Source organism: Williamsia sp. R60 (assembly GCF_054063855.1).
This window is the reverse complement of record NZ_JBSSGR010000001.1, coordinates 806,763-864,124: the sequence shown is the minus strand read 5'-3', so window position 1 is coordinate 864,124 and position 57,362 is coordinate 806,763. Positions and strand designations below refer to the sequence as shown.

The following is a 57,362-nucleotide window of genomic DNA, read 5'->3' as shown; positions in this document are numbered from 1 at the left end:
GAACTTGCTCTTGGTGACCGAGTCGTTGACGTTGATGGCGGGGAAGGTCAGCTCGCCGGCAGCTGCGAACTGGTACAGCCGCAACACACCGGTGGTGGTCTCTTCGGTGACGCCCTGAACCGACTCCGCGATCGCCGACCACTTGCCCTTGTCGGTTTCGAACCGCTCGCGCAGCAGCGACAGGAACACCTTGTATTCAGCCGAATCGGTGTCGTCGTCGGTGGGTGGCACGGTCCCGGCCTTCTCGAACTGAGCGCCACGCAGCACCAGCATGGTGGCGTCGCCGCCATCGTCGAGGATCATGTTGGCCGGTTCGCCGGGCCAGGTGAGCATCTGCTCGGCAGCCCACCAGTACTCCTCGAGGCTCTCGCCCTTCCACGCGAACACGGGGACGCCCTTGGGCTCGTCCACGGTGCCGTGAGGTCCGACGACGATGGCCGCGGCGGCCTCGTCCTGGGTGGAAAAGATGTTGCAGGAGGCCCAACGCACTTCGGCGCCGAGAGCCACCAGGGTTTCGATCAGCACAGCGGTCTGCACGGTCATGTGGAGAGATCCGGAGATCCGAGCTCCCTTGAGCGGCAACACATCTGCATATTCGCGTCGGAGTGCCATCAAGCCCGGCATCTCGTGTTCGGCCAGGCCGATCTCTTTACGCCCGTATTCTGCAAGCGAAAGGTCGGCGACCTTGAAGTCGATACCGTTGCGGTTGTCCGCCGTGAGCGAACCGGTCTGGACCGATGTCATTAACCACTCCTCAAGTCCAACTTGGATGATGGGTACCAGGCTAACGGGTGGATGAACCGACCCGGCCCCCGGCTGCGGCATCCACCACCGGCCCAAAGATCTCGGCCAGATCGTCTGCGACGTCGCGGTCGGCCTCGGGAGGCATCGACACATAGCTCAGCGCCATCCGGACGATGGCACGGGCGATCCTCACCGCCGCCGTCTCGTCCGCCTGGACCCAGCTCGTCTGCAACAACACCACCACCCTGGCGCTGGCCTGCGTGATCAACGGTCCCGCATCAGTGGTGATCAGCCGGAGCAGATCCGGTTTCGCCTGCCCGGTGAGCAACGACTGGATGAGTGGGTCGTCGGCCGCAGTCGCGAAGAAGTCCGAGAACCCCTCGGCCAAGGCGACTTTCGCCTGCCCCTCGTGCGCCAGGATCGCGGCCGACACCAGGTCCACGAGTTCGTCGGCCAACCGCAGCGCGTACGCCGAGGCAAGGCCCTGTCGCGAACGGAACTCGTTGTAGACGGTCTGCCTGCTGACCCCGGAGGCCGCCGCAACATCGGCCATCGTGACAGCCGACCAGTCGCGGGTACGCAGGAGATCACGCATCCCGTCGAGAAGGCTGTCCCGCAACAGCTTCTTGCTCGCCTGCGCGAATGAGGTCTGCGGCGCCGGGACCGAACCGACGTCCGTTGATGCTGTGCCCCGTGGTGCGTGGCGTGCCGACGCCGGCTCGACAGGGGGTTCAGACATGCGGTCAGGATATCGGTCGGCGGCGGTGCGCCCGTCGGCCCGTGTGCGCGTGCCCGCGCGCACCGCGACACCGGGCCGCAACGGCACCACCGCATCGGTGGTCAAGACCGGGTTACTTCCTCCATGTAGAAATCGGCCTTGGCGGCACCGCAGTCCGGGCAACTCCAGTCATCCGGGATGTCGTCCCAGCGGGTTCCCGGCGCGATTCCGTCTTCGGGCCAACCCTTTTCCTCGTCGTACTCGAACCCGCATTGCATACAGACGTACAGCTTGTAGTTCATGGTGATGTCCTCGGTGGTGATGTGTTGAAGCGATGTCATCGGTGATATTCGGCCGTTGCGGTCAGCGCCCAGGAGCTGGTTCGAAGTCGACCTTCTCGCGGACCCCGCAATCGGGGCACGGCCAGTCGTCCGGCACGTCGTTCCACGCTGTGCCCGGCCGGAAACCCTCGCGCGGCGCCCCGGCCGACTCGTCGTAGACGTAGTCGCAGACCGGGCATCGGTACGCGCTCATCGCTGCTTGCTCCCAGCCGCTCGGGCGAGCACCTTCTCCCGTTTGCCGGGTACGACGTTGAGCTTGGTGAGGTCGCCGTCGTAGTGGTCGATCACCCTGTGGTCCATCACCTTGCGCCAGATCGGAGGGAAGTACGCCAGCGTGATCATGCTCGCGTAGCCGCTGGGCAGATTCGGGGCGTCGTCGAAGCTCCGCAGAACCTGGTAGCGCCTGGTCGGATTGGCGTGGTGGTCGCTGTGACGCTGCAGGTGATAGAGGAAGATGTTGGTGCAGATGTGGTCGGAGTTCCAGCTGTGCTCGGGTGCCGCGCGTACGTACCGGCCACTCGGAAGCTTCTGGCGCATCAGTCCGTAGTGCTCGAGGTAGTTGACCGTCTCGAGCAGGCTGAACCCGTACACCGCCTGAATCACCATGAATGGCAATATCTCTAAGCCGAAGATGATCGTCAGCGCACCCCAGAGCACCACTGACATCAGCCAGGCGTTGAGCACGTCGTTGCGGATGTTCCAGACAGAGTGCTCCAGGCGGTTCATCCGGGTGCGTTCGAGCTTCCACGCCGAGGTGAGCGAACCCCAGACGCTGCGTGGCAGGAACGCCCAGAACGTCTCACCGAACTTGGCGCTGGCCGGATCCTCGGGCGTCGCGACACGGACGTGATGGCCCCGGTTGTGCTCGATGTAGAAGTGACCGTAGAACGTCTGCGCGAGAGTGATCTTCGAGAGCCAGCGTTCGAGCGAATCCTTCTTGTGACCCAGTTCGTGAGCGGTGTTGATGCCGATGCCACCCATGACACCGATCGACAGCGCCACACCGATCTTGGAGATGATCCCCAGTCCGCCGTCGACACCCAGCCAGCTCAGATCGCTGGTTGTCCACAGGTAGCAGGCAAAGATCAGGCTTGCGAACTGGAACGGGATGTAGGCGTAGGTGCAATACCGGTAGTACTTGTCGTTCTCCAGTTGCTCCATCAGCTCTTCGGGAGGGTTCTGACCGTCCGGTCCGAAGAAGATGTCGAGGACGGGTAGCAGACCGTAGACGAGCAGAGGTCCGATCCACCACCACACCGGTGACACCGCGCTCCATCCGAGTGCGTTGAAGCCGGCGATCAGACCGGCCGCGAGAAACAGTGCCGTCGGGGGGATCAGGCCGAGCAACCACAGGTACCGCTTGCGGTCTCGCCACTCGAGAGACGGCGACACCCCCTGGCCACCTTGTGCCGTGAGATCGGTGCTCATCAACTACCTCCTCGTCGAGTAGAACGTGATGAGTTTGACAATAGTCAGTGTCACGTCTGTTGTCTATACATACGAGGTTATTTGTAAAGTGCCCCAGTTCACAAAAAGAGCCCCGGTCGAGAGTCGCACTCTCGACCGGGGCTCTGTGTGAGTCAGCCGTTACGGCCGATTCGGTCCCGCTCTCTTCGCTTCCGCGGCCAACGCCGCGTCGCCGACAGCGTCGTCTATCTCGCCACGCTGACGCTTGCCCACCATGGAATGACGCTGGCTGTAGAGGAAGTAGACCGCTACGCCGATGACCATCCAGATCAGGAACCGGATCCATGTCAGCGCCGACAGATTCAGCATCAACCAGAGGCAGGCCACGATTGCCGCTATCGGCAGGATCGGCATCAGGGGAACCTTGAAGCCGCGAGGCAGATCCGGGCGGGTGCGTCGGAGAACGATGACTCCGGCCGCGACCACAACGAAGGCGAACAGCGTGCCGACGTTGACCATCTCCTCGAGCTTCTCGATCGGGAAGAACGCCGCGACAACCGCGACTGCGACGCCCACGATGATCTGGATTCGGGCGGGTGTGCCGAACTTGCTCGTCTTCGACAACGAGCGCGGCAGGAGTCCGTCTCGGGCCATCGCGAACAACACCCGGGACTGGCCCAGCATCAGGACCATCACAACGGTTGTCAGTCCGGCCAGGGCACCGATCGAGATCGCCTTCTCTGCCCAGGTGACGCCGTTCTGTCCGAACGCGTACGCGAGGTTCTTCGGTTCGCCGTTGCCCGCCGATGTCGCCAGTTCCTTGTAGCTCAACATGCCGGTCACCACGATCGTGACCAGGATGTACAGCACCGTCACGATGGCCAGGGAACCCAGGATGCCTCGCGGAACGTCCTTCTTCGGATTCTTGGTCTCCTCGGCAGTTGTTGCCACCACGTCGAATCCGATGAACGCGAAGAACACGATCGATGCCGCTGCCAACACGCCGTACCAGCCGTAGCTCGAGTCGCCACCACCGGTGATCAACGAAAAGAGCGTGGAATCAACGGACTTGCCACCCGATTCCGATGGCTGCGACTCCGGGATGAACGGCTTGTAGTTGTCGGCCTTGATGTAGAAGAAGCCCACCACGATGACCAGCAGCACAACCGTCACCTTGATGGCCGTGATCACTGCGCTGAACGTCGACGACAGTTTGGTGCCGAGCACCAGCAGGACGGTGATCACCGAGACGATCACCAACGCACCCCAGTCGACGGTGTGCCCCGCTATTTCCGTTGTGCCACCCGCGAATCCGAAGACCGTGCCGAGATAGCTCGACCACCCCTTCGACACCACCGCCGCGCCGACGGCGAACTCCAGGATGAGGTCCCAGCCGAGGATCCAGGCCAGGAACTCGCCGAAGGTGGCATACCCGAAGGTGTAGGCAGACCCGGCCACCGGAACCGTGGAAGCGAACTCGGCGTAACACAGGGCTGCCAATGCGCACGCCACTGCGGCCATCACAAATGACAGCGAGATCGCCGGTCCGGCCTTGTTACCCGCGGTGGACGCGGTGATCGTGAAGATGCCGGCACCGATGACGACCGATACACCGAAGACCGTGAGGTCCCACCAGGTCAAACTCTTCTTCAGCTGCGAACCGGGTTCTTCGGTGTCAGCCATCGATTGCTCTACGGACTTTGTCCGTGTCAGCGGATTACCCATGCAGGAACTCCCTCACTCGAACGCGGCGTGCCCCAGCGTGCAGCCTGTCTGCAAACTATCGGACGCAACCGGCGTAGATTGCCCAATCCGCCGCGATGCACACGAAGATTCTTACGGCAACAAAATTGGTGGCTCCGAGGCACCCGGTCGATCGGCGTGGTTTGGTCGGCAGCGGTACGGATCGCCGCACCTCTCAACCCACCTGCCAGACGCCGAAACCCGCCGACTCAGGTGGGCGGCGGGTTTCGGGTTGTTCGAGGTGGTCCGACGATCAGCTGAAGTAGCCGGCCGTCCGCTGGTCGGCAGCCTGCATGTTGCTCGATGCCTCGGTGACCTTCGACGACAGCGCGGTGAGCAGCGCGCGGGAGTCGGTGAAGCTGGTGTCCCACGACTGCTGCGCTGCGCCATAGGCCTGCGATGCCTGCTGTGACTGCCAGTTCTCGTGCAGCCGGGACACCTCGGACTTCAAGGTGGTGGCGAGGTGTTCGAGCTGGTTGAAGTTGCTGTTGAGCTGAGATGCCAGCTCTTCCATCCGCGGGTAGTTGTACTGGATGATGCTCATGGTTGGTCTGCTTTCTGACTCGGTGGAAGTGGGAGCGCTCAGAGCTTGAGCGCGGGTCCGGATCCGGCGACGTTGTTGAAGATGCCGGCGTTGTCCTGGTCGTCGGCGTCGTAGCCGTTGAAGCCGGTCGACAGCGACGTCTTGAGCGTGTCGAGAGCTGTCTGCAACTGTGTCGCCTCGTCCTTCCAGGCGGTCACCGCGCCCTGGAAGGCCCCACTCGCGTTGCCTTTCCACAGTGCAAGCGCCTCTTCGGCGTCTGCGGTGATGCGGGCCAGGACGGTGCCCATGTCGTCGACGATGTCCCCCACCGATTTCGTCGAGGCCAACCCGGCCGCGACGTCGAGATCGAGACCGTTGGTTCCGGTGCTCATGATGCTTCCCCTTTTGTGTGTGATTGCCGCGGAATCAGATGACGTCCGCGTGTACAGCGACTGACTCCCGTTCGTCGATCAGCCTCGACGGCTGGGATCTGCTCCCCCTCTCGATTCCCCCCGATCACGGCATCCATCTGCCGGTCGGCAACGTCTCCATCAACAGGTCGGTTGCCTGCGCGACGCGGTGCGGTGTGCCCGCGGACAGCGTCGTCCAGATCCGGCCATCGGGCGACACGGTCGGACTCGCCACGATCCGGCCACGGGCGGTGTCGTACACCGCGACCGCGCCCGACGTTCGTAGATTTCTGCCCGGGCCTGCCTCCCGCGCGATGATCTCGGCATGGCCGACACACGATTCGAATGCCGCCGCGTACCTGGCTGCGTCAGTGTGCGTCGCACCGACGGCGTACAGCGCATCCGCATAGTCGGCCGGCGTGGCCGCGCGATCGAGTCGTTCGCGGAGTTCGGCCGCGGGCGCGCTGATCGACTGGACGTCCGCCGCCGACATCGGCCCGAATTCAGCGGCGATCAGCGGACCGACCTCGCTCGCGTCGACCGTCCCGAGCATCCGGATGGTGAGTCCGTCCGACCGTCGATGTGCCACAACATGTCTGCCGCCGCTCCGGGCCAGACACATACGCGGCGACACCTCGACGCCGTATCGCCGGAGTTCCACAACGGCCTCGGGGTTGGCAAGGACGGCCAGCGCGTCCGCCAGCGGCTCGGTCACGCCGACTGTCGAACAGGCATCTCTGCTCATGATCCCGGCATCCAGCAGCTTTCGTGACGCGGAGGAATGCGCCGCGGCTCGCTCCACTGCGGTGTCGTGAACCGGCGTCACATCGAGCACTGTTGGCCACGTCTGGATATCGAGAAGCCCTGCGAGATAGTCGATATCGGTGAGGGTCACGCGATACTCCGGTGCGATATCCTTGATCCACATCGTTGTCATCGTCCTGTGTCCGGGGCACCGAGGACTGCCGGGACCGACGTCGCCGGCGGCAAATCGAGTGCACCCGTGCGGTAGCGAGCGTCGATGACCTCGGCTGTCGGCCCCGATTCGTCACCGAACCGACCGGCCGGGTCCTGGGTGACGGCCGCTGCGTCGATACCCGCGCCCTGCGGCGACCGGGCCGCACGTGCCGGATCCTGGCCGACCGTCGCGAGCGGCGAGACGGGGGGCGCAGGCGTCATCGCAGTTGTCGACCGCAGCGGTGTCGGCTGGCCCGCAACTTCGGCCGCCGGGGACGGAGTTGTGGTACCGGCCAGAACCGTTGTGGCAAAACGCGTCTTCTCACGTGGAGCCTGAGGGGCCGGCGCGAATCCGCCCAGGAGCAGTGGCCCGGGGGATGTCGTCGAGGTGGGCGCCGATACCGGCGCGACATGCGCAGGCGGGCGTGACATCTGTTCGCCGGCCAGCGCGGTGGACGAGACGACCTCCGTCAGACGCGGCGGAAGCCACGGTTCGGCCAGAGGTGCACTCGCGGCCTCGTACGTGTCCATGACCCGGGCAGCACGCTGCTTCTGGTCGTGCAGAGCGCGTTCGGCATCTGCCGCAACGCCGCCGATCGGCGCGCCCAGGGCGGCACCCACGGTAGCCGCTGTGTCCCGAATACCCTTTGTCACAGCGATCTCAGGCAGATTGGGCATGTTGGCATGGGCAACGGTGGTGGCGGCGCACTGAGCCGTGGCCTTCCCCGCGTTCTCCACGGCGGCCGCGGAAACCTCGGTGAACCAGGTCGCGAAGTGGGCGAGCCTGGCGAACGCGTGGTCGGATGTCGGAGATTCCCAACCGGTTCCGAGGCGCGTCAGTATTGCCGCGTAGTCCAATCCCGCGTCGGCGAGCACCCCCGCGACGCAGCCCCAGGCGAGAGCCGCTTGCGCAGACGGTGTCGCCCCGGCGCCGCCTTCGACGAGATCAGCGGCGAGCCGCTGCGCAGGCCGCGCCTCCCAGACCACCCCCGTGAACCCGGTCACAGCCGGAATGCCTCCTCGATGCTCTCTTCGGCACCGCGGTAGCCGCCGGCCTGAGCCCGCAGCACGGCCGCGATTTTTCGTAGTTCGTTCACCCCGGCGGAGGTGGTTGCCGCGAATTCAGCACCCACTGCCGTCAGGGTCTGTGCGGCGACGGTCGACACTTCGTCGCGGCCGGCCGGAGCGACGGACAGCGTCGGCAGGTGCTGTGTCAGAGCACTGCCCAACTGATCGGCCAGCCGATCCAGATCTGTTGCCGCGCGCACCAACTCGTCGGGGTCGACGTTCAACTGTGATCCGGTCATTGTTTCTCCGTTGTTCATCGGTGTCCTATCTCCTGGTCTCCGCCAGACGGTCCCAGGCGCAACCGCACGTCAGGTGAGGACTCCCGGTCCTCGGTCTGCACTTCTCCCAGCACAGGGGGCGCGACGTCCGGGATGTCCCCGATGATCTGAGTCCCGTTGAGCTCGGTGACGAGGTAGTCCGCGGTCTCGTGCTGGTCGTCTGACGCACCGGCTCCGCGACCGGCTCCCATCGCACCCATCGGCGCCATCGGGCTTCCCATCGCAGCTGGAACCACCGTGCTCTGATTGCGATTGTTCGTTGCCGGAACACCTTCCGGCCCAGCGCCGCTCATCAATCCTGGGGTGGTACGGGCGCTCAGCGCACTGGGTCCGCCACCTCCTGGACCCAGGCCACCGCCGCCTCCGCCACCACCGCCGCCGCCCAGGCCACCCGCAAGGCCGGCAGGCATGGTTCTCGCGGGATCCATTGATGGATCGGTAGCCGACTTCTTCAGTTGCGCCTCATGGGTTCTGAGTAGTTGAGAGCCCGCCGGACCTGCCATCCCGCCGAGCTGCCCGACGCCCGCGACCATGGGCTTGCCGACACTGTCGAGCACCGTGCCGGCGATGGAGAACGGCGATGGACCCGCCATCGGTGCCCCGGTCACGGGCACCGGTTGTCCGTTCACGACCATGTGCCCCGTCGGCGCCAACAGCTCTGCACGCGTGGCCGCGACCACGGCGGTGGCCTCGGCGAGACCATCGGCAGCGGCACCGAGTGCCACTGCCTGTCCCGGAGGAGTCACCAGGAAAGGGGCCGAAGCGGCAATGATGGCAACCGTTTTCGCGATGATGCCCTGTACCAGCGCCAGGCCGGTGCCGACGATCGCCGCGGCACCCTGGGTGTCGGCCGTCATCGTGGTTCCCTGGGCGGACAAAGCGGCCGTATCAGCGCTTGCCTGCACACTCTTGGCTGCGGTGGCAGTGGCCGCCTGGCCCGTCCAGACCTGGTCGAGCGCCTTGAGAGCCCCCGAACCCATGGACATCGACAGGTCGAGGATCTGCGAGAGCCCTTGGAGTATCGAGGTCGGATCGAAGTCCCCACCGCCGAGGTTCCCCGTTCCGAAGCCACCGAGCAAGTCGGTGAGCGGCTTGACGAGGACGTCCAGATCAAGCGGCGGCAGCGGCGGCAGTCCAGGCATCGGTGGAGCAGGCGGAAGTTGCGGAAGACCGGCTATTCCCAGGTCTTTGAGCACCTGACTGACCGGGGTGTCCAGGATGGGACCCAGCGGACTCGCCTGCAAGAGGTCATTGATGGTGGGGTCGACAGGAGGAGATGAAGCCGGCGGGGCAGGCTCGGATTCGGTCACTGGTCGCGCTTTCTCACAGAGCCGACTGGATGGCTGTGAACTCTCGGCCGGCTCCATCATCGGTGTCCGTGAACTCCGATGCCGTTGTTAGCGCAGCGGCTGCGGTCCCCGCATGCACCGCTGCGAGCTGACCGACCCCGAGCAGGTGGCTGGCCTGGGCCCCGGCGAACGCCAGGAGGAACTCTTGGCCGATCAACCCGAAGACCGGCACCATCTGAGCGATGTTCGCCGCGGCGTTGATGGATCCCGCGCTGGCCACGGCAGCGGACATGAGTGCCGCCGTGTCACCGAACGCCTCGATGGCAGCAGGAACAGCAGTGATCTCGGACATCGAACCCCCGTTGATGTGAATGGTGAAGCGTGTACGTGCAGAAGCGGACCGGCCGACGCCGGTCGTGCTGATGACTGCGTCGCGAACTAGGACGCCGGCGAATGCGGTGTGGTTCCGATCGGCGACCGGGGACGCTCGCCGCCCGGCCGGCTGGCGACGAGCTCGGTGAAGGACTCGTTGAAGTCTTCGAGCACAGCAGCACGCCGCGCAAAAGCGTGAGCGGCAGCGGTGGACGCGGTGGCGACCACGAGATCACCGAGCTCTGTCGCCCCGATGGCGTGCGCGGTGGGGCTGAACCACAAGCCGGTCAGCGCACCGATCCCGTCGACCTCGGCGGTGACACGATCATCGGGTGAGGTCTCCCGTACCGAGATGGCCTCGAGCTTCTCGTTGACCTCGCGGAGTCCGTCGAGCTGCGCCCGCGCCCGCGCCTCGAGTTCGTCCATGGCCGAACTCATACCGACCTCATCCAACTACCGGGAGCACCGGCGACCGCGTCGTCCTCGTACTCGGCCCGGGCGAGGTCGTCAGGACGCGGCAGGTTCATCGCATCGATGATCTCGTTGCTCACCCCACCGGCACGCAGCTCGTCACGCCGCGCGACACCGGCTTTCATCGCGGCCTGCTGACACAGCCTGAGCACCTCGGCGGCCAACAGGCCCGGGTCTTTCCGGAGCTCAGCGGGCTCGATCCTGACCGATGTGGGCAAGCCCTGATCGGTGGTCAAAACGGCAATGTTCCCGGTGCGCGAAGTCGCGGCAGCCACGTTCCCCCCTAGATTTCTTCTCCCCTGTGGTTGCAGATAGTACCCACAAGCGCCGACAACGCCAGTCCAGAACATCCGGTGAACCGCCCGTTGGTCTATAGTCCGTGCAGGTGGTGTGCAAGACAGGGCCGGCGATGTCGCCGGCGCCGTGAGCACGCCGGGGTGCGGGGCAGTTCGGGGAGATCGAAGAACTGTGTCCGGGGGTTCGATCGTGCAACAGGGGGCAGTACTTTGAGTTTCGACAATGCCGACGTGCCGGCAGCTCCGCCGTGGCTGCAAGACGCCGCAGAGGTGGATGTCGCCGCGTTCGGCGCACCCCGTGGCACCGATCCCGCTGTCTCACAGCACGATTCGTCGCCCGCACCTGACGCCCGTCTGCAGGAACCGTCGAGCGACCACGTACCGGGCAGGCATGGACAGGCTCCCCCGAGCGCCCCTGAGCCTCCAACAGATGAACGACAATCGACTCACGACGGACACCCAACGCCCACGCCGCACGACCGTCCATCGCCGACAGCAGTTCCGCAGCAACACTTCAGCGCCGCGCATGACGGACCCACGCCCACGGCATTCGATCCTCTGATGCCACAGAGCAATTCGTCGGCCCAGGCACCGCACCCCGGCCCGCCACATTCGGGCCCGCCGCACCATCCCGGTCCGCCCCAGTATCCGACCCCGGATCAGCAGGCCGCCCAGCACTTCACCACTCCGCCCTTCGTCACCGGACCGGGCCCCGCACCGTCTCAACACTTCTCGACGATGCCGCCACCCCACATCTCGCCACCGCAACCGGCATCGCAGACCGGCCCCGGCCCGGCCCAGCACATGACTCCCCAGCACCATGCGCCACATAGCTATCCCGGCCCGGCGGGGTTCACACCCCAGCCCCCGGCGTCGGGGCCGGCTACCCTCGACGAGGTGGCGCTGCTCCGCAAGGCACGGCGCGCCCCGGCCAGTGGATGGCGACGCACCGTACACAAGTTGTCTGCAGGCGCCATCAACCCCGGCGAGTCGCCGGATGACCTGATCTACAAGCAACTCCTCGATCGGGTGAACCAGCCGGTGCGCGGCGATTACCGCATAGCGGTTCTCTCCCTCAAGGGCGGCGTCGGGAAGACAACCGCAACAGTCGGTTTGGGATCGACCTTCGCTTCCCTGCGCGGCGATCGCGTGATCGCTGTGGACGCGAACCCCGACCTGGGCACGCTTGCTCAGCGCATTCCGCAGCAGACGCGGTCCACCGTGCGCGACCTGCTCTCCGATGAATCGATCTACCGGTACTCGGATGTGCGGGCCCATACCTCCCAGGCCCCGAGCCGGTTGGAAGTTCTTGCTTCCGAACGTGATCCCGCGATTGCCGAGGCGTTCAGCGAGACCGACTACCGCGGCGTGATGACGGTCCTGCAGCGGTTCTACAACATCATCATCACCGACTGCGGCACCGGGTTGAGCCACTCCGCGATGAACGGTGTGCTCGACATGGCCAATTCACTCATCCTCGTCACCTCGCCCGCCATCGACGGTGCCCGCAGCGCGGGCGCCACCCTGGACTGGTTGCAGGCGCACGGTTTCGGGCATCTGGTCTCCGGCGCGGTGGTGGTACTCAGCTCGTCGCGCCCAGGGGCCTCCACCATCGACACCGGCCAGCTCAGCGCCCACTTCCTCACCCGTTGTCGCGCAGTGCAGCAGATCCCGTTCGACGACCACCTCGCCGAGGGCGCGGAAGTCGACCTCGATCTTCTCGGCAAGGCAACCCGCAGGGCTTTTGTCGAGTTGGCGGCCACGGTCGCCGAGGACTTCTCGACCACCGCATCGCGACGGGGCGAACCCTTTTACAACTCCTGACCCATCCGGTCGACCAGCGAGGTACGAGAATGAACTATCCCATGCCATACGACGATTCGGGCGTTCCTGATCCATACGGTCCGACGCGGCCGGCGAACCCGTCACAGCCGTGGGATCAGACGCACCATCAGCAGCAGCCGTTTCCGGCGCCGCAATTCGCTCCGCAACCGTTCTACAACCAGCCGTACGGACCCGGGTACGGGTTCGGCGGCGACCCGGGCGCACCGTTCGGTCGTGACCCGTTCACCGGAGAACCGTTGTCGGACAAGTCGAAAGCGACGGCCGGCCTGCTGCAGCTTTTTCTGGGAGGCTTCGGGGCCGGCCGCTTTTACCTCGGTTCGAACGCTATCGCCGTCACTCAGCTCATCACGCTGTTCTTCGGTTGGCTGCTGACCCTCGTCCTGGTCGGCTGGCTGGTGCTGTTCGGCCTCGGCATCTGGGTGATCATCGATGCGATCATGATGTTCACCGGCGCGGTGCGAGACCCGCGGGGATTCAAGCTGCGCCCCTGACCATCGGGCGGGCTGGAGGTGCACGGGCGGCCCGTGGAAGCGGTCAGTCGCCGCAGCACCCGGCCGGGTCGATCGCCGATCTGACCTCACGGGTCACGTAATTGCGGTCGGCGACTTGCTCATCTGGAGGGTAGTCCACGCCGACGAGACTCAGGCCGCACGCCGGCGCAACAGGCACCTCACTGGAGCGAACCCGTTGTCGAAGGAGTCCGGCGCACCATTCGGGTGTGCGTCGGCCCTCCCCCACCACGGCGACCGCACCCACGAGTGAGCGCACCATCGACCAGCAGAAGGCGTCGGCACTCACCTGGGCCACGAGCACGCCATAGTCGTCACGCACCCATTCGAATTGCTGCAGGTCACGAACGGTGGTCGCCCCATCACGCCGGCGGCAGAAGGCGGCGAAATCGTTCAGACCCACCAGTTCTGCTGATGCCTGCTGCATCCTGTCCACGTTGAGGGGCCGTGTCCATGCCGCCGTGGTGCGGGCAGCCACCGGCTCGGCACCCCAGGGATCATCGGCCAGTCGGTATTCGTAATGCCGGCGCAGCGCCGAGAATCGGGCGTCGAACTCGGCAGGTGCGGTCTCGACATCCTTCACCCGGACGTCGGGCGGCAACATCTTCGCCAGCCGTCGAACGAGGTTCGCGGGTTCACCGGCGATCGACCTGGTCTGCAACGCCTCGCCGGACACGTCGAAGTGGGCGACCTGACCGGTGGCGTGCACGCCGGCATCGGTGCGTCCGGCGACCGTCAGGATGACGGGCTCTCGGACGATGGTGGACAGTGTCTGCTCCAGAACCCCGCACACCGTGCGCTGTCCGGGTTGTCTGGCCCATCCGGCGAAATCTGTTCCGTCATAACCGATCTGCATACGCAGCCGGACCGGCGAGACGAAATGACGAAGCCCGCCACCGGAAACTCCGGTGACGGGCTCGTCAGACATGTTCTCGCTCAGGCGCCAGAATCTTTCTCGGCCGACTTCTTGTCGTCGGAGCCTTCGGCCTTGCCTTCGTCGACGATCTCGGTGGCGCTCTCCGCGGTCGTCTCCTCGGTGAAGCCCTCGGCGACGGCGTCGGCGTTCTCGACCTGTGCGTCGGTGGCCTCATCCAGGGTGGCCTCGACGACATTGTCGCCTTCGGACACCTCGGCGGGAACCTCGGCGACGGGCTCGGAAGCCTTCTGCTTCGAGGCAGCAGCGCGGGTGGCCCGATCGGCCTCCGACGAAGCCGTCTTCTCCCGCACCAGCTCGATCACTGCCATGGGGGCGTTGTCGCCCTTGCGCGGCAGGGTCTTGATGATGCGGGTGTAGCCACCGTTGCGGTCGGCGAAGAACGGGCCGATCTCCGCGAACAGGGTGTGCACCACGTCCTTGTTGCGAATGTCCTTGAGGACCTCACGACGGTGGGCGAGGTTGCCGGCCTTGGCGTGCGTGATCAGCTTCTCCGCGTACGGACGCAGCCGCTTCGCCTTGGCTTCGGTGGTGGTGATCCGGCCGTGCTCGAAGAGCGAGGTGGCCAGGTTCGCCAGCATCGCTTTCTGGTGCGAAGCCGACCCACCGAGGCGGGTACCCTTTGTGGGCTTGGGCATTTCGAACTCCTAGGGTTAACTCTCGGCCTCTCGGCCGTGAGCTGGGTTGCGATTAAAGCTGTTCGGTTTCCGCGAAATCCTCGCCGGCATCGGCATCGGAGAAAGCGGCGTCATCTGACCACGTGCCGGTGGCCACGTCGTATCCGGCCACCTGGGACGGATCGAAGCTGGCCGGGCTGTCCTTGAGTGCCAGGCCGAGTGCGTGCAGCTTGACCTTGACCTCGTCGATCGACTTCTGGCCGAAGTTGCGGATGTCGAGAAGATCCGACTCGGTGCGGGCCACCAGTTCGCCGACCGTGTGCACTCCCTCGCGCTTGAGGCAGTTGTACGAGCGGACGGTGAGCTCGAGATCCTCGATCGGAAGGCTGAACGATGCGATGTGATCGGCCTCGGCAGGCGAGGGTCCGATCTCGACACCTTCTGCTTCGATGTTCAGCTCACGAGCGAGCCCAAACAGCTCGACGAGGGTCTTGCCGGCCGAGGCCAGCGCATCCCGCGCGGTGATCGAGTTCTTGGTCTCGACGTCCAGCACCAGACGGTCGAAGTCGGTGCGCTGCTCGACGCGGGTGGCCTCCACCTTGTAGGTGACCTTGAGGACCGGCGAGTAGATCGAGTCGACCGGGATACGGCCGATCTCGGCGCCCGAGGCCTTGTTCTGCACGGCCGGGACGTAACCGCGACCGCGCTCGACCACGAGCTCGATCTCCAGCTTGCCCTTGTCGTTCAGGGTGGCGATGTGCAGATCGGGATTGTGCACGGTGACACCGGCCGGAGGCACGATGTCGGCACCGGTGACTGCACCCGGGCCCTGCTTGCGCACGTACATGGTGACCGGCTCGTCCTCTTCGGAGCTCACGACCAGGCCCTTGAGGTTCAGGATGATGTCGGTGACATCTTCCTTGACCCCGGGAACGGTGGTGAACTCATGCAGCACACCGTCGATGCGGATGCTGGTGACAGCAGCGCCGGGGATCGACGAGAGCAGGGTGCGGCGAAGCGAGTTGCCGAGCGTGTACCCGAAACCCGGCTCGAGCGGCTCGATGACGAACTTCGAGCGATCGCCGGAGATGACCTCTTCGGAGAGTGTGGGTCGCTGTGAAATGAGCATAGATTTTTCCTCCTGTGTGAACGTCCGCTATATGACGCTCGACTGCGACAGCAGACCCTTGTGTCTGTTGCCAGGGGCCGGCCAGACGCTGGGCAGGGCGAACCCTGCCCAGCGACGAACGGCGGTTACTTCGAGTAGAACTCGACGATGAGCTGCTCGGTGAGCGGCACATCGATCTGCGCGCGCTCAGGCTCCGAGTGCACCAGGATGCGCAGCGTGTCAGGGACAACCTGCAGCCAGCCCGGCGCCTTGCGATCGGCCTGGATTTCCCGGGCGATCTGGAACGGGGTGGTCTGCAGCGACTTCGGGCGGACATCGATGATGTCGAAGCGAGAGACGCGGTAGCTGGGCACATCGACCTTCACACCGTTGACGGTGAAGTGGCCGTGGCTGACCATCTGACGCGACTGGCGACGCGTGCGGGCCAGGCCTGCGCGGTACACCACGTTGTCGAGACGGGTCTCCAGCATCTTCAGCAACTCGTCACCGGTCTTGCCGTTGCGACGGTTGGCCTCTTCGTAGTAGCGACGGAACTGCTTCTCCATCACTCCATAGGTGAAGCGGGCCTTCTGCTTCTCCTGGAGCTGCAGCAGGTATTCGCTCTCCTTGATCCGCGCGCGGCCGTGCTGGCCGGGCGGGTAAGGGCGACGTTCGAACGCCTGGTCTCCGCCGACGAGGTCGACGCGGAGGCGACGTGATTTACGGGTGACGGGTCCGGTATAACGAGCCATTTTCTAGTTCTCTCTTTCCCGTTAGACCCGGCGCCGCTTGGGCGGGCGGCAACCGTTGTGCGGCTGCGGGGTGACATCGGAAATCGTGCCGACCTCGAGGCCGGCGGCCTGCAGTGAGCGGATCGCGGTCTCACGACCGGAGCCCGGTCCCTTGACGAACACGTCGACCTTCTTGACGCCGTGCTCCTGCGCCTTGCGGGCAGCGTTCTCGGCAGCGAGCTGCGCGGCGAACGGGGTGCTCTTACGTGAGCCCTTGAAGCCGACGTGGCCCGAGGATGCCCATGCGATGACGTTCCCGGCGGGGTCGGTGATCGAGACGATGGTGTTGTTGAACGTGCTCTTGATGTGCGCGCTACCGTGCGGGACGTTCTTCTTCTCGCGACGGCGAGTGCCCTTCTTCGGGCCAGCGCTACGTGACTTAGGAGGCATGGATTACTTCTTCTTCCCGGCGATGGTCTTCTTCGGGCCCTTGCGGGTCCGAGCGTTGGTCTTGGTGCGCTGTCCGCGGACGGGCAGGCCACGACGGTGGCGCAGGCCCTGGTAGCAACCGATTTCGATCTTGCGACGGATATCGGCCTGGACCTCGCGGCGCAGGTCACCTTCGACCTTGACCGAGGCTTCGAGGTACTCACGAAGCTTCAAGACGTCTTCGTCGGTGAGGTCCTTGGCGCGCAGATCCGGGCTGAGCCCGGTGGCGTCGAGGATTTCCTTGGAGGTGGTGCGGCCAACTCCGTAGATGTAGGTCAGTGCGATCTCCAGGCGCTTCTCGCGCGGAAGATCAACACCAGCAACACGTGCCATGTGGCGTTTCCTTTGGTTCTCGGAGGTCTGCTCCCAGTCCGTCCCCTACTCTGCGAGGGGCCCCGGCCTCCGTGCCGGGGGTAGGCGGTCATCCGTTTATGGCCGCTGGTGCTGGAAGGTCTTCTGTCGTGCCTCTATTGAGTTGTGTCGCTCTCACAAGCGATCTCCTACAAGTGCTGATCAGCCCTGGCGCTGCTTGTGGCGCAGGTTTTCGCAGATCACCATGACTCGGCCGTTACGCCGGATCACTTTGCACTTTTCGCAGATCGGCTTGACGCTCGGCTGAACCTTCACGTCAGTGATCTCCTTCAAAGCCTGCGGCGTGGCCCTGGGGCCACGCCTGTCGTTGGTGTTCACACCCGGCGGTACCGGGCATGTTGCACTGGCCCTCTCGCCCGCATCAGCGGGCCGAGGTACCGGTCGATTACTTGTAGCGGTAAACGATGCGGCCGCGGGTCAGGTCATAAGGCGAGAGCTCCACGACCACGCGGTCCTCGGGCAGGATGCGGATGTAGTGCTGTCGCATCTTGCCGCTGATATGGGCAAGCACCTTGTGGCCGTTCTCCAGCTCAATGCGGAACATCGCATTGGGCAAGGGTTCGACAACACGGCCCTCGACCTCGATCGCGCCTTCTTTGGCCATAGCCTCCACGATTCTGGTGTGTTGACCACACCTGAACAGTTCTGTTCGGTTACCTTCTTGGCACGCACTTGTCCCGGGCTTTCGAGTCTCAGTTGGCAGGGGACTCGAACGAGCTCTGCGGATCTGGGCACAAAAACAACCCGGCGCGCGGGCGCACCGTTGATCTACATTACGCGTTCGCGCAGCTCAGGACAAATACGCCCAGTTCGGGCCACTCAGATCCCCGCCGACCGGGCGTTTTCGGCACCTCGTCGCGTCGCCTTTTGCCCACAAGAGCAGTCGCCCGGCTTCCGAAGGCTCACGAAGTCACCTCTTGACGACCACCTCCCATCAGTTTACGGTGACTCCAATCACATCGATTTGAAACGTTTCAAAGTCGTTCATCCCCGTCTCATCCGCCGGCTCCCCGACCGGATGCCCGATCAGCTCAAGGACCCACGATGGCTCCCACCCCGACCACTCATCTCACGGACTCCCGGGCAGGAGATGAACCACCGGCACGCCGGCGAGTGTGTTTCACCATGAACCTGCGACCCGAACGCGTGGACGACTACCTCGCGGCGCACGAGCACGTCTGGCCCGAGATGCTCGATGCCCTGCGCGCCGCCGGATGGCACAACTACTCGCTTTTCCTGCGACGCGGCGACGGACTGGTCGTCGGCTACCTCGAGACCGACGACTTCGACCGTGCGGTGGCCGAGATGGACGCGACTGATGTCAACGCCCGCTGGCAGTCCTCGATGGCCGAGTACTTCACCGACCCCGCCGGTCGCGGACCGGATCAGACGCTCGAACGACTCACCGACTACTTCCACCTCGACTGAGGGGAGATCCCCTGCCCATCCCGTCGCGGCTGCGTCTCATCGGCATCCGCCAGCTCGCATCAACCAATTACCCTGCACAAGACTCACCCCACAAGGAGTACCCATGAAATTGGGGGCCAAGAAGACCACGGGATGGAAAGCAACCATCTCTGTGGCCATGTCCAACTACATCGAGGCCGGCTCGATCATCGCGATCGCCACGAGCCTCGGATTCTGGCAAGACGAGTTCGGGATCAGCAACTTCGCGGTCGGCCTTCTCGCCGCGCTGAGCGCCAACGCCTTTGGTGCGGCCGTCGGCGCAGCAATCGGTGGGCCACTGTGTGACCGGTACGGCCGCAAGGCGATCTACACCTACGACCTGCTGCTGTACATGGTCGGTGTGCTCATCGCCGCGTTCGCGATGAACTTCACCATGCTGCTACTGGCATTCGTCGTGACCGGCCTGGCGGTCGGTGCGGGAGTCCCGGCATCGTGGACGTACATCGCCGAACAGGCGCCCTCCAATGCGCGAGCCCGCCATGTGGGAACAGCACAGTTGGCGTGGTCCGTCGGGCCACTGATCGGCTTCGCCCTGGCCGCCGCACTGGCGCCGCTGGAGTTGCTGGGTTCGCGGTTGATCTTCCTGCATCTGTTTGTGGTCGCGGCCATCGTCTGGTGGATCCGGCAAGGCCTCGTCGAATCGAAGATCTGGACCGAAGAGGGCCATGACACCACCACAGACCAGGCACAGCGCGTCAGCGGTGGCAACGGTCTGCGCGGACTGTTCTCGCGCAAGAAGAACATCACCGCACTGCTCGTCCTGATCGGCATCTACGGGTTCTGGAACACCGTGGCGGGCCAGGCGGGCATCTTCATGCCCCGGGTGTACGAGACCGCAGGCCTCGACAGCGAGGTGCAGCAGAACCTGCTGCAGGTCCTGGTGTGGGGAATGACCGTACTGGCAACTTATTTCGGGTTCATGCGTTACGGCGACCGCGTCTCGCAGCGCACGCTGTATGTGGCCGGCGCCGTCCCCGGCATCATCGGATGGGGCGTACTGGTGTTGTTCACCGACGGCGGTCTGCCCACGTTGCTCATCTTCGCGATCTGCTGGGGCATCTCGAGCGGTATCGGCGCGCAGGCCTTCTACAGCCTCTGGGCCAGCGAGTTGTTCGCCACCCCGTACCGCGCGAGTGCACAAGGCTTCATGTTCTTCGTGGTCCGCACGGCGACCGGGGCACTGAGCTACTTCTTCCCCACCCTGCTCGCTGCCGTCGGACTGGCCTGGGTCGGCCTGTTGCTCGTGACCCTGCTGACCGTCGCCCTCATCATCGGTGCGATCGCCGCCCCGAACACCCGCGGCAAGACACTGCAGCAGATCGAGATCGAGCGTTACGGCGAACCTCTCAGTCCGGAACTGGCGACCGCGTCTAACGTGGCTGCGGCTCATCCCGTCCCGTCCGAGCCCGCTGACCGACCGGCGCCCGCCTCGGTGCCCACGGGTGGGGGTCTGTAGCGATGACATCACCTCGACATGGCAGTATTGAAACGTTTCAACCACCCGACGATCGCAAGGACTCCACACCGATGACAGCTGTGAACGCACCCGGGTCCCTCCTGGAGAACCTCGCAATCGAGTTGCCGTCCTGGGCATTCGGGAACTCCGGGACCCGCTTCAAGGTCTTCGGTACGCCGGGCACGCCTCGCACCGTCGAGGAGAAGATCGCCGACGCCGCCGTCGTCAACCGCCTCACCGGGTTGGCACCTTCGGTTGCGCTGCACATCCCCTGGGACGTGACCGACGACTTCTCGGCGTTGGGACGGTACGCCGCCGACCACGGCGTGCGGCTCGGCACCATCAACTCGAACACCTTCCAGGACGACGACTACAAGTTCGGCAGCCTCACCCACATCGACAAGACCGTGCGCCAGAAGGCAATCGACCACCACCTGCGATGCATCGAGGTGATGAACCAGACCGGGTCGCGGGACCTCAAGATCTGGCTTGCCGACGGCACCAACTACCCCGGCCAGGGCGACATCCGGGGCCGGCAGGATCGCCTCGCCGAATCGCTGGCAACCATCTACCAGCACATCGGAGAAGATCAGCGACTCGTGCTCGAATACAAGTTCTTCGAGCCGGCGATGTACATGACCGACGTGCCGGACTGGGGTACCTCCTACACGCAGGTCAGTGCTCTCGGCGAGCGAGCGATGGTCTGCCTCGACACCGGGCATCACGCACCCGGCACCAACATCGAGTTCATCGTGGCCCAGTTGCTGCGCCTGGGAAAGCTCGGGTCGTTCGATTTCAACTCGCGTTTCTACGCAGACGACGACCTGATCGTCGGCGCGGCTGACCCGTTCCAGTTGTTCCGCATCATGTGCGAGGTGATCCGCGGCGGCGGTCTCGACGCCGACTCCCCGGTGGCCCTCATGCTCGACCAATGCCACAACGTCGAAGAGAAGATCCCCGGGCAGATCCGCTCCGTACTCAATGTGCAGGAGATGACAGCACGAGCTCTGCTCGTCGACACCGTCGCACTGGCCGCCGCACAAGAAGCGGGAGACGTGTTGGGTGCCAACGGAATCGTGATGGATGCGTTCTACACGGACGTGAGGCCGATGCTGGCCCAGTGGCGCACCGAACGTGGACTGCCCGCCGATCCGATGGACGCGTTCGCGGCGTCGGGATACCGAGAACAGATGGCGACCGAGCGGGCCTCGGGCACCCAGTCGTCCTGGAACGCATGAGCTCACCGAAGGGAATTCGAATGACCGACAAAGCAGCCACAACCCAGGCACTCCCGAGTACCAACCCCACCGTCAGCGCGCTGATCGAGCGGTCGAACCGACTCGGTTCCGACCCCAAGAACACCAACTACGCCGGCGGCAACACCTCTGCCAAGGGCACCGACATCGACCCTGTCACCGGCGCCGACGTCGTCTTGATGTGGGTCAAGGGATCCGGCGGCGACCTCGGCACACTGACCGAGAAGGGCCTGGCCGTTCTGCGCCTGGATCGACTGCGGTCCATGGTCGACGTGTACCCCGGTGTCGAGCGCGAAGACGAGATGGTCGCGGCGTTCGACTACACGCTGCACGGGCGCGGTGGCGCGGCGCCGTCGATCGACACCGCCATGCACGGCCTGGTCGACGCCGCCCATGTCGACCACCTGCATCCCGACTCCGGGATCGCCATCGCCACCGCTGCAGACGGTGAGGCCATCACCAAGCAGATCTACGGCGACCGGGTGATCTGGATCCCGTGGCAGCGACCGGGTTTTCAGCTCGGTCTCGACATCGCCGAACACAAACGCCGCAATCCGCAGGCCATCGGCACCATCCTCGGTGGACACGGCATCACAGCGTGGGGCGAGACGTCCGAGGAGGCCGAGGCGAACTCGCTGGAGATCATCAGGGCGGCCGAAGAGTACATCGCCCGCAACGGGCGACCGCAGCCCTTCGGCCCGGCGCTGCGTGGGTTCGGGCCGCTGCCCGACGACGAGAGGCGGGCCAAGGCGGCGGCACTGGCACCGACACTGCGCGGTCTGGTGAGCACCGACAATCCTCAGGTCGGTCACTTCACGGACACCGATCCCGTCCTCGAATTCCTTTCTGCTGCAGAGCATCCACAGCTGGCAGCCCTCGGCACCTCCTGCCCCGATCACTTCCTGCGCACCAAGGTGAAGCCGATGGTGCTCGATCTGCCTGCCGACGCATCCGTGGACGACTGCATCACCCGACTGAAGGAGCTCCACGCCGCGTACCGCAAGGACTACACGGCCTACTACGAGCGGCACGCCACACCCGACTCCCCTGCCATGCGCGGTGCCGATCCGGCGATCGTGTTGATCCCCGGGGTCGGGATGTTCAGCTACGGAAAGGACAAGCAGACCGCACGAGTGGCCGGCGAGTTCTACCTCAACGCCATCAACGTGATGCGCGGCGCCGAGGCCATCTCGCACTACAGCCCGATCGACGAAGCCGAGAAGTTCAGGATCGAATACTGGGCGCTGGAAGAGGCCAAACTGGCCCGGATGCCGAAACCGAAGCCACTGGCGACGCGCATCGCGCTTGTCACCGGGGCAGCTTCGGGTATCGGCAAGGCCATCGCGCAGCGTCTAGCCGCCGAGGGTGCCTGCGTGGTGATCGCCGATCTCGACGCCGACAAGGCACAGGCAGCCGCCGAGGAGATCGGTTCGTCCGACGTGGCAATCGGTATCCGTGCCGACGTCACCGACGAAGAGCAGGTGCAAGCAGCGGTCGACGCGTGTGTGCTGGCCTTCGGCGGTATCGACCTGGTGGTGAACAATGCCGGCCTCTCACTGTCGAAGTCGTTGCTGGACACCACTGCCGCAGACTGGGACCTGCAGCACAACGTGATGGCCCGTGGCTCCTTCCTGGTGTCGAAGGCGGCCGCCAAGGCCCTCATCGATCAGCAGATGGGCGGCGACATCCTCTACATCTCGTCGAAGAACTCGGTGTTCGCCGGCCCGAACAACATCGCCTACTCGGCGACCAAGGCCGACCAGGCACATCAGGTTCGCCTGCTCGCGGCAGAGCTCGGCGAACACGGCGTGAAGGTGAACGGCATCAACCCGGATGGCGTTGTCCGCGGCTCGGGGATCTTTGCCAGTGGATGGGGCGCCAAACGTGCTGCGGTGTACGGAGTGCCGGAGGAAGAGCTCGGTGAGTTCTACGCGCAGCGCACCTTGCTCAAACGTGAAGTACTGCCGGAGAACATCGCCAACGCGGCGTTTGTCCTGTGCAGCGCCGACATGTCGCATACGACCGGCCTGCACTTGCCGGTCGACGCCGGTGTGGCGGCGGCTTTCCTGCGATGACGAGGTCAGGGCCGACACGGCAGCTGGTGGCGGTGGATCTCGGCGCCACCAGCGGCCGGGTCATGCTCGCCGAGGTCGGTGGCGGACAGCTGCGCATCGAGCAACTCACCCGCTTCGCCAACGGGCCCCTACCGATCTGGGACGGGACCCGGACGGGCCTGCACTGGGATGTGCCCGGGCTCTTTGCGCACATCCGAGAGGGGCTGGCACTGGCCGCGAGGCGGGCGCCCGACCTGACGGGCATCGGGATCGACTCGTGGGCGGTGGACTACGGACTGCTCCGCGATGGACGCCTGCTCGGTCTGCCCTACCACTACCGCGACGACCGATCGTCCGTCGGCACCGAGATCGTGCACAACGCCGTGTCGCCGGAGATCCTTTACTCGCGCAACGGCCTTCAGTTCTTGCCGTTCAACACCGTGTACCAGTTGGCCGCGGAGAAGGCGTGCGGCACCCTGGAGTTGGCCGACCACGCACTGCTCATCCCCGACCTCATCGGATACTGGCTGACCGGTCAGATGCGCACCGAGCGCACAAACGCCTCGACAACCGGACTGCTCGAAATCCACGGGTACTGGGACGACGACCTGATGTCGACCCTGGGTTTCCCGACAGACCTGTTCGGTCCGCTGATCGAGCCCGGTTGCGAACTCGGGCAGGTGTTGCCGTCGGTCGGTTCGGGTCTGGGTCTGTCAGGGGGTGTGACAGTGAACGCGGTCGCATCCCACGACACCGCATCGGCCGTCGCCGCTGTACCGATGAACCCCGACGATGCCGCCTACATCTCCTGCGGCACGTGGGGCCTGGTCGGTGTGGAACTGGCGCACCGGGTGGTGGATCAGGCCGCCCGCTCGGCGAACTTCACCAACGAGGTCGGTGCCGACGGCCGTATCCGCTTCCTGCGCAACGTCATGGGTTTGTGGTTGCTCAGCGAATCGGTACGGCAATGGGAACGCGAGGGCACCGTGATCGATCTCCCCGACCTGATCGACGGGGCCACCTTCGCCCAACCTCCGGCCCAGGTCTTCGACACCGACGCCGACGAGTTCCTGACCCCTGGCGACATGCCTTCGCGCATCTCGAGCTGGTACACCCAGCGGGGCCTACCGGCCCCGAACGGGCATGCCGAGATGGTGCGCGCCATCTTGGAGAGTCTGGCCGCCGCTTTTGCCGAACGCGTGCAACAGGCCGCGCAGCTCTCGGCAACCGAGGTACGCACCGTGCACGTGGTCGGCGGTGGAGCGCAGAACCGTCTGCTGTGCCAGCTGACCGCCGACCGGCTCGGCCTGCCGGTGCTCGCCGGTCCGGTGGAGGCCACCGCCATCGGCAACGTATTGATCTCGGCTCGCACACAACAACTGATCGGCGCCGATCTCGCCGCTGCTCGCGCGATGGTCGCGGCGGCCTTCCCCCCACAGCAGTATGATCCGCGACCAGCGGCTCTGAGAAAGGCATGACGATGAAGCGGCAGATTCCCAAGCCCCACGACCTCGCCCCCTTGATGCAGTTCAAGAAGCCGGAGTTCAACGGCAAGAAGCGACGTCTCGAGGCCGCGTTGACCATCGAGGACCTGCGCGCCATCGCCAAACGCCGGACCCCGCGCGCGGCGTTCGACTACACGGATGGATCGGCCGAGGCGGAGCTGTCCATCACCCGGGCCCGTCAGGCCTTCGCCGACATCGAGTTCCATCCGGCGATCCTGCGAGACGTGTCCAAGGTCTCCACCGGCTGGGACGTGCTCGGCGGCCCGGTGCAGCTGCCGTTCGGTATCGCACCCACCGGCTTCACCCGGATGATGCAGACCGAAGGCGAGATCGCCGGTGCCCACGCCGCCGCCCGCGCAGGCATCCCGTTCTCGCTGTCTACGATGGGGACTGCATCCATCGAGGATGTGAAGGCCGCGAACCCGCTCGGCCGCAACTGGTTTCAGCTGTACATGTGGAAGGAACGCGAGCGCTCGATGGCGCTTGTCGACCGCGCAGCCAAGGCCGGGTACGACACCCTGCTGGTGACGGTGGACGTACCGGTCGCCGGGGCCCGCCTGCGGGACAAGCGCAACGGGATGTCGATACCGCCGGCCCTGACACCGGGCACCGTCATCAACGCACTGCCCCGCCCCCAATGGTGGATCGACTTCCTGACCACCGAACCGCTGGCCTTCGCGTCCCTGGACCGATGGTCGGGGACGGTCGCGGAACTGCTGGACACGATGTTCGACCCCACGGTCACCTTCGACGACCTGGCCTGGATTCGCGCCCAGTGGCCCGGCAAGCTGGTGGTCAAAGGCATCCAGACGGTGGCCGACGCCAAGGCCGTCGTCGAGCTGGGGGTGGACGGGCTGGTGCTGTCCAATCACGGCGGCAGGCAACTCGATCGGGCCCCGATCCCGTTCCACCTGTTGCCCCACGTCGCAGCCGAGGTGGGCCGCGACACCGAGATCATCCTCGACACCGGCATCATGTCGGGCGCGGACATCGTGGCGGCAGTTGCGCTCGGCGCCCGGTTCACCCTCATCGGCCGGGCATACCTGTACGGCTTGATGGCGGGCGGCGAGGCCGGCGTCAACCGCGCCGTCGACATCCTCGCCGAGCAGATCGAACGCACCATGCGACTTCTCGGTGTCACCTGTCTCGAAGAGCTCAATCCCGGGCACGTCACCCAACTCGTGCGGCTCTCCCCGATGCCCGCACACGCCCCGTCGCCGGAGACGACCCGATAGCCTTTCGGACAGATACCCGTTCGACCGATCACCCGGTCTGCGGTCCCCTGGGTGGCGTCGAGAGGAGCGTGAGCGATGGCGGTGAGCGTTCGCGACGTCGCCGCTGCGGCAGAGGTGTCCGTCGGGACGGTCTCCAACGTCCTCAACGCACCGGAGAAGGTCGCCCCGACCACCGTCGAACGGGTCCATCGAGCCATCGCCGACCTCGGGTTCGTCCGCAACGATGCGGCCCGTCAGCTCAAGGCGGGCCGCTCCCGGTGTGTCGGGCTGATCGTCCTCGACGTCGGTAACCCGTTCTTCACCGACCTGGCGCGGGCGGCCGAACGCAGGGCCGCCGAGAACCGGCTCACCGTACTCCTCGGGACCTCCGACGATGACCCGGCACGAGAACGCGCATACGTCGAAACCTTTGACGAACAACGCGTTTACGGCGTCCTGGTCTCACCCGCCGGGGACGACCTGAGCCGTCTCGCCGAGCTCCACCGACGCGGGACCCCGGTGGTCCTGGTGGACCGTCGCGGCGAGGGGAGCCCGTTTTCGTCGGTGGCAGTCGACGATGTCGCCGGGGGAAGACTCGCCTGCGAACATCTCTGCGCCATCGGTCGCCGGCGCATCGCCTTCATCGGCGGACCGGCCGGACTTCATCAGGTCGCCGACCGGTTACGCGGTGCACGCGAGGCAGTCGACGAGGTCCAGGGCGCCCAGCTCGAGGTCATCACGACGGGCGCCTTGAGTGTGCTCGCGGGCCGCGCTGCCGGCGAGAGCATCCGCTCGCGGCCGGCAACCGACCGTCCCGACGCCATCTTCTGCGCCAACGACCTGTTGGCCATCGGCGTACTGCAAGCACTGACGATGCTCGGGGACGTGTCGGTTCCCGGAGACATCGCGCTGATCGGGTACGACGACATCGACTTCGCACAGTCCGCCGTCGTTCCTCTCTCCTCGATCCGTCAGCCCAGTGGCCAGCTCGGGACCCACGCCGTGGACCTCCTGCTCGCCGAGACGGACAGGGCTCCGGGCGCCGGTCCCGAGCACATCCTGTTCCAGCCGGAGCTGGTGGCCCGCGCCTCCACCGTGGGCGCGACACCGAACGATCAGCCCATCGACATCTGACACCGCTGGCGCACGCCCCGCAATCGTGAAACACTCGTTGTCAGATGTGAACGGGGTCACAAGGAGGCAGCGCGTGAAAGAAGAGAAAACCACCTATTGCCGGATCTGCGAACCGCTCTGCGGGATGATCGCCACCGTCGAGGACGGGAAGCTGCTCTCGCTGCGGCCGGACAAGCAGAACCCGTTGTCCAAAGGCTTCGCCTGCCCCAAGGGCATAGCCTTCACGGAGATCGTCAACGATCCCGACCGCGTTCTGCACCCCTTGCGCAAGAACGAGTTCGGCGAGTTCGAAGAGGTTTCCTGGGACACCGCGATGTCCGACATCACCTCTCGCCTCGGCGCGATCCACCGCCGTGACGGTGCCGGCAGCATCGGATGGTATTTCGGCAATCCGGCAACATTCTCCACCGGCCACACACTCTGGGTGGCCAACTTCACGACGCTGCTGGGCACACCGCACGTCTACTCGGCCGGGTCACAAGACGTCAACAACCGATTCGTGGCGAGTCACTTCCTCTACGGCACCCCGGTTGCAGCACCCATTCCCGACATCAACCGGGTGCAATTCCTGGTGATCATCGGCGCCAATCCCGTTGTCTCCCACGGCAGTGTGATGAGTTCACCGCGTATCCGGGAAAGCCTGCAGGCCATCACGAACCGCGGTGGACGCGTATTGGTGATCGACCCTCGCCGCACCGAGACCGCCCGCGAGTTCGAATGGCAGCCGATCGTCCCGGATACCGACGCGCTGCTGCTCCTGTCGCTCCTGCACGTCATGTTCGCCGAGAAGCTCGCCGACGAGGATCAGCTGGCCGAGCAATCCGCCGGTCTCGAGTCGATCAAAGAGCTGGCCGCCGGTTTCGCTCCCGAGATGACCGCCGATCGCACGGGCATCGATCCCCAGACCGTGCGCGAGCTGGCCCGCACCCTGGTGGTCACCGACCGCGCCGCGATCTATGGCCGGATCGGGACGTCGCTGGGTCGCGCAGGCACCCTCACCACCGCGTTGCTCGACATCGTCAACCTCGTCGCCGGCAACCTCGACGTCGCCGGCGGATCCATGTTCGGCGATCTGGGCATCCCCGGACAACGCCTGGGAGTGTCAGCGCTGCAACATGTCTCGCGGTTCGCGTGGAACGGACGGCGCAGCAGGATCGGCGATCTGCCGCAGGTTCTGGGCACTGCTCCGGCCTCGGTGATGGCCAAGGAGATGCTCACCCCGGGCAAAGGACAACTCAAGGCCCTGTTCGTGAGCGCCGGCAATCCGGTTCTGTCGGTGCCCAACGGCGACGAACTCTCCAAGGCGCTCGGCGACCTGGAGTTGATGGTGTCCCTCGACTTCTATCAGAACGAGACCAACGCTCACGCCGACTACATCCTGCCGACCACCACGATGTACGAGCGGTCCGACTTCCTCCTCCCCTTCCAGGCCCTGTTCACCACGCCGTTCAAACAGGCCACCGAAGCCGTCATCCCGCCTCGTGGGGAAGCGCGTGAAGAATGGGAGATCATCAACGAGCTCGTGGCGTCGCTTGCCAAACAGGTACCGCTGTTGGGCGGGCTGCACCTGTTCAACAAGTTCGCCGATCTTGTCGGCAAGCCGTGGACTCCGACGACGCTCTCCGATCTGGTGGTGCGGATAGGGATCGGCGGTGACCGTTTCGGTCTTCGTCGCGGTGGCCTCACATTCGAGAAGCTGATCAACAAGTTCCCGCACGGCAAGATAGTCGCGGACAATCTCGAGCCCGGCCAGCTGCGCAAGATCGTCACCCATCGATCGCGCAAGATCCGGTTGGACGCGCCCGAGTTGCTCGCCGAGATCGACCGCCTCGAGCGTGATACCGACCCCGGCTACCCTTTACGGCTCATCGGCATGCGCGAGATCCGTTCGGAGAACAGCTGGCAGCACAACGCGCCGATGTTGTTGCGCGGCGGCAGGACTCATGCGGCCCGCATGCACCCCACCGATGCCGCCGACCGAGGAATCGCGGAGGGCGAGCTGATCAGTGTCGCCTCGCGGCACGGTCAGATCGCGCTTCCGGTGACGCTGACGGACGACATCAAACAGGGCGTCGTCGCCATCCCACACGGCTGGGGCCACAACGGGAACGGCGGGTGGACCAGAGCGAACGACGCCGCGAGCAACGACCTCGGCACCGGCGGGGTCAACGTCAACAAGCTCATCTCCTCGGACCCCGAGGATCTCGAGCGCCTGGCAGGGATGGCCAACATGACCGGCGTGCCGATCCAGGTCGCCGCCCTCGACCGCACGTCCGACTCCATCCGCGACCGGCTGAGCGCGTCATCGGACATGGTCGCCTCCGGCGAGTAGGTCCGGGTACCCGCTAAGTTGGCCGGGTGAGAGCACTTCTGCAGAGGGTCACCGAAGCGTCGGTCGAAGTCGAAGGTGAGGTGGTCGGCCGGATCGAACCCGGCGATGGTCGCCATGGCCTGGTCGCGCTCATCGGGGTGACGCACACCGATGGCGCCGACGACGCCAGGACCCTCGCCGACAAGATCTGGCGGCTCCGGATTCTCGACGGAGAGAAGTCAGCTGCCGACCTCGGCGCACCGATTCTCGTGATCAGTCAGTTCACCCTGTACGCCAACACCGCCAAGGGACGTCGGCCGTCGTGGAATGCGGCAGCGCCGGGTTCGGTGGCAGAACCACTCGTGGACGAGGTGGTCACAGCGCTGCGGTCGTCGGGTGCCGAGGTGGCGACCGGCCGGTTCGGGGCGCACATGCAGGTCAGCCTGGTCAACGACGGCCCGGTGACCATCATGTTGGAGGTCTGAGACCCGATTTTGGTGGGTTCCGGTGAACCTGACCTGCAGGTCTACCCACCCGAACCCACCACTATGGGATTACGGGCGGACGGTGAGGATGCGAGGACCGTCGGAGGTGACCACAACGGTGTGCTCCCAATGCGAGGCTCGGGTGCCGTCGTTGGTGATGACGGTCCAACCGTCGTCGAGCACGGTGGTTTCCACCGTGCCGAGGGTGAGCATGGGTTCGATCGCGAGCGTGGATCCGATCACCAGCTGCGGGCCCCGGCCCGCCTTGCCCTCATTCGGCAGGAACGGGTCCAGATGCATCTCGCGTCCGATGCCGTGACCGCCGTATCCGTCGACGATGCCGAAGGTCCGGCCGTAGGTCTTCTCTGCAGCACGGGTGGCCGTCTCGATCGCATGCGAGATGTCGGTGAGCCGTCCGCCGTCAACCATCGCGGCGATACCGGCCTCCATGGCCAGGCGGGTCGCGTCGTTGAGGTCCTGATCTGCCGCCGACAGGTCACCGACCCCGAAGGTCCACGCGGAGTCACCGTGCCAGCCGTCGAGAATCGCACCACAGTCGATGGACACCAGGTCATGCTCGGCGAGCACCACGTCCTTGGACGGGATGCCGTGCACCACAACGTCGTTGACCGACGAACAGATAGAGCCGGTGAACCCGTGGTAGCCGAGGAACGATGGGACGGCCCCGGCCTCGCGGATCACCGTCTCGGCGACCTCGTCCAGTTCCAGGGTGGAGACACCTGCCTTGGCGGCTTCGCGTACGGCGACCAGCGCGCGGCCGACAACCTCACCGGCAGCGGCCATCGCATCCACCTCGCCTGCCGAACGGAACGGAACGGGCTTGGGTCTACGAAACCCCATCAGAACCTACAACTCTCAGATGCTCAGGCGCCGATGGCCCGCAACACGCGCTGGTGTACCTCGTTGACGTCGCCCATGGCGTCGATGGTCTTGACCGTGTCGGCGTAGTACTCGAGCAGCGGCGCCGTCTCCGTGAGGTAGACCTGCATACGGTTGCGGATCACTTCTTCGGTGTCGTCCGCACGTCCGCGAGCCAGCATCCGCTTGACCACAACATCTTCGTCGACGCCGAACGACAGCACCGCATCGAGCTTGGTGTCGAGCTCATCGAGGATGTGTGTGAGCGCATCGGCCTGGTCGGTCGAACGAGGGAAACCGTCGAGGATGAAACCTTTGGCGGCATCCGGCTCGGCAACGCGAGCGCGAACCATGTCGATCGTGATCTCCGACGGCACCAGATTGCCGGCATCAAGATACTTCTTCGCTTCGAGCCCGATCGGGGTGCCCTGCGAGATGTTGGCGCGGAACAGGTCTCCGGTGGAGATGTGCGGGATTCCCAGGCTTTCCGAGATGAGTTCTGCCTGCGTACCCTTGCCGGCGCCGGGCGGGCCGAGAATCACCAGTCTCACTTGAGAAACCCTTCATACTTGCGCTGCATGAGCTGCGAATTGACCTGTTTGACGGTGTCCAACCCGACGCCGACCATGATCAGCACCGCGGTGCCGCCAAACGGGATGTTCTGCACCGATCCCGAATTGCCGATCTCCAGGAAGAGGTTGGGCAACACGGCGATGGTGCCGAGATAGATGGAGCCGGGCAGAGTGATTCGGCTCAACACGTAGCCGAGGTAGTCCGCCGTCGGCTGACCCGGGCGGATGCCCGGGATGAAGCCGCCGTACTTCTTCATCTCGTCCGCACGCTCTTGTGGGTTGAACGTGATCGCGACATAGAAGTACGTGAAGAAGATGATCATCAAGAAGTAGACGAGGATGTAGACCGGATTGCTCGGGTCCACGAGGTACGTCTGGATCTGACGCTGCCACCACGAGGGTTCCTCGGTGGAACTCTGCGTCAGCTGGAGGATCAGGTTCGGCAGGTACAGCAAGGACGACGCGAAGATGACGGGGATGACGCCTGCCTGGTTCACCTTCAACGGGAGGTAGGTGGACGAACCGCCGTACATCTTGCGGCCGACCATCCGCTTGGCATATTGCACCGGGATACGGCGCTGCCCCTGTTCGATGAACACCACGCCGGCGACGATGGCCAGAGCGGCCAGCAACACCAAGAAGAAGACCAGGCCACCACGGGTGTCGAGGATGGTCTTGCCCTCGGACGGGATACGGGCGGCGATACCAGCGAAGATCATCAGCGACATACCGTTGCCGATGCCACGCTCGGTGATCAATTCACCGAACCACATCACCACGAGCGCGCCCGCAGTCATCACGAGGACGATGATGAACAGCCCGAAGATCGATTGATCCCGAAGGATCTGATCACCGTTCTCACACTCGGGGAGCAGATCGCCACGGTCGGCGAGAGCGACGATGCCGGTGGACTGCAACAGGGCCAGGGCGAGTGTCAGATACCGCGTGTACTGCGTCATCTTCGCCTGGCCGGACTGTCCCTCTTTACGCAGCTGCTCGAAACGTGGGATCACCACGGTCAACAGCTGAACGATGATGCTGGCGGTGATGAACGGCATGATGCCGATGGCGAACACCGACAGCTGGAGCAGGGCTCCACCGGAGAACATGTTGATCAGGGAGTAGATGCCGGCCGAGTCGCCCTGAGACGCCGCGTCCAGACACTGCTGAACCTGCTTGTAGTCCACGCCGGGCGACGGAATGGTCGCGCCGAGACGATAAAGAATGATGATTCCCAGTACGAAGAGAATCTTCCGCCTCAGGTCGGGTGTCCTGAAGGCCGATATGACGGCGGAACGCACTAACTCCTCCTGGGCAATGTCGCTCCGGCAGCAGCGTTGCACCGGGCTACAAACAACTCTTGGACTCTAACAGTCACGCGCCGGGGATCCGGCGTGCGACCACTGAAGTGGCGAGCGGCGCGCGCAGTTGCAAACGCGCCGCCCGCCACTGTAGCGAGTCCTGGGTGGTGGGTGATCGACGTCTGCCCTACAGGACAGTCGTGGACCCGCCCGCAGCAGCGATCTTCTCGCTCGCGGACGACGAGAACTTGTTGGCGGAGACCTGCACGGCCACCGACAATTCGCCCTCGCCGAGAACCTTCACCAGCTCGTTCTTGCGAACGGCACCCTTGGCGACCAACTCGTCGACACCCACGGTGCCCCCTTCGGGGAACAGCCGGGCGATGTCACCGATGTTGACAACCTGGTACTCGACCCGGTTGCGGTTCTTGAAACCCTTGAGCTTGGGCAGCCGCATGTGGATGGGCATCTGCCCGCCCTCGAAGCGGGCAGGCACGTTCTTGCGTGCCTTGGTGCCCTTGGTGCCACGTCCCGAGGTCTTACCCTTGGAACCTTCACCGCGACCCAGGCGGGTCTTCTCTGTCTTCGACCCGGGGGCGGGCCGCAGATGATGCAGTTTGATTGTCATGGAACTAAACCTCTTCGACGGTCACGAGGTGCCGGACCGCATTGATCAGGCCGCGGTTCTGGGCATTGTCCTCGCGGGTGACGGTCTTGCGGATGCCCCGGAGTCCGAGGGTCCGCAGGCTGTCACGCTGGTTGCGCTTGGAACCGATGGTGCTCTTCACCTGGGTGATCTTCAGTTCTGCCATTTCACTACGCTCCCTGTCCTGCTCGGGCTCGCAACATACCGGCCGGTGCGACGTCTTCGATAGGCAGGCCACGACGTGCAGCCACCTCTTCGGGACGCTGCAGCAGCTTGAGCGCTGCCACGGTTGCGTGCACGACGTTGATGGCGTTGTCGCTGCCCAGGCTCTTGCCGAGGATGTCGTGGACACCCGCGCACTCGAGCACGGCACGCACCGCGCCACCGGCGATCACACCGGTACCGGGGCTGGCCGGACGGAGCATCACGACTCCGGCCGCAGCCTCACCCTGAACCGGGTGGGTGATGGTCGCGCCGATCATCGGGACGCGGAAGAAGTTCTTACGAGCCTCTTCGACACCCTTCTGGATCGCCGCGGGAACTTCCTTGGCCTTGCCGTAACCGACACCGACCAGGCCGTTGCCGTCACCGACGACCACCAGAGCGGTGAAGGAGAACCGACGTCCACCCTTGACCACCTTGGAGACGCGGTTGATGGCTACGACGCGCTCGAGCTGGTTCTTGTCTTCCCGGCCGCCACCGCGCTGGTTGTCGCGACGGTCACGGTTGCCGCCGCCACCGCGGCGGTCGCCGCCCGCGTTGTTGGCGTTGGGGTCATTGCTGGTACTTCCGGCGGGTCCGCTTCCGGTACCGCCGTCACGACGCTGACGTCCCGGCATCAGATGGTCCTTCCGTTGCAAGTATTCGTATCAATCATCAGAACTCGAGCCCTCCCTCGCGGGCGGCATCCGCCAGAGCAGCGATACGACCGTGGTAGCCGTGGCCACCGTGGTCGAACACCACGGCCTGCACACCGGCAGCCTTGGCGCGGGCGGCGATCAGTTCACCGACCTTCTTGCTCTGTGCCGACTTGTCGCCACCGGCACTGCGGACGTCGGCCTCGATGGTCGAGGCTGCGGCCACGGTGTTGCCGGCGAGGTCGTCGACCAGCTGCACGTGGATGTGGCGCGAGGAGCGCTTCACCACGAGCCGCGGCCGTTCGGGAGTGCCGCTGATCTTCTTGCGCAGCCGGAAGTGCCGGCGGGCGTTGGAGACACGACGACGGGTGGACACGTCCTTGCCCAGGGGCAGACGCTTGGTCTTCACAGTTTCACTCATGTCACTTACCCGTCTTTCCGACCTTGCGACGGATCTGCTCACCCTCGAAGCGAACGCCCTTGCCCTTGTAGGGGTCCGGACGGCGCAGGCGGCGGATGTTCGCCGAGATCTGTCCGACTTGTTGCTTGTCGATTCCCGAAACCGAGAATTTGGTGGGCGATTCCACCGCGAAGGTGATGCCCTCGGGCGCCTTGATGGGCACCGGGTGGCTGTAACCGAGCGCGAACTCGAGGTCGCTGCCCTTGAGCGCCACGCGGTAACCGACACCGAAGATTTCCATCTTGCGCGTGTAGCCCTCGGTGACACCGGTGACCAGGTTGGCCACCAGGCTGCGGCTCAGGCCGTGCAGTGCACGGTTCCGTCGCTCGTCGTTGGGACGGGTCACCACAACGGTGCCATCTTCGACTGCGACACTGATCGGCTCCGAGATGTCAACTGACAGTTGCCCCTTGGGGCCCTTGACGTTGACGGTCTGGCCGTCGATCTTCACGTCTACTCCGGCCGGGATTGCGACCGGGTTCTTTCCAATACGCGACATTAGTTTTGCCCCTTACCAGACGTACGCGAGGACTTCGCCGCCCACGCCCTGGTTGGCGGCTTGGCGGTCGGTCAGCAGACCCGAGGAAGTGGAGATGATCGCCACGCCCAGGCCGCCGAGCACCTTTGGCAAATTGGTGGACTTCGCGTACACGCGCAGACCCGGCTTGGAGACGCGCCGGAGGCCGGCGATGCTCCGCTCGCGGGTGGGGCCGTACTTCAGCGTGACAACGAGGTTCTTGCCGACCTCGGCATCTTCGCTGCGGTAGTCCGTGATGTAGCCCTCGCGCTTGAGGATCTCGGCGATGTTGGCCTTGATCTTCGAATGCGGCAGGCTCACCTCATCGTGAAACGCCGAATTGGCGTTGCGCAGACGGGTCAAGAAGTCTGCGATCGGATCAGTCATGGTCATATCAGACCGTCAACCTTTCTCGCGGCGGTTCCCATGCAGCATGCGCATACCGGTTCCGTTGACCTCCAGGCGATCGCCTGGCCGTCGCGGGCCTTGCACGTCACATCGTGGGCCTACTACGAAGTGAGTTACGTGTCCCTGACCGACCGTTGCCGGTCAGGGCAGTTCAGTCCGACTGGCAAGCCAGTCGGGGGTAGTGCTCCCCCGAATGCACGGATGCACTCGGGAGTTTTCAAAGCCGGAAGCCAAGAAAAAGTGGTCACCTGGGTGTTTCTGACCGACCGAAGGCACGGGTCAGCCGAGGCAACCGTTCTAGTGTAGGGAACGGCGCTGCTCAGGCCAAATCTTCGGCCTTCTCCTGCGCGGTCGGCACCCTCACGATTCCAGTGTGAATCCGTCGGTCGCGGCTGCGCCGAGCACGTACCTGGAACAATGGCACACACCATGAGAGAACTCGCTCCAGGAGAGAACACCGCGATCCCGTCGCCGCAGATCAGCGTGTCGGTGACCTGCGCATCTCCGGTGAACACGTCGGCGGTCATGCTGGGCCGCGATGGCCGGGTGCGTTCGGACGACGATCTGATCTTCTACAACCAGGCGTCGGGACCCGGTGTCGGCTACCGCGACGCCGGCGCGTCCGACGTCATCAGCATCGACACCGGACGGGTGCCGGCCGACATCGAGACGATCGCCATCACCGCCAGTCTCGACGGCAACGGTCCGACCACCTTCGCCACCGCGGGAACGCTGCGTGCCGAACTGCGCGATGGTGCAGGTGTGCCGTCCGTGTCGTTCACCCCGGCACGTCTGACCACCGAAGCCGCGGTGGTGTGCATGGAGGTGTACCGGCGCGGCGATGCATGGAAGGTCCGGGCCGTCGGCCAGGGGTACGACGACGGACTCGCCGGACTCGCGAAAGCCTTCGGTATCCAGGTCGACGACGATCCGGTGACCACTCCCCCCGCGCCCGACCCCATGCCCTGGCCACCGGCCGGGCAGCCCACCCCGCCCGCACAGCCCCCGGCTGCATCGTCGTACGCCCCGGCGCAGCCGGTGTCACAGCCGACGAACTCGCCATCACCCCAGAACCAGGGAGTCCACGCCATGAACAGTGACCTTTTCGCGCCGGCACATGCCGAGGTGTCGGGCACCGGAATCCAGAAGCAGGGCAGCAAGATGTGCCGGGTCGGCATGAACGGCGAGGTGATGGCCCGATCCGGGTCGATGGTTGCCTACCAGGGCGACCTGAAGTTCGAGGCCCTCGGATCCGGGGGTATCGGCCGGGCCATCCGCAACACCCTCACCGGCGAGGGTGTCCCGCTGATGAAGGTCACCGGACGCGGCGATCTGTTCCTTGCCGATGCCGCCAGCGACGTCCATCTGATCGACCTCGACGGGACCGACGGCCTGACGATCAACGGCGCCAACGTCCTCGCCTTCGACTCCACGTTGAGCTATGACGTCAAACGGATGCAGGGCGCAGCCGCACAGAGCAATGCCGGTCTGTTCAACTGCGTCTTCACCGGCCGCGGTCGGATTGCCATCACCACCGACGGCAACCCGGTGGTGCTGACCGTCGATCAGCAGACCTATGCCGACCCGAATGCCGCTGTCGCGTGGTCGTCGAGCTTGCAGACCAGCGTCAAGCGCAACGATTCCTTCAACCTCGGAACCCTGATGGGACGCAGCACCGGCGAGAGATTCACGCTCGCGTTCAGCGGCCACGGCTTTGTGGTCGTTCAGCCGTCCGAGATGCCGCCGGGTGGACTCATCGGCGGGACCGGCGGTGGACAGCAATCGGGTGTCCAGGGCGGGCTCGGCGGACTACTCGGCCGCTGATCCCACCACCTTCATCCCGCAGCACGGTCACCGAGGGCAGATAACCTTTCGCCACCACTGACGGGGACGATCGTAGTGCGAATGCGGTGGCGGTCGGTCCGGGTGATGGACCGGATGTCGGCGAGGACCTCCTCCCAGCCGTACAGGACGTCGTCATAGGTGATCCGCAGGGTCAGCCACTTGTCCAGCAGAGCGTTTCGGTCGCGACGACGATCGTTGCGGTAGTTCTCCAGGCTGGTGTGGTGGCTCTGGCTGTCGCACTCGATGAGCAGCCGACCCACCCGCATGTCGACTCGGCCGACCCCGACGATCACCGGTTGCACGACCACGGTGAACCCCGCCGCACGAAGCCGCAGGCGCGTGATCGATTCGGTCCCCGACTGAGATTCTGGTTCGCACTTGTCCATCAGGTCCGAAACTCGTTGTGTCACAGCGCCCATCGCCGATCTGAGCCCGGCGATCGTCAGGCCGCCCGAGTTCAGCGCCGAGTCGCAGACGACAATCCAGTCCTCGGCACCCATACACCGGGCGGCGCAGTCGAGCGCCACCGGAATCGGGTCGACCGCGCGGGTGACCGGCATCGGCCGCCCATGACCCTGACACGACCGGGTGCCGTGCGCTTTGTTGTGTTTACTGGCCCGCACGTGAACGCGGTCATAACCCGGAGGCACCCACAGTCCGTGGTGTCGTAGGGCCGACACACAGCTGAGCGCTCCGCCGCTTCGAACCGCCTCGACAACAACGGCATCGGCCGTCTCCGTTGCGTACCAGCCGGTGCGCAGCCTGATCAGCGAACCGTCGCGAACCTGTGTGCGCAGTTGCCACCCGTCCAGCCCCTGCTGCTGCAGCTCCGGACGACTGTAGACACCGATCTCCATGGCGATCAGACGCACCAGCAATGTGGACGGCCCCAGCCGCACCAGGATCATCCCCCTGGCCTGCAGTGAAGGGCATATTTCCCTTGGCGGCCACGCAGCGGGCCGATCGTGGTGACTTGTCCGACCCCACTGCTCTAGTGGTCGCAACCGAACGAAGGAGCGAACATGTCCGACCACGCCGCAGCCATCCGAGGACTTCCACGCTGGCACCGCGATCCGCGAGTGAACGCCACCATTTCGAGGATCCGCGCCCACGGCTGGGCCGTCACAGCCGTGAGCGAAGAGTGCGAGTGCAACTCACCCGAGTGCGAGCCGCCCGACTGCTCGTTCGCCTACACAACCGGCCTCGGCCTGCATTCACTACCCGAACTCGTCGTGTACGGGCTCGACGCCAGGACAAGCGGTTCGGTTCTCAACGAGCTCGGCAACGTGCTCCACCGATACGAGTGGACCGACATCGTCGACCAGAGGGTCGACGTGCCACTGCAATCGATCGATGTCCCTGTCCGCCTCATCGAGCTGATCGACAAGGACGATCTCATCATCACAAACGAACTGTTCCCCGATTCGCCTGCGCTGCAAGTCGTTTGGCCGGACGAGTATGGGCAGCACCCGTGGGAGGAGGGTTACGCTCTGCGTCCCGAACATCAGCTATTCAAGGGTGTCCTGCCGAGCGATGACACCCGACCGCGGGGCCCGCGAGTCATCACCCCACACACCGGACCGAACCGAGCCCAGCGACGTCACACACAGCGACGCAAGAACAGACCTTGACCACGCGCTCCCCACCGACGCGAAAGGCGCCCCACCCGAAGGTGGAGCGCCTTTCGTCAAAGCCTGACGGTGAGCCTGGTGGCTACCAGATCACCAGCTGCTCTTCTGCACGCCGGGCAGCTCGCCCGCGTGTGCCATCTCGCGCAAGCAGATTCGGCACAGACCGAACTTGCGGAACACCGAGTGCGGGCGACCGCAACGGTTGCAGCGGGTGTAGCCACGCACGGCGAACTTGGGCTTCTTGTTGGCCTTGTTGACCAGAGCCTTTTTTGCCATGTCAGTTGTCCTTCACGTTGGGGTCTTTGAACGGGAAGCCGAGCTGACGCAGCAGTGCCCGACCTTCGTCATCGTTGGTCGCGGTGGTGACGACGGTGATGTCCATGCCACGCGGACGGTCGATGTTGTCGATGTTGATCTCGTGGAACATCGACTGCTCGTTGAGACCGAAGGTGTAGTTGCCGTTGCCGTCGAACTGGCGATCGCTCAGGCCGCGGAAGTCACGGATACGCGGAAGTGCGATCGACACGAGGCGGTCGAGGAACTCCCACATGCGGTCGCCACGCAGGGTGACGCGGGCGCCGATGGGCATGCCTTCACGCAGCTTGAACTGTGCGATCGACTTGCGGGCCCGACGAACTTCTGGCTTCTGACCGGTGATCAGTTCCAGGTCCTTGATGGCGCCGTTGATCAGCTTGGCGTCACGGGCGGCGTCGCCGACACCCATGTTGACCACGACCTTGACGACGCCGGGGATCTGCATGACGTTGTCGTAGGCGAACTCTTTGTTCAGCGCGTCTTTGATCTCTTCGCGGTAGCGAAGCTTCAGTCGCGGCTGGATCTTCTCAGTTGTGCTCATGTCAGATGTCCTTCCCGTTCTTGCGGGAAATGCGCACGCGCTTGCCGTTGTCGTCGGTGCGGTAGCCGATGCGCGTCGGGGTGCCGTCGGAATCGACGACCATCACGTTCGACACGTGAATGGGGGCTTCCTGGGTGACGATGCCGCCCGAGGATGCGCCGCGCTCGTTCTGCGAGGCCGAGGTGTGCTTCTTGATGCGGTTGACGCCTTCGACGAGGATGCGGCTGCGCTGCGGGTAGGACTCGATGACCTTGCCCTTGGCGCCCTTGTCCTTACCGGAGACGACGATCACGGTGTCGCCCTTGTGGATCTTCATGTCAGAGCACCTCCGGAGCCAGCGAGACGATCTTCATGAACTTCTTCTCACGCAGCTCACGGCCGACCGGGCCGAAGATGCGGGTTCCGCGAGGATCGCTTTCGTTCTTGATGATGACGGCGGCATTCTCGTCGAAACGGATGTACGAACCGTCCGGACGGCGGCGCTCCTTGGTGGTGCGCACGATGACCGCTTTGACAACCTCTCCCCGCTTGACGTTTCCGCCGGGGATGGCGTCTTTGACAGTGGCGACGATGACGTCACCGATGCCGGCGTAGCGCCGTGACGAGCCTCCGAGCACGCGAATGCACAAGATTTCCTTGGCACCCGTGTTGTCGGCGACCCGCAGGCGTGACTCCTGCTGGATCACTTTGTAGTCTCCTTGACCTGGTTTACTTCTTGCACGCCGAATTTCCGACCCGACGCACGCGGTCTCGCCGCCAGGGCACAACTGTGCCCAGGCAACCGCTCAAGTGTAGAGAACCAGCAGGTGGAAACCAAATTGCTGCAAGATGAGCCCGGGACACAACACTGACGTCGGGTTTCACCAGTCGTCGAGGTGCGTGTACCCGTCTTGGATGGCCCGCGCGAGCAGCTGTGCTTTTGTACGGGCCGGCCGACCGACAAGGTCGTATTTGCCCCGGATCCGGGTGATGTGGGTGCTGACGGTGGCCGGCGTGATGAACAGCGATGCTGCCGCCTCGACTTTGGAGTCGGCGGCGAACCAGGCCAGGAGCACCTCCACCTCCCGCGGAGAGAGGGTGGGTACGCCCCCCGAATCCGTCTGACCCCCCGCGCCGGGAGTGCGCCCCGGATGCACATCCTCGACTGTCATGGATCCCGCTCCCCCTTTCGTGATGACCGTCGCAGCGCACGCCGTGTCGACGACAACCCGCTGCGTGGGTGCACTGCGCCGACCGCGACCCCCTCCTCGAATGGCGATCGGCACCGCAAATCTAACGGGTGCGGCCGTAAAAGGCTCAATCACAACATCTTTCGCAAAGGTCACTAGCCAGCGACACGGCCCGGATCGAACGCGCCGATGAAGAACCCGTACCGCAGCCCGAGGCATCAAAAACCGCCGGGCTGGGCACCTGACCTCGTCGGACAGGTCGGACGCACCTGGGTTAGTGTTGGCTTACTTAATCGGTTCTAGGAGTGCATATGAACTTTCGCAAGAGTGTCGCCGGCATCGCCCTGGTCGGCCTGACCGTCTTCGGAGTCGCCGCGTGCAGCGACGACAGCGAGTCCGAATCCGCATCCTCGACCACGGCCTCGGCCTCGGCGACATCCCAGAACTCTGCGGACACGTCCGGCACGGCCACCGAGTCGGGGTCGACCCTCGAGAGCTCCACCGCACAGGAGATCTTGCGCACGGTCCTCACGCCCGAGACCGCGCCTGCCGACTCGGCGAAGCTGGTCGACTCGACGGATCCGTCCATCGGCGCACAGCTGACGGGATTGTCGCGCGGCTTCACCACCGCCGGTTACACCCCGGACAAGTTCACGGTCACCACGGTGACGGTGAACGGCGAGAACAAGGCCACCGCGAACGTCGAGGTGGCGAGCCCGCACACCCCGCAGCCGGTGGCCATGCCCATCGACTACGTCTACACCGACGGAACCTGGAAGCTCGCGGGATCGTCCATCGCCGACCTCGCCTCCATGGGGTCCACGCACGGCGGCTGACGCAACCGCAACCTGATCGGAACCGATGCGCGGTGCCGGGCCACTTCGGTGTCCGGGCACCGCGCTTCGTCGTCTCAGCGACCGCCGTGACCGCCGAATGCGCCACTGATCTCGCCGGCTCCCGGTAGGCGACGCATAAGCTGGCACGAGAAGGCGATGGACAGCCGAACGAGCGGAGCGCACCGATGACACAAGGCCAGGAACCCGATCGTCAACGGCCTGACCTCACCAAGCCCACGCCCGCCGGTCGAACGCACAGCACCGAGCCCATCGCCACCGAGCCCTGGTCGTCTCCCCACTGGTCATCCGGCCACTGGCCGTCGTACGACCCCGAAGGATCGGGTGGATTCCGAGATCCCCTCGCGAGCCTCGACCCCGCGTACCCCCCGTACCTCGGCGCCTATCCGCCGCTGACGTATCCGGGCGGTTCACCCGGTCTCCACGCGTACCCGGTCAACCCGTATGCAACTGCCCGCCCCCGGACGAACTCCATGGCCAACGCGGCCATGATCTGCGCCCTCATCTCCGTACCCGCCACGTTCATCTGTCTCGGAGCGCTGCTCGCCCCCGCAGCGGTGATCATGGGCTTTATCGGCTTGGGTCAGATGAAGAACACCGGGGAGACAGGCGAGGCCCAGGCATGGACAGGCATTGCCATCGGCGGCCTCATGACGTCTTTTGTCCTCATGCTCTTCATGGCACTCGCGCTGGCGATCGGTTCCTGAGGTGAACGTTGCCGACGGGCCGATCTTTCAGGTCGCGTGGGTTGTGGCCGACATCGACGCCGCCGAAAAGGAGTTCACCGACCGCTACGGCGTCCGATCGTGGTTGCGCATCCCGGACGTGGCATTCGGCCCAGACGCATGCTCCTACCGCGGCGCGCCCGCCGACTACTCGATCCATGTATCGCTGGGATACGCCGGCGGCCAGCAGCTCGAATTGATCCAGCCCGTCTCAGGAGTGAACCTCTACACCGAATTCCTCGATGCGCACGGGCCCGGCCTCCACCACATCGCCTGGCTCCCAGAAGATTTCGACGCGGCCATCGCCGACCTTGAGACTGCGGGCACACAGATCCTCCAGGACGGTGTGTTCGAAGGCGTCGGGATGGAGTTCGCCTATATCGGAGGCGGTCCGATCGGGTCCTACGTCGAACTGATGAAACTGTCTGACGACATGCGTGCGATGTTCGACGGGCTGATCCCCGACGGCCACACCAATCCGTGGCAACGTTCCGGCGACTGAGTCAGTCCGCGGACCGACCGTTGTCGGCCGCGTAGACCGCACCGTGCACGGCTGCGGCGTCATCGCTGGCGAGGAACGCGATCAATTTCGCGACGTCCGCGGTGTCGGCGAATCCTCGCGGTGACGCCGCTCGCATCACCAGGTCGAAGTCGGCGCTCGAGGGCGGCGCGAAGTTTGTCACCTGAGGGGTCAACATCCCTCCCGGGCACACCGCATTGACCCGCAGCCCTGTGTGGGCGTACTCCACGGCGAGTGCTCGGGTGAGGCCGACGAGACCGTGTTTGGCCGCGCAGTAGCCAGCTGAGTACGCCTGGCCCTGGACCCCCGCCACCGACGAGACGTTGACGATGCTCCCCCGGTTCTCGATCAGCTGAGGCAATGCCGCCTGGATCAGGTGAAAAGGACCACTCAGATTGACAGCGAGATCGCGCTGCCAATCGTTGTCGGTCACCTCCGTGGTGTGACGCATGGTGTGTGCGCCCGCGACGTTCACGAGTGCGTCGATCCTGCCGAACCGATCCACACAGGCCTCGATCGCACTCCGGCACTGCTGCGCATCGACAAGGTCGCCGATCTGAAATCGGCCGTCCGGCACGCCCTCGAACACTTCCGTCAGGCGGTCGGCATCGCGCGCGAAGCCGAACACCTCTGCGCCGCGCGCAGAAAACAGTTCGACCACAGCGGATCCCAGACCAGACGAGGCGCCAGTGACAAAGACCACTTTCTTGTGCAGCGGGTCAGTAATCATCGTTCAATATAAGCATGGCCGCTTAACGGTGATGTGGCTTACGAACTTCATTCGGGCCGACTCGGCGCAATGGGACGGGAGGGGCCACAGTGACGGACACCGGAACCGACCGCGGCAAGCGAGAATTGCTCGACGCAGCCGAGAGATTGATCGCCACCCGCGGCTACGAGGTCCCCCTCCGGGACATCGCGATCGAAGCCGGGCATCGCAACAACTCCGCCGTGCAGTATCACTTCGGGAACCGCGAGGGATTGATCGCCGCCATCGTCGCCCGACGTCTCGGGCCCATGGAACTCGTGCGATCGCAAATGCTGAAAGAGCTTGCGGCACAGAACAAAGAACCCAGCATCCGCGACTTGATCAGCGTCCTTGTCCTGCCCATCCTCCAGATGAAGGGCACCCACTACGCACGCTTTCTCGAAGTCATCCGAACGGCCTGGCCGGATGAAACGCTGCAACGCCATGACACGGAGTGGCCGAAAGTACTTGAACGACTGACCAAATCGATCGATGCCGATCGCGCAGCCCGCACTCGGCGGGTCGCAGCCGTCGCCACGGCGATGTTCGCGTTGATCGCCGACTACGAACGGCGCACCGAAGCCGGCACCCAATCGGAGTCCGAACCCGACGAAATCATAGATGTGCTAACGGCAATCGTGACCGCGAAGATCATTCGATAACAGCTGTGTGCAAACCCCCGGTGTCCATGTGGTGAACGCTCTCGTTTATTGCGTTGCGACCGTGGGTAACTAGCTCGCCGAGCGCGTAACCGCCCCTGTAACAAAGTATTTCCGAACAGCGATAGGGCTGTCACCAGGCCAGACGCCACCGGGGCGAAGAAAATAGTCAGTCTGACCAATCTGATGCAGCGTCAGTACCGAACAACTAGGCAAGACACTGCACAACGAGCGACCAAGTTACGGGAGGGGCGTTGTGAAGCGAGCCTTTAGCGGTACAAGCATGCCTGAAACCATCGGCATCGATCAGAATCTGGTCGTCCCAGAGTTCACCTTGGGCAGCGAGGACAGGCCGGCACCAGAGGCCCCTACACAACCGTCATTCCCGATGACTGCCGCTCAGCGCGGGATCTGGTACGCCCATCAGTTCGATTCCGAGGTTCCGCTGTCGGTCTCGGCATACGTCGAACTGCGCGGGCCTGTCGACCTCGATGTCCTGGCCGACGCCGTACACAAGACCGCCCGAGACACCGAGTCGGCGCTGTTGCGCGTGATCGAGACCGACGACGAGCCGGTGCTGACCGTCGATCGGGACCGGGAGGTCGAACTCGGCTACGTCGATCTCCGCGACGATGCCGATCCCCATGCCGCAGCTCTGAATTGGATGAAGACCCACCGGCTCAAACCGGTGGATCTGGTCACCGACCACCTGCTCGAGACCTACGTACTCCAACTCGCCGACGAGCATGTGATCTGGTACTGCTGGGGCCATCACCTAGCCTTCGACGGCTACGGCGCAATGTTCATGCTCACCGCCGTCGCCGCGCACTACGGTGCGATCGTCGAGGGACGCGACTACACACCCCCAACCTCCGCCTCGATGCTGCACATCTCCGAGATGGATCGCGAGTACCGCGCGTCAGAGCGGTTCGAGACCGACCGCCAGTACTGGAAAGACCAGCTCGACAACATCGACCCTGACGTCGCGGCGACCGCGCGCGCGTCACTCACCCGCAGCGAGGTGCTGCGGCGTGGCGCCGAGACCGATGACCTGACCGCCGCCCTCACCGCCACCATCGCCTCCTCTGAGCTCAGCGAGGAACTCGCGGCAGACCTGCGTGCCGCGGCCAAGGCCTGTGGTGTGCGGCCGGCCTCTGCGATCACTGCCATTGTCGCCCTGTACCTTTCCGGACTGACCGGCCGGAATGAGACCGTCATCAGTCTCCCCGTGGCCGCTCGCACCTCGGACATGCTGCGCGTGAGCGCCGGGATGACGTCCAACGTCCTGCCCATCGAGGTCCCCACCGACCCGTCCATGACGATCCGTGAACTCTTCGCCCAGGCGAACCTGCACATCAAGCACGGCCTCAAGCACCAGCGCTTCCGCCACGAGGACATCAACCGGGAGCTGCTCGGCGACACCGGCACCGAGCGGGACTTCTACGGGCCGATGGTCAACGTGATGCTGTTCTTCAGCCACATCGACTTCGGATCGGTCAGCGGTGAGGTGCACCTGCTGTCCACCGGACCTGTCGAAGATCTGTCGTTCAACGTCTACGAGAACTTCGGCAATCAGCACATCATGCTCGACCTCGAAGCGAATCCCAATCGGTACTCGCCCGACGAGGTCCGTGATCACCACCGGCGTATCGAGGCCCTGCTCACCGACATCGTCCGCGGCGACCTCGACCGCACCATCGCGCAGGTCAGCACCGTGCCCGCCGACGAGCGCAGACAGCTTCTGCACGTCTGGAACGACACCTACCGGGAATTGCCGGCGCAGACGCTGACGGAACTCCTGGATGCAGCAGCCGAACACCACGCCGACCGACCCGCCCTTCAGTCGGCCGGGAACGCCACGCACCCACTCACGTACGCAGACCTGGCGCGGCATACGAACCGCCTCGCACGACGTCTGATCGCGGAGGGTGCGGGGCCTGAGTCGGTGGTGGCGGTGACGTTGCCCCGCAGCGTCGAACAAGTGGTCGCCATCCATGCGGTCATCAAATCGGGCGCCGCATATCTGCCGATCAATCCAGACGACCCTGCCGACCGCATCGAGCACATCCTGGGTACGGCCGCTCCGTCGATCGTGCTGGTCGCCACCGATCAGCAGGCTCCCGAGACCACCGCGACCGTTCTCGACGTCGGCCTCGACGACACCTCGGACGTCGACCACCGGGCGATCACCGACGCCGACCGCCGCGCACCCTTGCGGCCGGAGCACCCTGCGTATGTGATCTTCACCTCGGGCTCAACCGGTAAACCCAAGGGCGTCACGGTCAGTCATCGAGCGATCACAAACCGGCTGCAGTGGATGCAGCACGAGTATCACATCGACCAGAACGACCGTGTCATCCAGAAAACCCCGGCCACCTTCGACGTATCGGTGTGGGAGTTCTTCTGGCCTCTGGCGGCAGGCGCGCATCTCATCGTGCCCACCCCTGACGGACACCGGGATCCGTGGTACTTGCGCGACGTCATGTCGGTGCATGCCGTGACGGTCGCTCACTTCGTCCCGTCGATGCTCGCGGCCTTCGTCTCCGCATTCGAGTCCGATCCGCAGACCGCAGAAGGTCGCGATGGGCTCGACAACCTGCGGCTGGTCTTCACCAGTGGCGAGGCCCTCGCCACGGCGACTGCTGTGCGGTTCCGCCGCGTCAGCAATGCTCCGGTCAACAATCTCTATGGTCCCACCGAAGCCGCCGTCGACGTCACCTTCGAGAACGACAGTGCCTCGAGCACCGGCGCCTCCGTGCCGATCGGACGCCCGGTGTGGAACACAGCGGTATATGTTCTCGACCAGCAGCTTCGCCCCCAGCCTGTCGGCGCGGTCGGCGAACTGTACTTGGCCGGAACACAATTGGCCCGTGGCTACGTCGGACGACCGGACCTGACGGCCGATCGGTTTGTGGCCGATCCCCATCAGCCGGGTCGACGGATGTACCGCACCGGCGACCTCGTCCGGTGGCGTGCGAACGGCACTCTCGACTACATCGGGCGCAGCGACTTCCAGGTGAAGATCCGTGGCCAGCGCATCGAACTCGGCGAGGTCCAGGCAGCGCTGACCGGCGCTGGAGGCGTCGGCGAGGCCGTGGTGGTCGTCCGCGTGGACCCGGGCACAGGCGATCCCATGCTCGTCGGCTACATCACGCCGTCGGGCGGGGCATCCCCCGACACGGTCGACATCCGCCGCGCACTCCGAAGGACATTGCCCGAGTTCATGATCCCGTCGGTGATCGTGGAACTCGCCCAGATCCCCACCACGTCGAACGGCAAGCTCGACAGTCGAGCGTTGCCGGATCCGGTGTTCACCCCCACCGAGGACACGACGGTCGCCCCTCGCGACGACCTCGAACTCGCACTGTGTCAACTGTTTTCGGGCATACTCGGACGAGAGACCGTCAGCGCCGAGGCATCATTCTTCGATCTCGGGGGCAATTCACTGCTCGCCACCAAGATCGTCGCCCGGTTGACCGCGCTGGCCGGCCGACGCATCGGCATCAAGACCTTGTTCGCGGCGCCCACCCCCTCAGATCTGGCCGAGGCGCTGCGCGACATGGGCGTCGACGAGTCACTGATCCGACCCGATCGAGCCGTCACCACCATCAAGGCGGTCACCACGAACGACACCCGGATCCCACTGTCGGCGGCTCAGCAGCGGGTGTGGTTCATCAACCGGTCAGATCCCGAATCCGGCGCATACAACATCCCATTCCGCCTGACCCTTCGTGGCACGCTCGACCACGACGCACTGGCCCAGGCACTGGTCGATGTCGCCGAACGTCAGCAGGTGTTGCGGACGGTGTTCCCACTCGACGACGACGGGCCGTTCCAGCGCGTTCTGCCGGTGGACGAGGTGGACCTCGACCTCGCCGAGACCGACGTCAGCCGACCGGATGTCGAACGCGTGAGCCGTGAGCTGGCCGGTGAGGGCTTCGACCTCGGTCAGCAGGTCCCGATCCGTGCGCGGCTTCTGCGCATGTCCGACACCGAACACGTGCTGGTCGTCGTCCTGCACCACATCGCGGCCGACGGACTCTCACTTGCCCCGCTCGCGGGCGACCTGTCGATCGCCTACACCGCCCGCTCGACCGGTCACCAGCCCGCCTGGCAGCCGCTGCCCGTGCAGTACAGCGACTTCAGCATCTGGCAGGCCGAGCAACTGGCCGATGACAGCAGCCCCGATTCCATTGCGGCGCAACTTCGTTACTGGTCTCTCACACTCGCCGACATGCCGGCGCAGACCGATCTGCCGACGGACCGGCCGCGGCCGGCGAACCCAACCATGCGCGCCGGTGGCCACACCGTCGAACTCGATGCCGACGTGCATCGCGGACTGCTCGCTGCCGCACAGGCGCCGGGCGAGCAGACGCTGTTCACCGTTGTCCACGCATTGGTCGCGACGTTGCTGCGTCGGATGGCCAACGACGACGACGTCGCGGTGGGCACACCGGTGGGTGGCCGCGGCGACGACGCCCTCGACCAGCTGGTCGGCATGTTCGTCAACACCGTCGTACTGCGCGCATCGATCAGCAAGTCGGACAGCTTCGGCGATCTCGTATCGCGCCTGCAGGCCATCACGGTCGATGCGCTGGCACACGCCGACGCCCCGTTCGAACAGGTGGTGCAGGCAGTCAACCCCGACCGTTCGAATCCAGCACATCCGCTGTTCCAGGTGAGTATTGCTCTCAACGAGAACACCGACATCTCCCTCGAACTGCCGGGTCTCACCGTGTCGGCTGCACCGATCAGCGCCGGGGTCACCAAGTTCGACCTCCAGTTCACCGTCACCGAGCAGTACACGGCGGACGGCGAGCCGGCCGGCCTCGATGTCGAGATCGATTACGCCGCAGAACTGTTCGACCACGCGACCATCCGCACACTGGGCAAACGACTGCAGCAGGTCGCCCGCGGCGTGCTCGCCGACCCCACCCGGCCGATCGGCGACATCAACATCCTCGGTCGCGCGGAGGAGATGGCGCTTGTACCGGCCACCGGTCCCACCCCACGCCGCGCGCGGGTGCTGCCGGACATCCTCGCCGAGGCGGTCTCGGTGAATCCCGACGCGGTCGCGGTCCGCGAAGCCGGCCGCGAGCTCACCTATGTCGAACTCGACACTCGCTCGGACGCCCTCGCGCACCTCCTCATCGCGGAGGGCATCGGCCCGGAGGACTTCGTGGCCATTGCGGTCCCCCGTTCGCTCGAATGGATCATCGCGCTGTGGGCCACCGCCAAGACAGGCGCTGCCTGGGTGCCGGTGGATCCGCGGTATCCGGCCGAGCGCATCGACCACATCCTGGCTGATTCCGGGGCGAAACTGTGCCTCACCGTGCGGAACTCGCCGGTGGCGCCCCCTGGAACCCCTGCGATGGCGGTCGACCACCCCGAACTGCTCGAGCAACTTCGTGCAGCCCCGGACAACCCGGTCCGGTCACACCACCGGGTCGGCCCACTGACACTGGACAACCCCGCGTATCTCATCTACACCTCCGGGACCACCGGTGTGCCGAAGGGTGTGGTGGTCAGCCATCACGGCCTGGTCGACTTCACGTCCGAACAGGTGCAGCGGTTCGGTGTCGAGACCGACAGCGTCACACTGCATTTCGCATCGCCGAGCTTCGACGCCTCGGTCCTCGAGGTCCTGATGGCGGTCGGCGGAGCCGCGACCATGGTGATCGCTCCGCCACATGTTCTCGGCGGCAACGAACTCCAGGACGTACTCGCCGACCAGTCGGTCACGCACGCGTTCGTCACGCCGTCGGTGCTGGCAACCATGGAATCGGACGCCCTGCCTTCCCTGTCCACGGTGATCGTCGGTGGCGAGCACCCCAACCCCGAGGTCATCTCTCGATGGGCCCGTGGTCGTCGGTTGTTCAACGCCTACGGCCCCACCGAAGCCACCGTTGCTGCCACCATCACCGACCCGATCGCACCCGATGAGACCTTGAGCATCGGCGGGCCGGTACGGGGCATGGATCTGCTGGTCCTGGACGAACGGCTTCAGCCGGTACCGACCGGCGCCGTTGGCGAGTTGTATCTCGCAGGCGGACACCTGGCGCGCGGATACCACCGACGGGTACGGCGCACGTCGGAATCGTTCCTGGCCAACCCATTCGGGCGCGACGGCGACCGCATGTACCGCACCGGCGACCTCGTGCGATGGACATCGGCCGGTGAACTGGAGTTCCTCGGGCGTGCCGATAGCCAGGTCAAGGTGCGTGGCTTCCGGATCGAGCTCGGTGAGATCGATGCAGCCCTCATTCGTGACGACCTGGTGGCCGAGGCCGTCACGGTCGCCCGGCCGGGCCGCGACGGCACCACGGAATTGGTGTCGTACGTCAGCCCGGTGACCGCCCACACGTTGCAGGCCGATTCGCTGCGAGAACGGTTGTCAGCTCAACTCCCGGGTCATATGGTGCCGCGTTCCATCATGGTGATCGATCGCCTGCCGGTGACCCCCAGCGGGAAGATCGACTACCGGGCGCTTCCCGAACCGTCGCGTTCCGCGGACAGCCCGACAGACAACGGCGGCGAACCGCGCGGCCTCCGCGAGCAGCAGATCGCCGCCATGTTCGCGCAGGTGACCGGCCGCGATGTCGCCACCATCGGCCGCAGCGAAGACTTCTTCGAGATGGGCGGCAACTCGCTGATGGCCACTCAGGTGGTGGCGCGTCTCGAGGCCTTGCTGGGACGCCGCGTCCCGGTCCGCACCCTCTTCGACAACCCCACCACCGCGCGCCTCGCCCGGGCCTGTGCAGCAGAGCCCGGCGACGACGCGACCGCACCTCTGCCCGAACTCGTGGCCCGTGAACGTCCGGCGTTCGGGCGTGACTCCGTTCCCGCGCTCGCTGCCTCACGACTCTGGTTCCTCAATCGACTCGAACCCGAATCCGGCGCGTACAACATCGCCTTCGCCGTCACCTTGCGCGGCGTCCTGAATGTGGCGGCGCTCGAACTCGCACTCACCGACGTGGTCGCCCGCCATGAACCGCTGCGCACCATCTATCCCGAGGACGACGGCAGGCCACAGGTCGAGGTGCTCGAAGCCCCGCGGTTCGAGTTACCGGTTTCTGAATCGGTAGGCGATCAACTGGCCGAGCGGCAAACAGCATTGGGCGTCGAAGGATTCGATCTGCGCACCTCGCCGCCGATCAGGGCCGAACTCGTCCGCACGGATGTCGACACCCACGTGCTGACGATGGTGATCCATCACATCGCCGCCGATGGCTGGTCGTTGCGTCCACTCGCAACCGATCTCGCCGTCGCATACGAAGCGCGGTGCGCCGGGCGAACACCCGACCTGGCCCCGCTGCCCGTTCGTTTCCGTGACTTCGCCGAGTGGCAGCGGGCTGCACTCGGGGACGACCAGGATCCGAGCAGCCGGATCAGCGGTTTGCTGAGCTGGTGGCGCGACACCCTGTCAGGGGTGAGCCGGGAGTCGATTCTCGCTCACACCGACACCGGCGAACACGGCAGTGGAACGGTCGACTTCCAGATCGCCCCTGAGGTCCTGGACGGACTGTCCAGCGTCGCACGCTCGCGTGACGCAAGCCTGTTCATGGTGATGCACAGCGCGTTTGCCGCGCTACTCCACCGCCTGAGCACCCACTCCGACGTCCATCTCGAGGGCGCCGATTCCGATGTGGTGATCGGTAGCCCGGTCGCCGGACGCGACCACCCCGATCTCGCCGACCTGGTCGGCATGTTCGTGAACACCGTTGTGCTGCGCACACCGGTGACGTCCGGTGCGCAGTTCACCGAGCTCATCGACCGCGTTCGCGACACCGACATCGACGCGTTCTCGCACGCCGACGTTCCCTATGACCAACTGGCCACCGCGGTCGCGGACGACCGCCGCCAGCAGGATCCCCTCGTCCGGGTCGCCCTGGCGTTCGCCGACGAATCCGGCCCTGCCCTCCAGCTCGGGGAGCTGATCGCCGACGTCACAGAGATCGACACCGCGGGAACGCGTTTCGATCTGGAGCTCCGGGTCACCGGGCACATGATGCGGCTGACCTACGCGCGGGACAAATATCCCGCAGCCGTCATCGAAGCCATGGCGCAGCGCTTCGTCCGCGTTCTCGAGAGCGTGGTCGCAGACCCCGAGATCACCATCGGCGACCTCGATGTGCTGACCGAGAACGAGTGGCCCGAGGGTGTCGCCGCGGGAACCGACGAGGCGGGCAATGCCTGGTCGGACCAGCAGACCCTGTTGCCCGATCTGCTCGCCGATGCCGTGAGCCGCAACCCGGACGCGCCGGCGCTCGTCTTCGACGCGGGCCAGTGGCCGGCCTCGGAAGCCGGTCCGGGCACCCTGACCGACGACGGTCGCCAGGTGCTCACCTACCGGGAACTCGACGAGTGGTCGAACCGTTGGGCCCGCTACCTTCTCAGCCTGGAGATCGGCCCCGAGGACATCGTTCCCATCGCCCTGCAGCGGGGTGCCACCTCGGTGGCCGCGATGTGGGCGATCACCAAGACCGGCGCAGCTTTCTTGCCGGTGGACCCGGGCTATCCGGCTGAGCGCATCGAACACATGGTGACCGACAGCAAAGCCGTCGTCGGCCTGACCGATCAGGCGACCGCGCATGATCTTCCCGTCGGCGTCCGGTGGGTCAGCCTGGACGGCCAGCTCGGTGCAGCCGTGAACACCATGAGTGGTCGTCGACTCACCCGTCACAGGTGGGCCCAGCCGGACAACATCGCGTACGTGATCTACACGTCGGGCTCCACAGGAGTGCCCAAGGGCGTGGCGGTCACCCACCGTGGTCTGGCACCGCTGGCGGCCGAACAACGTGAGCGGTACGGGGTCGACAGCGATTCGCGCACGCTGCATTTCGCGTCACCGAGCTTCGATGCCTCGATGCTCGAACTGCTGCTGGCCGTCTCGGCCGGTGCCACCATGGTCATCGCCCCACGAATCTATGGAGGGTCCGAACTCGAGCAGTTCCTGCGGTCGCAGCGCATCACCCACGCGTTCATCACACCCGCGGCCCTCGCCACCGTTCCGAGCACAGATCTGCCTGACCTCCGCACGCTGGCTGTGGGCGGCGAGGCATGCGGTCCCGACCTCGTCCGTACCTGGGCCCCCGGACGTACGTTCCTCAATGCCTACGGCCCCACCGAGACCACTGTCGTGTCCGTGATGGCCACGATCAACGGCGACGACAGCCGGCCTCTGCCGAGCGGACCCATTCCGATCGGCACGCCCGTCCGTGGTGAGGGCGCAGTGGTCCTCGATGCTGCCCTCCGGCCGGTGCCGGCGGGTGTACCCGGCGAGCTGTATCTCAGCGGGGCGGGTCTCGCACGCGGATACGTCCGGCGTGCGGGTCTGACAGCCACGCGGTTCGTCGCGAACCCCTACGGCGAACCGGGCGGATTGCTTTACCGCACAGGCGATGTGGTGACAGTGAGTCCAGACGGCGTGATCACCTACCTCTCACGCAGTGACAACCAGGTCAAGCTCCGCGGGTTCCGGATCGAGCTCGGTGAGATCAACACCGCACTCACCGCACGACCCGACATCCGCTTCGCGGTGACGGTGGTGCGCGGTCGCGGGGAGGGTGCCACGCTGGCGAGTTATGTCGTCCCCGTCGACGGCGAGGTGGATCTCGACGACGTGAGGCGCCACCTGCAGGCCCGACTGCCGCGCCATCAGGTGCCTGCTTCGATCACACCGATCGACTCGATCCCGTTGACCGCCAACGGAAAACTGAACAGCGCTGCCCTCCCCGAACCCGTGGTCGGCGGAACCGACACCGAGCGCCGCCCCGTGGCGGGCAATGCCCAAGAGGCCCTCGCCACGTTGTTCGCCGAGGTGCTCGGCGTACCGGCCGACCAGATCGGTGCAGACGACGACTTCTTCGAACTCGGCGGTACCTCGCTGACCGCCACCCAGTTGATCAGCCGGATCAACCGGGCATTGGGTACCGAACTGCCGGTGAGGATGGTCTTCGACCATCCGACGGTCTCCGACCTCGCCGGGTTTGCCGCCACTGGAGACGTGGCTGCGGACCGAGGTGAGCGAGCGACGCTGAGCCACCGCGACCACGCCACGTCGGCACCGCTGTCACTGGCGCAGCGGCGCCTGTGGTTCCTCTCCCGCACCGATCCGGAGTCGGCGGCGTACAACGTGCCCTTCGCGGTGGAGTTCCACGGCGAATTGTCCGTCGACGCACTGCATTCGGCGTTGATCGACCTGGTCGAGCGGCACGAGAGTCTGCGGACGCTGTTCCCCGAGATCGACGGGGAGGCCACCCAGGTGCCCGAGCCCGACGCCGCGAAGGTGATCGGTCACCGGCTGCTGGTGGAGAATCATGACATCGCAGACCTGAAAAGCCTGGTCTTGACCACCGCTGCACAGGGTTTCGACCTGTCGAACCAGCCGCCCATCCGCGTCCGATTGCTACGTACCGGGCCCCTGAGCCACACGCTGGTGGTGGTGCTGCACCACATCGCCGCGGACGGTTGGTCGTTGCCGACGCTGCTCGGCGATCTGATGCTCGCCTACCGCGCGCGCAGCTCGGGCGAGACACCGCAGTTCGACCCGTTGCCTGTCAGCTACATCGACCACACCCTGTGGCAACACACCACCGTGGGTTCACCCGACGATCCAGGCAGCGCCGCGGCCCGGCAGATCGACTACTGGAGGGGTGTACTCGCCGATGCCCCCATCGATTCCACGATCCCGTCGCAGGAAGAGACAACCAAGGCCCAAGACGGCGCCGCCGCACACAGTGGCGGACACACGGTGCTGACCATCGACGATGATCTGCGCGGCGCCATCGCCGAACTCGCACGCCGAGAAGGTGTCAGCCCGTTCATGCTGATGCACGCCGCGCTCGCGGTTCTGATGTACCGCATGGGTTCGGGGTCCGATGTACTGATCGGCACCCCCGTGGCCGGCCGGTTCGAGCCCGAGTTGCAAAGAGTCGTAGGCATGTTCGTCAACACCCTCGCACTGCGCAGCACACTCGATCCCGCGGCGTCGTTCACCGAGCTGTTGTCGTCGATCCGCGAGAGCGATCTCGAAGCACTCGCACACGTCGACGTACCGTTCGACGATGTCGTCAGCGCCGTCAACCCTCAGCGGGTGCCCGGACGTCATCCCCTCTTCCAGGTCGCTCTGTCGGTTCACGACTGGTCCGAGACCAGCCTCGGCGGAAACCTCGATGCCGGCGCCGGACTTCTGGCCCAGGTCACCGAGGTCGACACGGAGTCGGTGAAGTTCGACCTGCAGTTCACCGTCACCGGTATCAACCCCGGCGCCGAAGGTCAGGCGCGGATCAAGATGACCTACGCACGGGCGCGCTACGACCAGCGGACCGCCGAGGCCATCTCGGCCCGATTGATCCGTGTTCTCCGGGCGGTCACCGACTCACCGACGATGCCCGTCGGCGACACGCCGGTCACTGATTTCGTCGAGGAGGCCACCCTGGCCCCGGTGCGCGGTCTGCCCGCCCCGAAGCCGAGATCACTGGTGGAGCTGTTCACCGCGGCGGTCAACGACAATCCCGACGGCACCGCGTTGATCGACGCGCACACGAGTGTGAGCTACCGGCAGGTCGACACCCGATCGAACAAACTGGCCAGGCTGTTGCTACGACGCGGACTCGGCCCGGATTCGTTGGTGGCCATGGCCATTCCGCGGTCGGTGGACGCGATCATCGCGACCATCGCCATCAGCAAGACCGGCGCGGCATTCCTGCCCGTTGATCCCACGTACCCGGCAGGCCGCATCGAGCACATGCTCGCCGACAGCCGGGTGCGCGTGGGTATCACCATCGAGCAGTACGCACAGTCGATGCCACCTGCGGTGGACTGGTTCGTTCTCGACGACTCCGCGGTGCAGGGGGCGACCGTCTCGATGTCGGCACTGCCCCTCACCCCAGCCGAGGTCGGGCACGGTACGCGGCACGATCAGCTGGCGTACATCATCTACACCTCCGGTTCCACCGGCAGGCCCAAGGGTGTAATGGTGCCCCATCGAGGTCTGGCGGCGGTGCACGACGAGCTGAAGGCGAAGATGTCGCCCGAATCGGCCTCGCGGGTACTGCATTTCGCATCGCCGAGTTTCGACGCATCGATCCTCGAGATGTTGCTGGCCATCTCGGGGCGCTCCGCGCTGGTGGTCAGCCCGACCGATGTCTTCGGTGGCGATCAGCTCGCCGACTTCCTCGAGCTCGGCGCGGTCACCCACGCCTTCATCACGCCCGCGGCGCTGGCCAGTCTGGATCACCGGCGGGTCCGCGGACTGCGCACCATCGCGGTGGGTGGCGAGGCATTCGGCAGCGATCTCGTCCGCCGGTGGTCCGCTGACCGGTTGATGCTGAATGTGTACGGCCCCACCGAGACCACCATCATCACCACCAGCAGTGAACCGATGGCGCCTGACACCCCGATCACGATCGGGGCGCCCAACCGCGGCGTCCGGGCGCTTGTGCTCGACTCCCGCCTGCACCCCACCCCGGTGGGGGTGGCCGGTGAGCTCTACCTCATCGGGGATCAGGTGACCCGAGGCTATTTCGGGCGCCCCGACCTCACAGCGGCCCGCTTCGTTGCCAACCCGACCGGTGTCGGTGGCGAACGGATGTACCGCACCGGCGACG

Annotated in this window: 57 protein-coding genes (2 of these 57 cut by a window edge); 18 read left to right on the top strand and 39 right to left on the bottom strand. The window is 65.2% G+C overall.

Features of this window, described 5'->3' with window-relative positions:
• The 15 genes from ahcY to ACVWY6_RS03640 all read right to left on the bottom strand — a co-directional run.
• Positions 1-744, bottom strand: partial view of an adenosylhomocysteinase gene (ahcY, locus tag ACVWY6_RS03710; protein ID WP_317711795.1) — the 5' portion only. Its footprint begins 735 nt before the window's first position; the window shows 744 of its 1,479 coding nt (coding positions 1-744); the start codon lies at positions 742-744; the stop codon falls past the left edge of the window.
• Positions 745-784: 40 nt separating this feature from the next.
• A complete protein-coding gene (locus ACVWY6_RS03705) occupies positions 785-1,483 on the bottom strand; it encodes a TetR family transcriptional regulator (RefSeq protein WP_457536225.1) in 699 nt (232 codons plus the stop codon).
• Positions 1,484-1,584: 101 nt separating this feature from the next.
• Positions 1,585-1,764, bottom strand: coding sequence for a rubredoxin (locus ACVWY6_RS03700; RefSeq protein WP_030164608.1), 180 nt, complete (start codon positions 1,762-1,764; stop codon positions 1,585-1,587).
• Between the two features lie 61 nt (positions 1,765-1,825).
• Positions 1,826-1,996 (bottom strand): rubredoxin, encoded by a 171-nt coding sequence (locus tag ACVWY6_RS03695; protein ID WP_023955903.1) that lies wholly within the window; start codon positions 1,994-1,996, stop codon positions 1,826-1,828.
• Complete coding sequence (locus tag ACVWY6_RS03690) at positions 1,993-3,231, bottom strand: alkane 1-monooxygenase (protein WP_457536224.1); 1,239 nt, start codon at positions 3,229-3,231, stop codon at positions 1,993-1,995. The genes ACVWY6_RS03695 and ACVWY6_RS03690 overlap by 4 nt, the downstream gene beginning before the upstream one ends.
• Before the next feature lie 159 nt (positions 3,232-3,390).
• Positions 3,391-4,935 (bottom strand): APC family permease, encoded by a 1,545-nt coding sequence (locus tag ACVWY6_RS03685; protein WP_457536222.1) that lies wholly within the window; start codon positions 4,933-4,935, stop codon positions 3,391-3,393.
• A gap of 271 nt (positions 4,936-5,206) precedes the next feature.
• A complete protein-coding gene (locus ACVWY6_RS03680) occupies positions 5,207-5,497 on the bottom strand; it encodes a WXG100 family type VII secretion target (protein ID WP_023955906.1) in 291 nt (96 codons plus the stop codon).
• Positions 5,498-5,535: 38 nt separating this feature from the next.
• On the bottom strand, positions 5,536-5,868 hold the full coding sequence (locus ACVWY6_RS03675; protein WP_023955907.1) for a WXG100 family type VII secretion target: 333 nt from the start codon (positions 5,866-5,868) through the stop codon (positions 5,536-5,538).
• 124 nt (positions 5,869-5,992) lie between these two features.
• A complete protein-coding gene (locus ACVWY6_RS03670) occupies positions 5,993-6,814 on the bottom strand; it encodes an ESX secretion-associated protein EspG (RefSeq protein WP_457536221.1) in 822 nt (273 codons plus the stop codon).
• 5 nt (positions 6,815-6,819) lie between these two features.
• Positions 6,820-7,848, bottom strand: coding sequence for a PPE domain-containing protein (locus tag ACVWY6_RS03665; protein ID WP_457536219.1), 1,029 nt, complete (start codon positions 7,846-7,848; stop codon positions 6,820-6,822).
• A complete protein-coding gene (locus tag ACVWY6_RS03660) occupies positions 7,845-8,150 on the bottom strand; it encodes a PE family protein (RefSeq protein WP_031331670.1) in 306 nt (101 codons plus the stop codon). The genes ACVWY6_RS03665 and ACVWY6_RS03660 overlap by 4 nt, the downstream gene beginning before the upstream one ends.
• Before the next feature lie 14 nt (positions 8,151-8,164).
• Positions 8,165-9,499: a hypothetical protein gene (locus ACVWY6_RS03655; protein ID WP_457536218.1), complete on the bottom strand. Its 1,335-nt coding sequence runs from the start codon at positions 9,497-9,499 to the stop codon at positions 8,165-8,167.
• Between the two features lie 13 nt (positions 9,500-9,512).
• Positions 9,513-9,830: a type VII secretion target gene (locus ACVWY6_RS03650; RefSeq protein ID WP_457536217.1), complete on the bottom strand. Its 318-nt coding sequence runs from the start codon at positions 9,828-9,830 to the stop codon at positions 9,513-9,515.
• A gap of 86 nt (positions 9,831-9,916) precedes the next feature.
• The gene (locus tag ACVWY6_RS03645; RefSeq protein WP_457536216.1) at positions 9,917-10,288 is read right to left on the bottom strand and encodes a YbaB/EbfC family nucleoid-associated protein; all 372 of its coding nucleotides are present in this window, start codon (positions 10,286-10,288) and stop codon (positions 9,917-9,919) included.
• Entirely contained in the window at positions 10,285-10,557 is a 273-nt protein-coding gene (locus ACVWY6_RS03640) for a hypothetical protein (RefSeq protein WP_197037636.1), read from the bottom strand. Before ACVWY6_RS03640 ends, ACVWY6_RS03645 begins: the two co-directional genes overlap by 4 nt.
• A 414-nt stretch (positions 10,558-10,971) precedes the next feature.
• Between ACVWY6_RS03640 and ACVWY6_RS03635 the strand changes: the two genes are divergently transcribed.
• Both ACVWY6_RS03635 and ACVWY6_RS03630 read left to right on the top strand, forming a co-directional pair.
• Positions 10,972-12,441: an AAA family ATPase gene (locus ACVWY6_RS03635; RefSeq protein ID WP_457536873.1), complete on the top strand. Its 1,470-nt coding sequence runs from the start codon at positions 10,972-10,974 to the stop codon at positions 12,439-12,441.
• A 29-nt stretch (positions 12,442-12,470) separates the two neighbouring features.
• Complete coding sequence (locus tag ACVWY6_RS03630) at positions 12,471-12,953, top strand: TM2 domain-containing protein (protein WP_457536214.1); 483 nt, start codon at positions 12,471-12,473, stop codon at positions 12,951-12,953.
• Between the two features lie 43 nt (positions 12,954-12,996).
• On the opposite strand, the gene truA is transcribed toward ACVWY6_RS03630, so the two are convergent.
• From truA to infA, 8 genes are all read right to left on the bottom strand, one after another.
• Positions 12,997-13,899, bottom strand: coding sequence for a tRNA pseudouridine(38-40) synthase TruA (truA, locus tag ACVWY6_RS03625; protein ID WP_457536212.1), 903 nt, complete (start codon positions 13,897-13,899; stop codon positions 12,997-12,999).
• Positions 13,900-13,907: 8 nt separating this feature from the next.
• Positions 13,908-14,543, bottom strand: coding sequence for a 50S ribosomal protein L17 (gene rplQ / locus ACVWY6_RS03620; protein WP_030164645.1), 636 nt, complete (start codon positions 14,541-14,543; stop codon positions 13,908-13,910).
• A gap of 52 nt (positions 14,544-14,595) precedes the next feature.
• Positions 14,596-15,651, bottom strand: a complete 1,056-nt coding sequence (locus ACVWY6_RS03615) for a DNA-directed RNA polymerase subunit alpha (protein ID WP_030164647.1) — start codon at positions 15,649-15,651, stop codon at positions 14,596-14,598.
• 125 nt (positions 15,652-15,776) lie between these two features.
• Complete coding sequence (gene rpsD, locus ACVWY6_RS03610; protein ID WP_023955918.1) at positions 15,777-16,382, bottom strand: 30S ribosomal protein S4; 606 nt, start codon at positions 16,380-16,382, stop codon at positions 15,777-15,779.
• A 21-nt stretch (positions 16,383-16,403) separates the two neighbouring features.
• The gene (gene rpsK / locus ACVWY6_RS03605) at positions 16,404-16,811 is read right to left on the bottom strand and encodes a 30S ribosomal protein S11 (RefSeq protein WP_023955919.1); all 408 of its coding nucleotides are present in this window, start codon (positions 16,809-16,811) and stop codon (positions 16,404-16,406) included.
• A 3-nt stretch (positions 16,812-16,814) separates the two neighbouring features.
• Complete coding sequence (gene rpsM, locus ACVWY6_RS03600; protein WP_023955920.1) at positions 16,815-17,183, bottom strand: 30S ribosomal protein S13; 369 nt, start codon at positions 17,181-17,183, stop codon at positions 16,815-16,817.
• Positions 17,184-17,363: 180 nt separating this feature from the next.
• Complete coding sequence (gene rpmJ, locus ACVWY6_RS03595; protein ID WP_005207978.1) at positions 17,364-17,477, bottom strand: 50S ribosomal protein L36; 114 nt, start codon at positions 17,475-17,477, stop codon at positions 17,364-17,366.
• 130 nt (positions 17,478-17,607) lie between these two features.
• Complete coding sequence (infA, locus tag ACVWY6_RS03590) at positions 17,608-17,826, bottom strand: translation initiation factor IF-1 (protein ID WP_020109371.1); 219 nt, start codon at positions 17,824-17,826, stop codon at positions 17,608-17,610.
• Between the two features lie 440 nt (positions 17,827-18,266).
• Here infA and ACVWY6_RS03585 point away from each other — a divergent pair, with 440 nt between their 5' ends.
• The 9 genes from ACVWY6_RS03585 to dtd all read left to right on the top strand — a co-directional run bounded on the left by ACVWY6_RS03585 (position 18,267) and on the right by dtd (position 30,104).
• A complete protein-coding gene (locus ACVWY6_RS03585; RefSeq protein ID WP_457536208.1) occupies positions 18,267-18,650 on the top strand; it encodes an L-rhamnose mutarotase in 384 nt (127 codons plus the stop codon).
• A gap of 103 nt (positions 18,651-18,753) precedes the next feature.
• Positions 18,754-20,145 (top strand): MFS transporter, encoded by a 1,392-nt coding sequence (locus ACVWY6_RS03580; protein ID WP_457536206.1) that lies wholly within the window; start codon positions 18,754-18,756, stop codon positions 20,143-20,145.
• Between the two features lie 71 nt (positions 20,146-20,216).
• A complete protein-coding gene (rhaI, locus tag ACVWY6_RS03575; protein ID WP_457536204.1) occupies positions 20,217-21,383 on the top strand; it encodes an L-rhamnose isomerase in 1,167 nt (388 codons plus the stop codon).
• Between the two features lie 20 nt (positions 21,384-21,403).
• Complete coding sequence (locus ACVWY6_RS03570) at positions 21,404-23,476, top strand: bifunctional aldolase/short-chain dehydrogenase (RefSeq protein ID WP_457536202.1); 2,073 nt, start codon at positions 21,404-21,406, stop codon at positions 23,474-23,476.
• On the top strand, positions 23,473-24,933 hold the full coding sequence (locus ACVWY6_RS03565) for a rhamnulokinase (RefSeq protein ID WP_457536200.1): 1,461 nt from the start codon (positions 23,473-23,475) through the stop codon (positions 24,931-24,933). Before ACVWY6_RS03570 ends, ACVWY6_RS03565 begins: the two co-directional genes overlap by 4 nt.
• Positions 24,934-24,935: 2 nt before the next feature.
• The gene (locus ACVWY6_RS03560) at positions 24,936-26,195 is read left to right on the top strand and encodes an alpha-hydroxy acid oxidase (protein ID WP_457536199.1); all 1,260 of its coding nucleotides are present in this window, start codon (positions 24,936-24,938) and stop codon (positions 26,193-26,195) included.
• Positions 26,196-26,270: 75 nt separating this feature from the next.
• Positions 26,271-27,308: a LacI family DNA-binding transcriptional regulator gene (locus ACVWY6_RS03555; protein WP_457536198.1), complete on the top strand. Its 1,038-nt coding sequence runs from the start codon at positions 26,271-26,273 to the stop codon at positions 27,306-27,308.
• 73 nt (positions 27,309-27,381) lie between these two features.
• The gene (locus tag ACVWY6_RS03550) at positions 27,382-29,640 is read left to right on the top strand and encodes a molybdopterin-dependent oxidoreductase (RefSeq protein WP_457536196.1); all 2,259 of its coding nucleotides are present in this window, start codon (positions 27,382-27,384) and stop codon (positions 29,638-29,640) included.
• A gap of 26 nt (positions 29,641-29,666) precedes the next feature.
• Positions 29,667-30,104 carry a D-aminoacyl-tRNA deacylase gene (gene dtd, locus ACVWY6_RS03545; protein WP_457536194.1) on the top strand — a complete coding sequence of 146 codons (438 nt, stop codon included), beginning with the start codon at positions 29,667-29,669 and terminating at the stop codon, positions 30,102-30,104.
• Positions 30,105-30,173: 69 nt separating this feature from the next.
• Here the strand turns inward: dtd and map are convergent, their stop codons facing one another.
• From map to rpsH, 9 genes are all read right to left on the bottom strand, one after another.
• A complete protein-coding gene (gene map / locus ACVWY6_RS03540; protein WP_023955943.1) occupies positions 30,174-30,965 on the bottom strand; it encodes a type I methionyl aminopeptidase in 792 nt (263 codons plus the stop codon).
• A 23-nt stretch (positions 30,966-30,988) separates the two neighbouring features.
• Positions 30,989-31,534, bottom strand: coding sequence for an adenylate kinase (locus ACVWY6_RS03535; protein ID WP_023955945.1), 546 nt, complete (start codon positions 31,532-31,534; stop codon positions 30,989-30,991).
• Entirely contained in the window at positions 31,531-32,856 is a 1,326-nt protein-coding gene (gene secY, locus ACVWY6_RS03530; RefSeq protein WP_023955947.1) for a preprotein translocase subunit SecY, read from the bottom strand. The genes ACVWY6_RS03535 and secY overlap by 4 nt, the downstream gene beginning before the upstream one ends.
• A gap of 187 nt (positions 32,857-33,043) precedes the next feature.
• The gene (gene rplO / locus ACVWY6_RS03525; protein ID WP_023955949.1) at positions 33,044-33,484 is read right to left on the bottom strand and encodes a 50S ribosomal protein L15; all 441 of its coding nucleotides are present in this window, start codon (positions 33,482-33,484) and stop codon (positions 33,044-33,046) included.
• 4 nt (positions 33,485-33,488) lie between these two features.
• Positions 33,489-33,668, bottom strand: coding sequence for a 50S ribosomal protein L30 (rpmD, locus tag ACVWY6_RS03520; protein ID WP_023955951.1), 180 nt, complete (start codon positions 33,666-33,668; stop codon positions 33,489-33,491).
• Positions 33,669-33,672: 4 nt separating this feature from the next.
• Positions 33,673-34,341: a 30S ribosomal protein S5 gene (gene rpsE, locus ACVWY6_RS03515; protein ID WP_023955953.1), complete on the bottom strand. Its 669-nt coding sequence runs from the start codon at positions 34,339-34,341 to the stop codon at positions 33,673-33,675.
• 37 nt (positions 34,342-34,378) lie between these two features.
• Complete coding sequence (gene rplR, locus ACVWY6_RS03510; protein ID WP_030164684.1) at positions 34,379-34,780, bottom strand: 50S ribosomal protein L18; 402 nt, start codon at positions 34,778-34,780, stop codon at positions 34,379-34,381.
• 1 nt (position 34,781) lies between these two features.
• Positions 34,782-35,318, bottom strand: a complete 537-nt coding sequence (gene rplF, locus ACVWY6_RS03505) for a 50S ribosomal protein L6 (RefSeq protein WP_023955957.1) — start codon at positions 35,316-35,318, stop codon at positions 34,782-34,784.
• Between the two features lie 12 nt (positions 35,319-35,330).
• On the bottom strand, positions 35,331-35,729 hold the full coding sequence (gene rpsH, locus ACVWY6_RS03500; RefSeq protein WP_023955959.1) for a 30S ribosomal protein S8: 399 nt from the start codon (positions 35,727-35,729) through the stop codon (positions 35,331-35,333).
• A 444-nt stretch (positions 35,730-36,173) separates the two neighbouring features.
• On the opposite strand from rpsH, the gene ACVWY6_RS03495 reads away from it, so the two are divergent.
• A complete protein-coding gene (locus tag ACVWY6_RS03495; protein WP_457536190.1) occupies positions 36,174-37,568 on the top strand; it encodes an AIM24 family protein in 1,395 nt (464 codons plus the stop codon).
• An 11-nt stretch (positions 37,569-37,579) separates the two neighbouring features.
• Here the strand turns inward: ACVWY6_RS03495 and ACVWY6_RS03490 are convergent, their stop codons facing one another.
• Positions 37,580-38,497: a hypothetical protein gene (locus tag ACVWY6_RS03490; protein ID WP_457536189.1), complete on the bottom strand. Its 918-nt coding sequence runs from the start codon at positions 38,495-38,497 to the stop codon at positions 37,580-37,582.
• 114 nt (positions 38,498-38,611) lie between these two features.
• Here ACVWY6_RS03490 and ACVWY6_RS03485 point away from each other — a divergent pair, with 114 nt between their 5' ends.
• Positions 38,612-39,220: a DUF4262 domain-containing protein gene (locus tag ACVWY6_RS03485; protein WP_457536188.1), complete on the top strand. Its 609-nt coding sequence runs from the start codon at positions 38,612-38,614 to the stop codon at positions 39,218-39,220.
• Between the two features lie 90 nt (positions 39,221-39,310).
• Here the strand turns inward: ACVWY6_RS03485 and ACVWY6_RS03480 are convergent, their stop codons facing one another.
• From ACVWY6_RS03480 to ACVWY6_RS03460, 5 genes are all read right to left on the bottom strand, one after another.
• Positions 39,311-39,496: a type Z 30S ribosomal protein S14 gene (locus tag ACVWY6_RS03480; protein WP_023955966.1), complete on the bottom strand. Its 186-nt coding sequence runs from the start codon at positions 39,494-39,496 to the stop codon at positions 39,311-39,313.
• A 1-nt stretch (position 39,497) separates the two neighbouring features.
• Positions 39,498-40,076 carry a 50S ribosomal protein L5 gene (gene rplE / locus ACVWY6_RS03475; protein ID WP_023955968.1) on the bottom strand — a complete coding sequence of 193 codons (579 nt, stop codon included), beginning with the start codon at positions 40,074-40,076 and terminating at the stop codon, positions 39,498-39,500.
• A gap of 1 nt (position 40,077) precedes the next feature.
• Positions 40,078-40,392 (bottom strand): 50S ribosomal protein L24, encoded by a 315-nt coding sequence (gene rplX / locus ACVWY6_RS03470; RefSeq protein WP_023955970.1) that lies wholly within the window; start codon positions 40,390-40,392, stop codon positions 40,078-40,080.
• 1 nt (position 40,393) lies between these two features.
• Positions 40,394-40,762, bottom strand: coding sequence for a 50S ribosomal protein L14 (gene rplN / locus ACVWY6_RS03465; protein WP_023955972.1), 369 nt, complete (start codon positions 40,760-40,762; stop codon positions 40,394-40,396).
• Positions 40,763-40,936: 174 nt separating this feature from the next.
• Positions 40,937-41,227: a response regulator transcription factor gene (locus ACVWY6_RS03460; protein WP_457536185.1), complete on the bottom strand. Its 291-nt coding sequence runs from the start codon at positions 41,225-41,227 to the stop codon at positions 40,937-40,939.
• A gap of 329 nt (positions 41,228-41,556) precedes the next feature.
• On the opposite strand from ACVWY6_RS03460, the gene ACVWY6_RS03455 reads away from it, so the two are divergent.
• The 3 genes from ACVWY6_RS03455 to ACVWY6_RS03445 all read left to right on the top strand — a co-directional run bounded on the left by ACVWY6_RS03455 (position 41,557) and on the right by ACVWY6_RS03445 (position 43,326).
• Positions 41,557-42,081: a DUF4878 domain-containing protein gene (locus ACVWY6_RS03455; protein ID WP_457536184.1), complete on the top strand. Its 525-nt coding sequence runs from the start codon at positions 41,557-41,559 to the stop codon at positions 42,079-42,081.
• Positions 42,082-42,266: 185 nt separating this feature from the next.
• The gene (locus ACVWY6_RS03450) at positions 42,267-42,806 is read left to right on the top strand and encodes a DUF4190 domain-containing protein (protein ID WP_457536182.1); all 540 of its coding nucleotides are present in this window, start codon (positions 42,267-42,269) and stop codon (positions 42,804-42,806) included.
• 1 nt (position 42,807) lies between these two features.
• A complete protein-coding gene (locus tag ACVWY6_RS03445) occupies positions 42,808-43,326 on the top strand; it encodes a VOC family protein (RefSeq protein WP_457536181.1) in 519 nt (172 codons plus the stop codon).
• A 1-nt stretch (position 43,327) separates the two neighbouring features.
• Here ACVWY6_RS03445 and ACVWY6_RS03440 read toward each other — a convergent pair whose 3' ends face one another.
• On the bottom strand, positions 43,328-44,074 hold the full coding sequence (locus ACVWY6_RS03440; RefSeq protein ID WP_457536179.1) for an SDR family NAD(P)-dependent oxidoreductase: 747 nt from the start codon (positions 44,072-44,074) through the stop codon (positions 43,328-43,330).
• A gap of 89 nt (positions 44,075-44,163) precedes the next feature.
• Here ACVWY6_RS03440 and ACVWY6_RS03435 point away from each other — a divergent pair, with 89 nt between their 5' ends.
• Positions 44,164-44,754, top strand: coding sequence for a TetR/AcrR family transcriptional regulator (locus tag ACVWY6_RS03435; protein WP_457536177.1), 591 nt, complete (start codon positions 44,164-44,166; stop codon positions 44,752-44,754).
• 280 nt (positions 44,755-45,034) lie between these two features.
• On the top strand, positions 45,035-57,362 hold the 5' portion of the coding sequence (locus tag ACVWY6_RS03430; RefSeq protein WP_457536176.1) for an amino acid adenylation domain-containing protein. Its footprint extends 1,466 nt past the window's final position; 12,328 of the gene's 13,794 nt are visible here — the first part of the coding sequence; its start codon is at positions 45,035-45,037; its stop codon lies beyond the right edge, outside the window.

What these genes read in the sequence shown, in the direction of transcription:
- ACVWY6_RS03705 (WP_457536225.1), bottom strand. Translation starts at nt 1,483, where the DNA reads ATGTCTGAACCCCCTGTCGAGCCGGCGTCGGCACGCCACGCACCACGG.
- ACVWY6_RS03700 (WP_030164608.1), bottom strand. Translation starts at nt 1,764, where the DNA reads ATGAACTACAAGCTGTACGTCTGTATGCAATGCGGGTTCGAGTACGAC.
- ACVWY6_RS03695 (WP_023955903.1), bottom strand. Translation starts at nt 1,996, where the DNA reads ATGAGCGCGTACCGATGCCCGGTCTGCGACTACGTCTACGACGAGTCG.
- ACVWY6_RS03690 (WP_457536224.1), bottom strand. Translation starts at nt 3,231, where the DNA reads ATGAGCACCGATCTCACGGCACAAGGTGGCCAGGGGGTGTCGCCGTCT.
- ACVWY6_RS03685 (WP_457536222.1), bottom strand. Translation starts at nt 4,935, where the DNA reads ATGGGTAATCCGCTGACACGGACAAAGTCCGTAGAGCAATCGATGGCT.
- ACVWY6_RS03680 (WP_023955906.1), bottom strand. Translation starts at nt 5,497, where the DNA reads ATGAGCATCATCCAGTACAACTACCCGCGGATGGAAGAGCTGGCATCT.
- ACVWY6_RS03675 (WP_023955907.1), bottom strand. Translation starts at nt 5,868, where the DNA reads ATGAGCACCGGAACCAACGGTCTCGATCTCGACGTCGCGGCCGGGTTG.
- ACVWY6_RS03670 (WP_457536221.1), bottom strand. Translation starts at nt 6,814, where the DNA reads ATGTGGATCAAGGATATCGCACCGGAGTATCGCGTGACCCTCACCGAT.
- ACVWY6_RS03660 (WP_031331670.1), bottom strand. Translation starts at nt 8,150, where the DNA reads ATGACCGGATCACAGTTGAACGTCGACCCCGACGAGTTGGTGCGCGCG.
- ACVWY6_RS03650 (WP_457536217.1), bottom strand. Translation starts at nt 9,830, where the DNA reads ATGTCCGAGATCACTGCTGTTCCTGCTGCCATCGAGGCGTTCGGTGAC.
- ACVWY6_RS03645 (WP_457536216.1), bottom strand. Translation starts at nt 10,288, where the DNA reads ATGAGTTCGGCCATGGACGAACTCGAGGCGCGGGCGCGGGCGCAGCTC.
- ACVWY6_RS03630 (WP_457536214.1), top strand. Translation starts at nt 12,471, where the DNA reads ATGAACTATCCCATGCCATACGACGATTCGGGCGTTCCTGATCCATAC.
- truA (WP_457536212.1), bottom strand. Translation starts at nt 13,899, where the DNA reads ATGTCTGACGAGCCCGTCACCGGAGTTTCCGGTGGCGGGCTTCGTCAT.
- rplQ (WP_030164645.1), bottom strand. Translation starts at nt 14,543, where the DNA reads ATGCCCAAGCCCACAAAGGGTACCCGCCTCGGTGGGTCGGCTTCGCAC.
- ACVWY6_RS03615 (WP_030164647.1), bottom strand. Translation starts at nt 15,651, where the DNA reads ATGCTCATTTCACAGCGACCCACACTCTCCGAAGAGGTCATCTCCGGC.
- rpsD (WP_023955918.1), bottom strand. Translation starts at nt 16,382, where the DNA reads ATGGCTCGTTATACCGGACCCGTCACCCGTAAATCACGTCGCCTCCGC.
- rpsK (WP_023955919.1), bottom strand. Translation starts at nt 16,811, where the DNA reads ATGCCTCCTAAGTCACGTAGCGCTGGCCCGAAGAAGGGCACTCGCCGT.
- rpsM (WP_023955920.1), bottom strand. Translation starts at nt 17,183, where the DNA reads ATGGCACGTGTTGCTGGTGTTGATCTTCCGCGCGAGAAGCGCCTGGAG.
- infA (WP_020109371.1), bottom strand. Translation starts at nt 17,826, where the DNA reads ATGGCCAAAGAAGGCGCGATCGAGGTCGAGGGCCGTGTTGTCGAACCC.
- ACVWY6_RS03585 (WP_457536208.1), top strand. Translation starts at nt 18,267, where the DNA reads ATGGCTCCCACCCCGACCACTCATCTCACGGACTCCCGGGCAGGAGAT.
- ACVWY6_RS03580 (WP_457536206.1), top strand. Translation starts at nt 18,754, where the DNA reads ATGAAATTGGGGGCCAAGAAGACCACGGGATGGAAAGCAACCATCTCT.
- rhaI (WP_457536204.1), top strand. Translation starts at nt 20,217, where the DNA reads ATGACAGCTGTGAACGCACCCGGGTCCCTCCTGGAGAACCTCGCAATC.
- ACVWY6_RS03570 (WP_457536202.1), top strand. Translation starts at nt 21,404, where the DNA reads ATGACCGACAAAGCAGCCACAACCCAGGCACTCCCGAGTACCAACCCC.
- ACVWY6_RS03565 (WP_457536200.1), top strand. Translation starts at nt 23,473, where the DNA reads ATGACGAGGTCAGGGCCGACACGGCAGCTGGTGGCGGTGGATCTCGGC.
- ACVWY6_RS03560 (WP_457536199.1), top strand. Translation starts at nt 24,936, where the DNA reads ATGAAGCGGCAGATTCCCAAGCCCCACGACCTCGCCCCCTTGATGCAG.
- ACVWY6_RS03555 (WP_457536198.1), top strand. Translation starts at nt 26,271, where the DNA reads ATGGCGGTGAGCGTTCGCGACGTCGCCGCTGCGGCAGAGGTGTCCGTC.
- map (WP_023955943.1), bottom strand. Translation starts at nt 30,965, where the DNA reads ATGGGGTTTCGTAGACCCAAGCCCGTTCCGTTCCGTTCGGCAGGCGAG.
- rplO (WP_023955949.1), bottom strand. Translation starts at nt 33,484, where the DNA reads ATGACAATCAAACTGCATCATCTGCGGCCCGCCCCCGGGTCGAAGACA.
- rpmD (WP_023955951.1), bottom strand. Translation starts at nt 33,668, where the DNA reads ATGGCAGAACTGAAGATCACCCAGGTGAAGAGCACCATCGGTTCCAAG.
- rpsE (WP_023955953.1), bottom strand. Translation starts at nt 34,341, where the DNA reads ATGCCGGGACGTCAGCGTCGTGACGGCGGTACCGGAAGCGGACCCGCC.
- rplR (WP_030164684.1), bottom strand. Translation starts at nt 34,780, where the DNA reads ATGAGTGAAACTGTGAAGACCAAGCGTCTGCCCCTGGGCAAGGACGTG.
- rplF (WP_023955957.1), bottom strand. Translation starts at nt 35,318, where the DNA reads ATGTCGCGTATTGGAAAGAACCCGGTCGCAATCCCGGCCGGAGTAGAC.
- rpsH (WP_023955959.1), bottom strand. Translation starts at nt 35,729, where the DNA reads ATGACCATGACTGATCCGATCGCAGACTTCTTGACCCGTCTGCGCAAC.
- ACVWY6_RS03495 (WP_457536190.1), top strand. Translation starts at nt 36,174, where the DNA reads ATGAGAGAACTCGCTCCAGGAGAGAACACCGCGATCCCGTCGCCGCAG.
- ACVWY6_RS03490 (WP_457536189.1), bottom strand. Translation starts at nt 38,497, where the DNA reads ATGATCCTGGTGCGGCTGGGGCCGTCCACATTGCTGGTGCGTCTGATC.
- ACVWY6_RS03485 (WP_457536188.1), top strand. Translation starts at nt 38,612, where the DNA reads ATGTCCGACCACGCCGCAGCCATCCGAGGACTTCCACGCTGGCACCGC.
- ACVWY6_RS03480 (WP_023955966.1), bottom strand. Translation starts at nt 39,496, where the DNA reads ATGGCAAAAAAGGCTCTGGTCAACAAGGCCAACAAGAAGCCCAAGTTC.
- rplE (WP_023955968.1), bottom strand. Translation starts at nt 40,076, where the DNA reads ATGAGCACAACTGAGAAGATCCAGCCGCGACTGAAGCTTCGCTACCGC.
- rplX (WP_023955970.1), bottom strand. Translation starts at nt 40,392, where the DNA reads ATGAAGATCCACAAGGGCGACACCGTGATCGTCGTCTCCGGTAAGGAC.
- ACVWY6_RS03460 (WP_457536185.1), bottom strand. Translation starts at nt 41,227, where the DNA reads ATGACAGTCGAGGATGTGCATCCGGGGCGCACTCCCGGCGCGGGGGGT.
- ACVWY6_RS03455 (WP_457536184.1), top strand. Translation starts at nt 41,557, where the DNA reads ATGAACTTTCGCAAGAGTGTCGCCGGCATCGCCCTGGTCGGCCTGACC.
- ACVWY6_RS03450 (WP_457536182.1), top strand. Translation starts at nt 42,267, where the DNA reads ATGACACAAGGCCAGGAACCCGATCGTCAACGGCCTGACCTCACCAAG.
- ACVWY6_RS03440 (WP_457536179.1), bottom strand. Translation starts at nt 44,074, where the DNA reads ATGATTACTGACCCGCTGCACAAGAAAGTGGTCTTTGTCACTGGCGCC.